The organism is Kitasatospora sp. NPDC054939 (genome assembly GCF_053610105.1).
The window spans coordinates 1-57,671 of the sequence record NZ_JBSGXP010000023.1; the positions used below are offsets into that span (position 1 = coordinate 1).

42 protein-coding genes (1 of these 42 running past the window's edge) are annotated in these 57,671 nt (G+C 73.5%); 10 read left to right on the top strand and 32 right to left on the bottom strand.

Annotated features, from left to right (window positions below):
- Positions 1 to 318 precede the first annotated feature (318 nt).
- From ACWGB8_RS09560 to eccD, 9 genes are all read right to left on the bottom strand, one after another.
- Positions 319 to 2,004 carry a ribonuclease J gene (locus ACWGB8_RS09560; RefSeq protein WP_452211895.1) on the bottom strand — a complete coding sequence of 562 codons (1,686 nt, stop codon included), beginning with the start codon at positions 2,002 to 2,004 and terminating at the stop codon, positions 319 to 321.
- Positions 2,005 to 2,174: 170 nt separating this feature from the next.
- Positions 2,175 to 3,074, bottom strand: a complete 900-nt coding sequence (dapA, locus tag ACWGB8_RS09565) for a 4-hydroxy-tetrahydrodipicolinate synthase (RefSeq protein WP_452211897.1) — start codon at positions 3,072 to 3,074, stop codon at positions 2,175 to 2,177.
- A 217-nt stretch (positions 3,075 to 3,291) separates the two neighbouring features.
- Positions 3,292 to 4,020, bottom strand: a complete 729-nt coding sequence (gene thyX / locus ACWGB8_RS09570; protein ID WP_452211899.1) for an FAD-dependent thymidylate synthase — start codon at positions 4,018 to 4,020, stop codon at positions 3,292 to 3,294.
- Positions 4,017 to 4,481 carry a hypothetical protein gene (locus ACWGB8_RS09575; protein ID WP_452211901.1) on the bottom strand — a complete coding sequence of 155 codons (465 nt, stop codon included), beginning with the start codon at positions 4,479 to 4,481 and terminating at the stop codon, positions 4,017 to 4,019. Before ACWGB8_RS09575 ends, thyX begins: the two co-directional genes overlap by 4 nt.
- 7 nt (positions 4,482 to 4,488) lie before the next feature.
- Positions 4,489 to 5,235, bottom strand: coding sequence for a 4-hydroxy-tetrahydrodipicolinate reductase (dapB, locus tag ACWGB8_RS09580; protein ID WP_452211903.1), 747 nt, complete (start codon positions 5,233 to 5,235; stop codon positions 4,489 to 4,491).
- Between the two features lie 14 nt (positions 5,236 to 5,249).
- A complete protein-coding gene (locus tag ACWGB8_RS09585; protein WP_452211904.1) occupies positions 5,250 to 6,605 on the bottom strand; it encodes a M16 family metallopeptidase in 1,356 nt (451 codons plus the stop codon).
- A gap of 90 nt (positions 6,606 to 6,695) precedes the next feature.
- The gene (locus ACWGB8_RS09590; RefSeq protein WP_452211906.1) at positions 6,696 to 8,903 is read right to left on the bottom strand and encodes a polyribonucleotide nucleotidyltransferase; all 2,208 of its coding nucleotides are present in this window, start codon (positions 8,901 to 8,903) and stop codon (positions 6,696 to 6,698) included.
- Positions 8,904 to 9,335: 432 nt separating this feature from the next.
- Positions 9,336 to 9,626: a 30S ribosomal protein S15 gene (gene rpsO / locus ACWGB8_RS09595; RefSeq protein WP_209416808.1), complete on the bottom strand. Its 291-nt coding sequence runs from the start codon at positions 9,624 to 9,626 to the stop codon at positions 9,336 to 9,338.
- A gap of 165 nt (positions 9,627 to 9,791) precedes the next feature.
- Positions 9,792 to 11,249: a type VII secretion integral membrane protein EccD gene (gene eccD / locus ACWGB8_RS09600; RefSeq protein ID WP_452211908.1), complete on the bottom strand. Its 1,458-nt coding sequence runs from the start codon at positions 11,247 to 11,249 to the stop codon at positions 9,792 to 9,794.
- A gap of 417 nt (positions 11,250 to 11,666) precedes the next feature.
- Here eccD and eccCa point away from each other — a divergent pair, with 417 nt between their 5' ends.
- Complete coding sequence (eccCa, locus tag ACWGB8_RS09605) at positions 11,667 to 15,614, top strand: type VII secretion protein EccCa (RefSeq protein WP_452211910.1); 3,948 nt, start codon at positions 11,667 to 11,669, stop codon at positions 15,612 to 15,614.
- Positions 15,615 to 16,084: 470 nt separating this feature from the next.
- Positions 16,085 to 17,500, top strand: coding sequence for an APC family permease (locus ACWGB8_RS09610; RefSeq protein WP_452211912.1), 1,416 nt, complete (start codon positions 16,085 to 16,087; stop codon positions 17,498 to 17,500).
- Between the two features lie 85 nt (positions 17,501 to 17,585).
- Here the strand turns inward: ACWGB8_RS09610 and mycP are convergent, their stop codons facing one another.
- The 4 genes from mycP to ACWGB8_RS09630 form a co-directional block, all read right to left on the bottom strand.
- On the bottom strand, positions 17,586 to 18,842 hold the full coding sequence (gene mycP / locus ACWGB8_RS09615; RefSeq protein WP_452211914.1) for a type VII secretion-associated serine protease mycosin: 1,257 nt from the start codon (positions 18,840 to 18,842) through the stop codon (positions 17,586 to 17,588).
- Between the two features lie 116 nt (positions 18,843 to 18,958).
- Positions 18,959 to 19,249, bottom strand: coding sequence for a WXG100 family type VII secretion target (locus tag ACWGB8_RS09620; RefSeq protein ID WP_452211916.1), 291 nt, complete (start codon positions 19,247 to 19,249; stop codon positions 18,959 to 18,961).
- 95 nt (positions 19,250 to 19,344) lie between these two features.
- Positions 19,345 to 19,638: a WXG100 family type VII secretion target gene (locus tag ACWGB8_RS09625; RefSeq protein ID WP_452211918.1), complete on the bottom strand. Its 294-nt coding sequence runs from the start codon at positions 19,636 to 19,638 to the stop codon at positions 19,345 to 19,347.
- 182 nt (positions 19,639 to 19,820) lie between these two features.
- Complete coding sequence (locus ACWGB8_RS09630) at positions 19,821 to 21,497, bottom strand: type VII secretion protein EccB (RefSeq protein ID WP_452211920.1); 1,677 nt, start codon at positions 21,495 to 21,497, stop codon at positions 19,821 to 19,823.
- Positions 21,498 to 21,877: 380 nt separating this feature from the next.
- Here ACWGB8_RS09630 and eccE point away from each other — a divergent pair, with 380 nt between their 5' ends.
- The 3 genes from eccE (at position 21,878) to ACWGB8_RS09645 (ending at position 26,341) form a co-directional block, all read left to right on the top strand.
- A complete protein-coding gene (gene eccE, locus ACWGB8_RS09635; RefSeq protein WP_452211922.1) occupies positions 21,878 to 23,080 on the top strand; it encodes a type VII secretion protein EccE in 1,203 nt (400 codons plus the stop codon).
- A complete protein-coding gene (locus ACWGB8_RS09640) occupies positions 23,080 to 23,844 on the top strand; it encodes a hypothetical protein (RefSeq protein ID WP_452211924.1) in 765 nt (254 codons plus the stop codon). The genes eccE and ACWGB8_RS09640 overlap by 1 nt, the downstream gene beginning before the upstream one ends.
- A 139-nt stretch (positions 23,845 to 23,983) precedes the next feature.
- Positions 23,984 to 26,341, top strand: a complete 2,358-nt coding sequence (locus ACWGB8_RS09645; RefSeq protein ID WP_452211926.1) for an AAA family ATPase — start codon at positions 23,984 to 23,986, stop codon at positions 26,339 to 26,341.
- Positions 26,342 to 26,426: 85 nt separating this feature from the next.
- On the opposite strand, the gene ACWGB8_RS09650 is transcribed toward ACWGB8_RS09645, so the two are convergent.
- The 10 genes from ACWGB8_RS09650 to rimP form a co-directional block, all read right to left on the bottom strand.
- Positions 26,427 to 27,371, bottom strand: a complete 945-nt coding sequence (locus ACWGB8_RS09650) for a bifunctional riboflavin kinase/FAD synthetase (protein ID WP_452211928.1) — start codon at positions 27,369 to 27,371, stop codon at positions 26,427 to 26,429.
- A gap of 66 nt (positions 27,372 to 27,437) precedes the next feature.
- Positions 27,438 to 31,409: a serine protease gene (locus ACWGB8_RS09655; protein WP_452211929.1), complete on the bottom strand. Its 3,972-nt coding sequence runs from the start codon at positions 31,407 to 31,409 to the stop codon at positions 27,438 to 27,440.
- 285 nt (positions 31,410 to 31,694) lie between these two features.
- Positions 31,695 to 32,600 (bottom strand): tRNA pseudouridine(55) synthase TruB, encoded by a 906-nt coding sequence (truB, locus tag ACWGB8_RS09660; protein ID WP_452211931.1) that lies wholly within the window; start codon positions 32,598 to 32,600, stop codon positions 31,695 to 31,697.
- A 71-nt stretch (positions 32,601 to 32,671) separates the two neighbouring features.
- Positions 32,672 to 33,775: a DHH family phosphoesterase gene (locus tag ACWGB8_RS09665; protein WP_452211933.1), complete on the bottom strand. Its 1,104-nt coding sequence runs from the start codon at positions 33,773 to 33,775 to the stop codon at positions 32,672 to 32,674.
- A 2-nt stretch (positions 33,776 to 33,777) separates the two neighbouring features.
- Positions 33,778 to 34,221, bottom strand: coding sequence for a 30S ribosome-binding factor RbfA (gene rbfA, locus ACWGB8_RS09670; protein ID WP_452211934.1), 444 nt, complete (start codon positions 34,219 to 34,221; stop codon positions 33,778 to 33,780).
- A 153-nt stretch (positions 34,222 to 34,374) separates the two neighbouring features.
- The gene (locus tag ACWGB8_RS09675; RefSeq protein WP_452211936.1) at positions 34,375 to 34,671 is read right to left on the bottom strand and encodes a DUF503 domain-containing protein; all 297 of its coding nucleotides are present in this window, start codon (positions 34,669 to 34,671) and stop codon (positions 34,375 to 34,377) included.
- Positions 34,672 to 34,802: 131 nt separating this feature from the next.
- Positions 34,803 to 37,943, bottom strand: coding sequence for a translation initiation factor IF-2 (infB, locus tag ACWGB8_RS09680; protein ID WP_452211938.1), 3,141 nt, complete (start codon positions 37,941 to 37,943; stop codon positions 34,803 to 34,805).
- A 248-nt stretch (positions 37,944 to 38,191) separates the two neighbouring features.
- Positions 38,192 to 38,491 carry a YlxR family protein gene (locus ACWGB8_RS09685; protein WP_452211940.1) on the bottom strand — a complete coding sequence of 100 codons (300 nt, stop codon included), beginning with the start codon at positions 38,489 to 38,491 and terminating at the stop codon, positions 38,192 to 38,194.
- Between the two features lie 76 nt (positions 38,492 to 38,567).
- A complete protein-coding gene (nusA, locus tag ACWGB8_RS09690; protein WP_452211941.1) occupies positions 38,568 to 39,581 on the bottom strand; it encodes a transcription termination factor NusA in 1,014 nt (337 codons plus the stop codon).
- A gap of 54 nt (positions 39,582 to 39,635) precedes the next feature.
- On the bottom strand, positions 39,636 to 40,226 hold the full coding sequence (rimP, locus tag ACWGB8_RS09695; protein WP_452211942.1) for a ribosome maturation factor RimP: 591 nt from the start codon (positions 40,224 to 40,226) through the stop codon (positions 39,636 to 39,638).
- 303 nt (positions 40,227 to 40,529) lie between these two features.
- On the opposite strand from rimP, the gene ACWGB8_RS09700 reads away from it, so the two are divergent.
- The gene (locus tag ACWGB8_RS09700) at positions 40,530 to 41,648 is read left to right on the top strand and encodes a DUF4439 domain-containing protein (protein ID WP_452211944.1); all 1,119 of its coding nucleotides are present in this window, start codon (positions 40,530 to 40,532) and stop codon (positions 41,646 to 41,648) included.
- A gap of 143 nt (positions 41,649 to 41,791) precedes the next feature.
- A complete protein-coding gene (locus ACWGB8_RS09705; RefSeq protein ID WP_452211946.1) occupies positions 41,792 to 42,712 on the top strand; it encodes an aminoglycoside phosphotransferase family protein in 921 nt (306 codons plus the stop codon).
- On the opposite strand, the gene ACWGB8_RS09710 is transcribed toward ACWGB8_RS09705, so the two are convergent.
- The 5 genes from ACWGB8_RS09710 to dxr form a co-directional block, all read right to left on the bottom strand.
- On the bottom strand, positions 42,685 to 43,299 hold the full coding sequence (locus ACWGB8_RS09710; RefSeq protein ID WP_452211948.1) for a GNAT family N-acetyltransferase: 615 nt from the start codon (positions 43,297 to 43,299) through the stop codon (positions 42,685 to 42,687). The genes ACWGB8_RS09705 and ACWGB8_RS09710 overlap by 28 nt on opposite strands.
- Before the next feature lie 46 nt (positions 43,300 to 43,345).
- Entirely contained in the window at positions 43,346 to 44,221 is an 876-nt protein-coding gene (locus ACWGB8_RS09715) for a GNAT family N-acetyltransferase (protein WP_452211987.1), read from the bottom strand.
- Between the two features lie 131 nt (positions 44,222 to 44,352).
- Entirely contained in the window at positions 44,353 to 45,513 is a 1,161-nt protein-coding gene (gene ispG / locus ACWGB8_RS09720) for a flavodoxin-dependent (E)-4-hydroxy-3-methylbut-2-enyl-diphosphate synthase (protein WP_452211950.1), read from the bottom strand.
- A gap of 137 nt (positions 45,514 to 45,650) precedes the next feature.
- A complete protein-coding gene (locus ACWGB8_RS09725; protein ID WP_452211952.1) occupies positions 45,651 to 46,955 on the bottom strand; it encodes a M50 family metallopeptidase in 1,305 nt (434 codons plus the stop codon).
- Between the two features lie 51 nt (positions 46,956 to 47,006).
- Positions 47,007 to 48,236 (bottom strand): 1-deoxy-D-xylulose-5-phosphate reductoisomerase, encoded by a 1,230-nt coding sequence (dxr, locus tag ACWGB8_RS09730; RefSeq protein WP_452211954.1) that lies wholly within the window; start codon positions 48,234 to 48,236, stop codon positions 47,007 to 47,009.
- 124 nt (positions 48,237 to 48,360) lie between these two features.
- On the opposite strand from dxr, the gene ACWGB8_RS09735 reads away from it, so the two are divergent.
- The gene (locus tag ACWGB8_RS09735) at positions 48,361 to 49,026 is read left to right on the top strand and encodes an NAD(P)H-binding protein (RefSeq protein WP_452211956.1); all 666 of its coding nucleotides are present in this window, start codon (positions 48,361 to 48,363) and stop codon (positions 49,024 to 49,026) included.
- Positions 49,027 to 49,119: 93 nt separating this feature from the next.
- On the opposite strand, the gene ACWGB8_RS09740 is transcribed toward ACWGB8_RS09735, so the two are convergent.
- From ACWGB8_RS09740 to ACWGB8_RS09750, 3 genes are all read right to left on the bottom strand, one after another.
- Complete coding sequence (locus tag ACWGB8_RS09740) at positions 49,120 to 50,562, bottom strand: aldehyde dehydrogenase family protein (RefSeq protein WP_452211958.1); 1,443 nt, start codon at positions 50,560 to 50,562, stop codon at positions 49,120 to 49,122.
- Positions 50,563 to 50,791: 229 nt separating this feature from the next.
- Complete coding sequence (locus ACWGB8_RS09745; protein WP_452211960.1) at positions 50,792 to 52,357, bottom strand: PucR family transcriptional regulator; 1,566 nt, start codon at positions 52,355 to 52,357, stop codon at positions 50,792 to 50,794.
- Between the two features lie 167 nt (positions 52,358 to 52,524).
- Entirely contained in the window at positions 52,525 to 54,543 is a 2,019-nt protein-coding gene (locus tag ACWGB8_RS09750) for an ATP-binding protein (RefSeq protein WP_452211962.1), read from the bottom strand.
- A gap of 300 nt (positions 54,544 to 54,843) precedes the next feature.
- Between ACWGB8_RS09750 and gabT the strand changes: the two genes are divergently transcribed.
- Together gabT and ACWGB8_RS09760 are read left to right on the top strand one after the other, a co-directional pair.
- Positions 54,844 to 56,184, top strand: coding sequence for a 4-aminobutyrate--2-oxoglutarate transaminase (gabT, locus tag ACWGB8_RS09755; protein ID WP_452211964.1), 1,341 nt, complete (start codon positions 54,844 to 54,846; stop codon positions 56,182 to 56,184).
- Positions 56,185 to 56,599: 415 nt separating this feature from the next.
- Positions 56,600 to 57,343: a phosphatase PAP2 family protein gene (locus ACWGB8_RS09760; protein ID WP_452211966.1), complete on the top strand. Its 744-nt coding sequence runs from the start codon at positions 56,600 to 56,602 to the stop codon at positions 57,341 to 57,343.
- A gap of 19 nt (positions 57,344 to 57,362) precedes the next feature.
- On the opposite strand, the gene ACWGB8_RS09765 is transcribed toward ACWGB8_RS09760, so the two are convergent.
- Positions 57,363 to 57,671, bottom strand: the 3' portion of a protein-coding gene (locus tag ACWGB8_RS09765; RefSeq protein ID WP_452211968.1) for a DUF2218 domain-containing protein. It continues 30 nt past the right edge of the window; only the last 309 of its 339 coding nucleotides appear in the window; its start codon lies off the right edge, out of view — the gene reads right to left on this strand; its stop codon occupies positions 57,363 to 57,365.

The following is a 57,671-nucleotide window of genomic DNA, read 5'->3' on the forward strand; positions in this document are numbered from 1 at the left end:
CGCTGTTGAGTTCTCAAGGAACGGACACTTCCTTCGGACCGCCTTCCAGCGGGCCCTCCGGGCGCTTCGTTCTTTCGTGTTTCCAGCTTATCAGACGTTTTCCGCCCCGTTTTCCGGAGTTTCATTCACCCGATTCGCCGAGTTGCTTTTCGCCTTTCGGCGCTCCCGAACTCTACCAGAGCTTCTCGGGCTGCTTTCCGCGTTCAGTTCTCGAATTTCGTTCGAGAACTTCCGGCAGTCCGTCCCGTGGGGCAACCCGGAGAACATTACGCACCGGGCTGCCCCACGTCAAATCAGGACAGGGACGTCGAGGACGTCTCAGACCTCGACCACGACCGGCAGGATCATCGGCCGGCGGCGGTAGTTGTCCGCCACCCACTTGCCGATGGTCCGGCGGACCAGCTGCTGCACCTGGCGGACCTCCAGGACGCCGTCGCCCGCCGAGCGGTCCAGGGCCTCCTGGAGCTTGGCGACCACCGGCACAAAGGCGTTGTCGTCGATGCCGGAGCCGCGGGCCTGGATGGTCGGACCGCCGATGATCTTGCCGTTGGTGGAGTCCACCGCGACGAAGACCGAGATGAAGCCCTCCTCGCCGAGGATCTTGCGGTCCTTGAGCGAGGCCTCGGTGATGTCGCCGACCGAGGAGCCGTCGACGTAGACGTAGCCGGCCTGCACCTTGCCGACGATCCGGGCGACGCCGCGCTCCAGGTCGACGCAGACGCCGTCCTCCGCGATGACGACCCGGTTCTTCGGGATGCCGGTCGCGATGCCCAGGTCGGCGGCGGCGCGCAGGTGGCGCCATTCGCCGTGGACGGGCATGAGGTTGCGCGGCTTGCAGATGTTGAAGAAGTACAGGAGCTCGCCGGCCGAGGCGTGGCCCGAGACGTGCACCTTGGCGTTGCCCTTGTGCACGACCTTGGCGCCCCAGCGGGTGAGGCCGTTGATGACCCGGTAGACCGCGTTCTCGTTGCCGGGGATCAGCGAGGAGGCCAGGACGACGGTGTCGCCCTCGACGATGCGGATCTGGTGGTCGCGGTTGGCCATCCGGGAGAGCGCCGCCATCGGCTCGCCCTGGGAGCCGGTGCAGATGAGCACCACCTCCTTGTCCGGCAGGTCGTCCAGCGTCTTCACGTCGACGATCAGGTTGCCGGGGACCTTCAGGTAGCCGAGGTCGCGGGCGATGCCCATGTTGCGGACCATCGAGCGGCCGACGAAGGCGACCTTGCGCTTGTACTCGTGCGCGGCGTCCAGCACCTGCTGGATGCGGTGCACGTGGCTCGCGAAGGAGGCGACGATGATGCGCTTGTCCGCGTTGGCGAACACGTTGCGCAGGGCGGCCGAGATGTCCCGCTCGTGCGGGATGAACCCGGGGACCTCGGCGTTGGTGGAGTCCACCAGCAGCAGGTCCATGCCCTCCTCCGCCAGCTTGGCGAAGGTCGGCAGGTCGGTGAGGCGGCCGTCGAGCGGCAGCTGGTCCATCTTGAAGTCGCCGGTGGCGACGACCATGCCGGCGGGCGTGCGGACGGCCACCGCCAGGGCGTCCGGGATGGAGTGGTTGACGGCGATGAACTCGCAGTCGAAGGGGCCGATCCGCTCGCGCTCGCCCTCCTTGACCTCCAGCACGTACGGGCGGATGCGGTGCTCGGCGAGCTTCGCCTCGATCAGCGCGAGGGTCAGCTTCGAGCCGATCAGCGGGATGTCCGGGTTCTCCCGGAGCAGGAACGGGACGGCACCGATGTGGTCCTCGTGCCCGTGGGTCAGGACGATGCCGTCGATCTTGTCGAGGCGGTCCCGGATGTAGCTGAAGTCCGGGAGGATCAGGTCCACGCCGGGCTGCTCGTCCTCGGGGAAGAGGACGCCGCAGTCGACGATGAGGATGCGGTCGCCGTACTCGAAGACCGTCATGTTGCGGCCGATCTCGCCGAGACCGCCGAGCGGAGTGATGCGGAGGGCGCCCTCCTTGAGGACGGGGGGCGCGCCGAGTTCGGGATGCGGGTGGCTCAAAAGACTCTCCTCACGACGCACGCCATATGCCCGGGGTCCTCCCCGCGAGACATATGGCGTGCGTGCTCAGTTTCGGTTTCCTAGCTGGGTCGGTGCTCCCGCGCCTTCGGTCCGGTCCTGCGGCAGACCCCGGGGGGTCCGGCGAGCCGGGGCGCGCACGTCTGTGTCTGTTACAGGTGTACCCCGCCGGCGGCGAGATCCTTCTTCAATTGCGCGATCTCGTCGGGCGTCGCGCCGACCAGGGGAAGCCGCAGCGGACCTGCGGGCAGGCCCTGGAGCTCCAGCGCGGCCTTGGTGAGGATGACACCCTGCGTGCGGAAGATACCGCTGAAGATCGGCAGCAGGCTCTGGTGGACGGCCGTGGCCTTGGACACATCTCCGGCCGCGTACGCCTCGACCATGCTCCTGATCTCCCCGGCGACCAGGTGCCCGACCACGCTCACCACGCCGACGGCGCCGACCGAGAGCAGCGGCAGGGTGAGGATGTCGTCCCCGGAGTACCAGGCGAGGTCGGACCGTGCGATGGCCCAGGCCGCGGCGCCGACGTCGCCCTTGGCGTCCTTGTTGGCGAGGATCCGGGGGTGCTCGCCGAGGCGGACCAGCGTCTCGTGGCTCAGCGCCACGGCACTGCGGCCCGGGATGTCGTAGAGCATGACCGGCAGTTCGGTGCTGTCCGCGATCGCGACGGTGTGCCGGTACAGGCCCTCCTGCGGGGGCTTGCTGTAGTACGGCGTCACGGCGAGCAGGCCGTGGGCGCCGGCGGCCTCGGCCTTGCGGGCCAGCTCGACGCTGTGGTGGGTGTCGTTGGTGCCGACCCCCGCGATGACGTGCGCCCGGTCCCCCACGGCGGCCACGACGGCGCGGACCAGCTCGGTCTTCTCGGCGTCGCTGGTGGTCGGGGACTCGCCGGTGGTGCCGTTGACGACGAGGCCGTCGTTGCCGGAGTCGACGAGGTGGGCGGCGAGGCGCTGGGCCCCGTCGAGGTCGAGGTCGCCGTCCGCGGTGAACGGGGTCACCATGGCGGTCAGGACCCGGCCGAAGGGCGTCTGGGGGGTGGAGGTCGGAGCCATGCGTCCAAAACTACTCGTAGGCGGTGGGGCGGTACCCATACCGGTCCAGGGTTCGGACAGGTCAGCGGCCGACCGGCTGCCGCGGAATGGGATTCCGGTGCTGCATGCTCGGGGGTTCATGCAGCACCGGAATCCGTGTCCACGAGCCTAGGGAGCGGCCGGAGGGGCCGCAATCCGGACATGCCAGAGGTACCGCTCGGATGCTCGTCGTCCCAGGTCAGGGGGCGACGCGGCCGTGCTTCTCGAAGGCCGCACGGGTGAGCGGCATGAGCGCGGCCCACTGCTCCTCCATCAGCTCCGCGACCATCTCGATCTCGCGCTGCGGGAAGGAGGGCACGGTCGCGTTCTCCCGCTTGGTCCGCAGCGAGAGGAAGTGCATCAGCGAGCGGGCGTTGCAGGTCGCGTACATCGAGGAGAACAGGCCGACCGGCAGCACGGCGCGGGCCACCTCGCGGGCCACCCCGGCCTCCAGCATCTCCCGGTAGCGCCCGTACGACTCGCGGTACGAGGCCTCCATCGCGGCCGTGACCGTGGCGTGCTGCTCCGGCGAGCCGGCCACGAACTCGTAGCGGCCCGGGCGGCCCTGCTGGACCAGCCGGCGGTCGGCGCCGGGCACGTAGAAGACCGGCTCCAGCTCGCGGTAGCGGCCGGACTCCTCGTTGTACGACCAGCCGCTGCGGTGGCGGTGGAACTCGCGGAACACGAAGATCGGCGCGCTGATGAAGAAGGTCATCGAGTTGTGCTCGAACGGCGTGCCGTGCCGGTCGCGCATCAGGTAGTTGATCAGCCCCTCGGAGCGGGCCGGGTCCTCCTGGAGCGCCTCCAGGGACTGCTCCCCGGCGGTGGAGACCCGGGCCGCCCAGATGACGTCCGAGTCCGCGGCGCTGCTGCGGACCAGTTCCACAGTGACGTCGCTGCGGAACTGTGGGGCCGTGTCGTCGGTCACGCGCTACTCCTCGTGGGGACAGTGATGGTGCTGTGCAGCCTGATGGCGTGCTGCATGGTCTTGCGGGCCCGCGGGACGTCGCCGGCGTCCGCGTACGCCACGGCGAGCCGGAACCACACCCGCCAGTCCGCCGGCTCGGCCTGCGCCTCGGTCTTCCGGCGCTCGAACACGGCGTCCGCCGAGGCCCGGTCGATGCGCCCGCCGGCGGTGCGCACCAGCTCGTCGACCGGCAGGCCGCCCTCGGCCTCCAGCTCGCGGGCCAGCCGCTCGCTCGCCCGGCCGAAGCGGACGGTCTGGCGCAGGAACCAGACGCCGATCACCGGGATCACGAAGGCGCACAGGCCCAGGCCGATGCCGAGCGGTTTGCCGGTGGCGATCAGCTGGACGCCCTGGCCGACGCAGACCAGGGCCACCACCAGCAGGACGCCGGAGAGCACGAAGAAGCCGGTACGGGAGGTCATGCGGGGCTCACAGGTCCAGGAAGTGTTCGAGGCCGAGGGTCAGACCGGGGGTCTCCACCACCTTGCGCACCCCGAGCAGGATGCCCGGCATGAAGCTGCTGTGGTGCAGCGAGTCGTGGCGGATGGTGAGGGTCTCGCCGTCGTCGCCGAACATCACCTGCTGGTGCGCGAGCAGGCCGCGCAGCCGGACGGCGTGCACCGGCACCCCGTCCACGTCGGCGCCGCGGGCACCGGGCAGGCCGTGGGTGGTCGGGTCCTGCTGGGCCGGACGGCCGGCCTCGGCGCGGGCGGCCGCGATCAGCTCGGCGGTGCGGGTGGCGGTGCCGCTGGGGGCGTCGGCCTTGCGGTCGTGGTGCAGCTCGACGACCTCGACCGACTCGAAGTACTTGGCGGCGGTCTGGGCGAACTTCATGCCGAGGACGGCGCCGATCGAGAAGTTCGGCGCGATCAGCAGGCCCAGCTCGGGCGCCCCGGCGAGCCAGCCGCGGACGGTGTCCAGCCGCTCGGCCGTCCAGCCGGTGGTGCCGGTGACCACGTGGATCCCGTGGTGCAGGCAGTAGTCGAGGTTGCCCATCACCGCGTCGGGGTGGGTCAGCTCGACGGCGACCTGCACCCCGGCGTCGGTCAGCTCCTCCGGCTTCGAGCCCCGGCCCAGCGTGGCGACCAGCTCCAGGTCCGGCGCGGCCTCGACGGCCTTGACCGCCTCGGAGCCGATCCGGCCCTTGGCGCCGATCACGGCGACACGCAGCGTCATAGCGAACAGTCCCTTCAGACCAGCAGGTCGGCGAGCTTCGCGGCCCGCTTGTCGTTGATCGGGCCGATCAGCGCGAGCGACGGCCGGTGGGCCCCCAGCACATCACGGGCGACGGCGTGGACGTCGTCCAGGGTCACCGCGGCGATCCGCTCCAGGATCTCGTCCACCGACAGGTGGTGGCCGTAGCTGAGCTCGGCCTTGCCGATCCGGTTCATCAGCGAACCGGTGTCCTCCATGCCCAGCACGGTGGAGCCGGAGATCTGCCCGATCGCGCGCTGCAGCTCCTCCTCGGTGATGCCCTCGGCGACCACCTTGGCGAGCTCGGCGCGGCAGATCCGCAGCACCTCCTCGACCCGCTTGGGCTGGCAGCCTGCGTAGATGCCGAACAGGCCGCTGTCCGCGTACGAGGAGGAGTACGAGTAGACCGAGTAGGCGAGGCCGCGCTTCTCCCGGACCTCCTGGAAGAGCCGCGAGCTCATGCCGCCGCCGAGGGCCGCGTTGAGCACGCCCATCGCCCAGCGGCGCTCGTCGTGCCGGGGCACCCCGGGGACGCCGAGCACCAGGTGGGCCTGCTCGGTGGTGCGGTTGAGCACCTCGACCCGGCCGGACGTCCGCAGCGCCTTGACGCCGCGGCGGGCCTCGACGGGGGCGGCGTCGGAGCGGGCCAGCAGCGGCGCGAAGGCCGCCTCGACCTGCTTGACCACCTTGCGGTGGTCGAGGTTGCCGGCCGCGGCGACGACCAGGTGCTCGGGCCGGTAGCGGCGGTGGAAGAAGCCGGCGATCTGGTCGCGGGTGAGGCCCCGGACGGTCTCCTGGGTGCCGAGGATCGGCCGGCCGAGCGGGCCGCTGCCGTAGACCACCTTGGCGAACAGGTCGTGCACCACGTCGCCCGGGTCGTCCTCGGCCATCGCCATCTCTTCGAGGATGACGCCGCGTTCGGCCTCGACGTCCTCGGGCCGGATCAGCGAGCCGGTGAGCATGTCGCAGACCACGTCGATGGCCAGCGGCAGGTCGGTGTCGAGCACCCGCGCGTAGTAGCAGGTGTTCTCCTTCGCGGTGAAGGCGTTCATCTCGCCGCCGACCGCGTCCAGGGCGGCCGAGATGTCCAGCGCGCTGCGCCGGGCGGTGCCCTTGAACAGCAGGTGCTCCAGGTAGTGGGTGGCACCGTTGAGCTGCGGGGTCTCGTCCCGGGAGCCGACGCCGACCCAGATGCCGAAGGTCGCGGAGCGGACCGTCGGCAGGGTCTCGGTGACGACCCGCAGGCCGCCGGGGAGCACGGTGCGGCGCACCGTGCCGGCACCGCCCTCCGCGCCCTTCAGCAGGGTTCGGGTGGTGCCGGGGCGCTGCTTCGCCGCCGAGGCCTGGGCCACGGGGTGTACCTCCGTTGGAGTGGGGGACAACAGGGTGCGGCCCGCACGCCGCTGGGGGCGTACGGGCCGCGGGGGTCACTCAGCGGCGCTTCACTCGGAAGCGGCCTCGCCGCCCTCTTCGCCCTCGACGACCGGGATCAGCGACAGCTTGCCGCGCGGGTCGATCTCGGCGATCTCGACCTGGACCTTGGCGCCGACGCCGAGGACGTCCTCGACGTTCTCCACGCGCTTGCCGCCGGCCAGCTTGCGGATCTGCGAGATGTGCAGCAGGCCGTCCTTGCCGGGCATCAGCGAGACGAACGCACCGAAGGTCGTGGTCTTGACCACGGTGCCCAGGTAGCGCTCGCCGACCTCCGGCATGGTCGGGTTGGCGATCTGGTTGATCGTGGTGCGGGCGGCCTCGGCGGCCGGACCGTCGGAGGCACCGATGTAGATGGTGCCGTCGTCCTCGATCGTGATCTCGGCGCCGGTGTCCTCCTGGATCTGGTTGATCATCTTGCCCTTGGGGCCGATGACCTCACCGATCTTGTCCACCGGGATCTTGATGGTGATGATGCGCGGCGCGTTCGGCGACATCTCGTCGGGCGCGTCGATGGCCTCGTTCATCACGTCGAGGATGTGCATGCGGGCGTCGCGGGCCTGCTTCAGGGCCGCGGCGAGCACCGAGGCCGGGATGCCGGTCAGCTTGGTGTCCAGCTGCAGGGCGGTGATGAAGTTGCGGGTACCGGCGACCTTGAAGTCCATGTCGCCGTACGCGTCCTCGGCACCGAGGATGTCGGTCAGCGCGACGTAGTGGGTCTCGCCGTCGATCTCCTGGGAGATCAGGCCCATGGCGATACCGGCGACGGCGGCCTTCAGCGGCACACCGGCGTTCAGCAGCGACATGGTGGAGGCGCAGACCGAGCCCATCGAGGTGGAGCCGTTGGAGCCCAGCGCCTCGGAGACCTGGCGGATCGCGTAGGGGAACTCCTCGCGGGTCGGCAGCACGGGCAGGATCGCCCGCTCGGCCAGCGCGCCGTGGCCGATCTCGCGGCGCTTGGGCGAGCCCACGCGGCCGGTCTCGCCGACCGAGTACGGCGGGAAGTTGTAGTTGTGCATGTAGCGGCGGCGCGTCTCCGGGGAGAGCGTGTCCAGCTGCTGCTCCATGCGCAGCATGTTCAGCGTGGTGACACCCAGGATCTGGGTCTCGCCGCGCTCGAACAGGGCCGAGCCGTGGACGCGCGGGATGGCCTCGACCTCGGCGGCCAGGGTGCGGATGTCGGTGACGCCGCGGCCGTCGATGCGGACCTTGTCCGTGATGACGCGCTCACGGACGATCTTCTTGGTCAGCGCGTTGTAGGCGGCGCCGATCTCCTTCTCGCGGCCCTCGAACTCCGGCAGGAGCTTCTCGGCGGCGATCGCCTTGATGCGGTCGAGCTCGTTGTTGCGCTCCTGCTTGCCGGCGATGGTGAGCGCCTGGGCGAGCTCGTCCTTGACCGCGGCGGTCAGGGCGGTGAGCACGTCGTCCTGGTAGTCCAGGAAGACCGGGAACTCGGCGGTCGGCTTGGCGGCCTGCGCGGCGAGCTGCGACTGGGCGGCGCAGAGGACCTTGATGAACGGCTTGGCGGCCTCCAGGCCGGCGGCGACGACCTCCTCGGTCGGCGCCTCGGCGCCGCCCTCGACCAGCTTGATGGTCTTGTCGGTGGCCTCGGCCTCGACCATCATGATCGCGACGTCGCCGTCCGGCAGGGCGCGACCGGCGACGACCATGTCGAAGACGGCCGACTCCAGCTCGCTGTGGGTCGGGAAGGCGACCCACTGGCCGTTGATCAGCGCGACGCGGACGCCGCCGATGGGGCCGGTGAACGGCAGGCCCGCCAGCTGGGTGGAGGCGGAGGCGGCGTTGATCGCGACCACGTCGTACAGGTGGTCGGGGTTGAGCGCCATGATGGTGCAGACGACCTGGACCTCGTTGCGCAGGCCCTTGACGAAGGACGGGCGCAGCGGGCGGTCGATCAGGCGGCAGGTGAGGATGGCGTCCTCGGAGGGCCGGCCCTCACGACGGAAGAACGAGCCGGGGATGCGGCCCGCGGCGTACATCCGCTCCTCGACGTCCACGGTCAGCGGGAAGAAGTCGAAGTGCTCCTTCGGCTGCTTGGAGGCGCTGGTGGCCGACAGGACCATGGTGTCGTCGTCGAGGTAGGCGACGGCGGAACCGGCGGCCTGGCGGGCCAGGCGGCCGGTCTCGAAGCGGATGGTACGGGTGCCGAAGGAACCGTTGTCGATCACGGCCTCGGCGTAGAACACGTTCTCTTCCACCTGGAAGATCTCCTCTTTCGTACGTCTCCGGGAGAGCGTCCCCGCGCTTGCCTGCCGGTGGCCCTGGGCAGTCGGGCCGGTCTTCGATCGAAGCCTCCGGGGTGCCCTGCTCGATCGGCGGGGCTTCCGGCGGCCACTACCGAGGACCGGCGCCTCTCGGCTGCCAGTCCGGGGCGGGCGTTCCGCGTCTGGACGCTCTCTCGGATGCGGGCGGCTTCCGTTTGAAGCCTTCGTCCCGCGGGGGGTTCGGTCTCTGCTCGGGTGGCGCTCGATCGGCGCCATCACCCGGCATGCCCACAACCCTACGGTGCAATCCTCGGCCACCCGGGGAGGTGCGCGCGAGTTGTTATGTCAGGGTGCGGCGGCGCAGCGGCCGCGGCATACGCGCGAGGGGCGGCTCCCCGGTGTGGGGAGCCGCCCCGAGCGGCGTTCTCAGCGGGCGCCGCCGGCGGCACCGCGGCGGATGCCCAGGCGGTCGACGAGCGTACGGAAGCGCTCGATGTCCTTCTTGGCCAGGTACTGCAGCAGGCGGCGGCGCTGGCCGACCAGGATGAGCAGGCCGCGGCGCGAGTGGTGGTCGTGCTTGTGCGACTTGAGGTGCTCGGTCAGGTCCGAGATGCGACGGGAGAGCATGGCCACCTGGACCTCGGGGGAGCCGGTGTCGCCCTCCTTCTGGCCGAACTCGGCGATGATCTGCTTCTTGACGTCAGAGGCGAGAGCCACTGCAACTCCTTCGGGGTGATACCGAGCGGTCCTGGTCTACGGCACAGGACTCTTGGAGAACTCGGTGTCGTATGGCGAACGCGCCGTGCTCGCGGCCGGAGCTCCGGCTGCGGGCACACGGGTGCGCTCGAAGGGCAAGCCTACCAGTGCCGCGGCGGCCGTCGGTCAGCCGGTGGCGCCGCGCACCAGGTTGTAGACGTTGAGGACGGCCAGCGTGATGGGCACCAGCGCCATCAGGGTCAGGCTGTCGACGAGGTCCAGGATGCGGCCCCAGAAGGGGGAGACGCCGAGCCGCGGGACGACCAGGGCGATGGCGATCAGGATCGCGGCGCCGAAGGCGATGGAGGCGCTCAGCCAGATGGTGCGCAGGTCGGTCTCGGTGCTGTTGGCGGCCTTGAGGATGAACAGCGGGGTGTGCAGCGAGAGGCCGACGATCAGCAGCGACAGGCCGACCAGGCCGGCGATGGTGAGGCTGAAGACCTGCGCGGTGTAGCGGAAGAGCCGGGCGCGCAGCATGGTGGCGATGCCGATGGTGAGGGCGAGCAGCTCGGGCCAGAACTCGTCGGTGAAGCCGAGGACGGCGCAGGCGCCGACGATGACCGCGGCGCAGCCGCCGACCAGGCCGACCAGGACCTCGTGGCCGCGGCGCGCCTGGTGGGCGATCCGCTCGTACTCGACGGCCTCGGCGCGGCCGGCCTCCTCGTCGTAGTCGCGGCTGCGGGTGCGGGTCTGGCCGGGGGCGCTGAAGCCGACGGGGAGCCGGGCGAAGCGGGCGGAGAGGCCGGGCAGGAAGCCGATCGCGGCGACGGCGGTGACGCCGGTGACGGCGGCGATGTGGTTGGCCGGGGTGTCGGGCAGCAGGACGGCCGCGAAGGTGGCGAGGGTGCCGGCGGCGGCGAGGAAGGCGGCGGCGACGAAGACCGAGTCCTTCTCGGGCAGCAGGCCGACGAGCAGGACGGCGACCAGCAGGACGGCGACGCAGCCGGTGAGCAGCTGGATGCGGCCCGGGCCCTGCCACGGGTGGGCGATGGCCATGATGCCGCTGCCGCCGATGAGGGCGTGCGGGAGGGCGCCGAGGCCGAGCGCGAGCGCGGCGTGGGCGTCCTGGTAGACGCGGGCCCGGACGCCGGCGAAGGCGGTGAGCACGACCGCGGTGACGCCGGACAGGATGCCGGGCAGGCCGTGCATGTCGTGGCGCAGGTCGGAGTACCAGAGGGCGAAGCCGAGCAGCGCGAGCAGGACGCCGGCGCCGATCAGGCCGAAGGCCCGCATGAGTTCGGGGCTCCAGAACCGGCGGTCGGCCTCGACGGCGGTGGCGATGGCGTCGGCGACGTCGTCGTACACGGCCGGCGGGAGGGACTCGGCGAACGGGCGCAGGCTGAGCAGGTCGCCGTCGCGGACCTGCTGGGCGGCCAGCGGCAGACCGCTGTCGAGGACGGTGCCGTCGCGGCGGACCAGGTGGAAGCCGGTCGGTGCGCCGTCGGGCTGGGTCTGGCCGGAGAGCCGCAGGACCTCGGGGTAGATGTCCGCGAGCGGGACGTCCTCGGGCAGGGCGACGTCGATCCGGCTGTCCGGGGCGACGACGGTGACCCGGCAGAAGCCGGTCGTGGCGGCGGTGCTCATGCCGACACCTCGCTGATCGCTCGACGCACTGGGCGCTCCCCCTTGTTGACGGTGCCGTGGGTCCGGCGGTGCCGGGTACGGGCGGTGGTCGGTGTTGCCGGCCGTGGGCCGGGCGCCTGGAACTGGCTCGGACCGGGCACGAGTTGGCGCGGCGTTACCCTACCGCTCCGTTCGTGGGCCCTCCCGCGCGGGACCCTGCGGGGTAGCGCCGGTGAGGGCGCCGGGGGCTGCCAGTAGGATCGGCCCCTGCGCAAGGCGAGGGGGTTGGGGCCGAGTTCCTCCCCGGTGCCTGCGGTCGGCGGAGCGGGGGCGGCGTCACACGGGGCGTCCTCACCCGTACGTATCCAGTTGCGTGAGGGCTGATGCCGTAGTGCTAGCGAACGAGCGAACCGTGCGGGGGCGTTGGGTGGTGGGGGCATGAGCGTGATTACGGTCAAGCGCCCGGCTCGGGCCTATCCGCCGCAGGTGGCCGAGGACCCGGTGGAGCTGGTCCCGCCGCCTGAGCTGCCCAGGGGCGGCGGCGAGGACTGGATGATGAGCGTCCTGCCGATGCTCGGCATGGGCGGATCGGCGGTGTTCTTCTTCTCCCCGGGGTCTCCCCCGCCGATGAAGATCATGGGCGGTCTGATGCTGGTGTCGACGCTCGGTATGGGTCTGGCGCAGATTGTGCGCGCACGGCGTGGCGGTTCGACGGCGGTGGCGGACGAGCGCCGCGACTACCTGAAGTACCTGCAGCAGATGCGGCGCCAGGTGCGGCGGACGGCGGAGCGCCAGCGCGGCGCGCAGCTGTTCCTGAACCCGGAGCCTGACCAGCTGTGGTCGATCGTGGCGGACGGCCGGCGGCTGTGGGAACGGCGGCCGAGCGACAACGACTTCGCCCAGATCCGGGTCGGCCGGGGGCCGGTGCAGCTGTCGACGCCGCTGGTGGCGCCGCAGACCGCGCCGATGGACGAGCTGGAGCCGCTGTCGGCGGCGGCGATGCACACCTTCCTGAAGGCGCACGGGACGCTGCAGGAGCTGCCGTTGGCGGTCTCACTGCGGGCGTTCTACCACATCACGGTGTGCGGGGACCCGGACACCGTGTACGGCAACGTGCGGGCGATGATCGCGCAGTTGACGACGCTGCACTCGCCGGACGACCTGGTGGTGTCGGTGGCCGCGGCGCCCGGTGCGGTGGAGGAGTGGGAGTGGACGAAGTGGCTCCCGCACACCCAGCACCGCAAGGACAGCGACGGTGCGGGTTCGCGTCGGCTGATCGCGACCGGTCTGGGCGAGCTGGAGCACCTGCTGCAGGACGAGCTGGCGGGCCGGCAGCGCTTCGTGCGCGACGCCGCGCCGACGCCGGACCAGCCGCACATCATCGTGGTCATGGACGGCGCCTCGGTGCCGCACGACTCGCTCCTGGCCGGGGCCGAGGGCGTACAGGGCGTGACGATCGTCGAGGTCGTACCGGGTGACCTGGACGAGCCGACCGGGCACCTGATCGTGACGGTGTCGCCGGACGAGCTGGTGCTGCGCTCGGCGTCGGGTGCCACCTACTCGGGCAAGCCGGACACCCTGTCGGCGTGGCAGTCCGAGGCGCTGGCGCGGCAGTTGTCGCCGTACCGGATCTCGGCGGGCGGCGACGACGAACCGCTGCTGTCGAACCTGGACTTCACCGACCTGATGAACTCGGGCGACCCGGGCTCGTTCGACGTGTCGCGCTCCTGGCGCCCGCGGGCGAACCACGAGAAGCTCCGGGTGCCGATCGGCCTGGGCGCCAACGGCGAGCAGGTCTACCTGGACATCAAGGAAGCCGCGCTGGAGGGCATGGGCCCGCACGGCCTGTGCATCGGGGCCACCGGTTCCGGCAAGTCGGAGCTGCTGCGCACGCTGGTGCTGGCGCTGGCGATGACGCACTCGTCGGAGATCCTCAACTTCGTGCTCGCCGACTTCAAGGGTGGTGCGACCTTCGCGGGGATGGCGGACATGCCGCACACCTCCGCGGTCATCACCAACCTGGAGGGCGAGCTCACCCTGGTCGACCGCATGCGCGACGCGATCGAGGGCGAGATGAACCGGCGCCAGGAGCTGCTGCGCTCGGCCGGCAACTACGCCAACCTGAACGAGTACGAGCGGGCCCGGGCGGCCGGTGCGGCGCTGGACCCGCTGCCGTCGCTGGTGCTGATCATCGACGAGTTCTCCGAGCTGCTGACGGCGAAGCCGGACTTCATCGAGATGTTCATCCAGATCGGCCGGATCGGCCGTTCGCTGGGCGTGCACCTGCTGCTGGCCTCGCAGCGCCTGGAGGAGGGCAAGCTGCGCGGCCTGGACACCTACCTGTCGTACCGGATCGGTCTGCGGACCTTCTCGGCGGCGGAGTCGCGGGCGGCCCTGGGCGTGCCGGACGCGTACCACCTGCCGCCGGTGCCCGGTGTCGGCTACCTGAAGTTCGGCACCGACGTGATGGACCGCTTCAAGGCGGCGTACGTGTCGGGTCCGTACCGGGCGCCGGGGCAGCAGCGGGCGGTCGGCGGTCGGACGGTGACGGTGCAGCCGGTGCTGTTCACGGCGGCCGAGGTGCCGGTGCTGGAGCCGGTGGTGCAGGAGGTGGAGCCGGTCGCGGAGGAGTTGGACGACGCGCTGGTGGACACCGTGCTGGACGTGTTCGTGCAGCGGATGGCGGGCCAGGGGCCGGCCGCGCACCAGGTGTGGCTGCCGCCGCTGGACGAGGCGCCGACCGTCGACCAGCTGGTGCCGCCGCTGCAGGCGACGCCGGAGCGCGGTCTCACCTCGCCGGAGTTCGGTGCGCTGGGCCGGCTGGTGGTGCCGGTCGGCATCGTCGACAAGCCGCGCGACCAGCGCCGCGACGTGCTGTACCAGGACTACGCCGGTGCGGCCGGCCACGGTCTGATCGTGGGTGGTCCGCGGTCGGGCAAGTCGACGCTGGTGCGCACCACGGTGGCCGGCTTCGCGGTCACCCACACGCCGCAGGAGACGCAGTTCTACCTGCTGGACTTCGGTGGCGGCGGCTTCCAGGCGCTGCAGGACCTGCCGCACGTCGGCGGGGTGGCGGGCCGGTTGGACGAGGAGAAGGTCCGCCGGATGATCAGCGAGGTGCACGGCGTCCTGAACCGCCGCGAGGAGCTGTTCCGGGCGACGGGCATCGACTCGATCGGCACGTACCGCACGCGCCGGGCCAACGGGCAGCTGCCGGAGGAGCAGTTCGGCGACGTGTTCCTGATCGTCGACGGCTGGCTCACCTTCCGGCAGGAGTTCGAGGCGCTGGAGCCGGTCGTCGCGGACATCGCGCAGCGCGGTCTGGGCTACGGCGTCCACCTGATCGTCACGGCGTCGCGGTACGCCGAGGTGCGTCCGGCGCTGAAGGACCTGCTGCAGAACCGCACCGAGCTGCGGCTCGGCGACTCGATGGAGTCGGAGGTCGACCGCCGGGTCGCGCAGAACGTGCCGCCGGTGCCGGGTCGCGGTCTGACCGCGACGAAGCTGCACTTCCTGGCGGGTCTGCCGCGGCTGGACGGCTCGTCCTCGGTGGAGGACCTGCAGGACGGCGTGGCCGGCCTGGTCGAGGCGGTCAACGCGGCCTGGACGGGCCCGCGGGCGCCGCAGGTCCGGATGCTGCCGTCGGTGCTGGACGGGAATGCGCTGCCGAAGGGCTTCGAGCACCCGGAGCGCGGCGTGGCGTTCGGCGTCGACGAGGTCGAACTGGCCCCGGTCTTCGTCAACTTCGAGACCGACCCGCTGTTCATCGTCTTCGGCGAGAGCGAGTCGGGCAAGTCGGCGCTGCTGCGGATGCTGGTGAAGCAGATCACCGAGCGGTACACGCCGGACCAGGCGGGCATCGTGGTCGGCGACTACCGGCGCTCGCTGCTGGGCGTGGTCCCGCCGGAGTACCTGGTGGAGTACGCGGCGGCGCAGCCGGCGATGACGAACATCGTGGAGATGCTGCGCGGGGCGTGCTCGCGCCGTCTGCCCGGTCCGGACGTGACCGCGGAGCAGCTGCGCAACCGCAGCTGGTACAGCGGCAAGGACATGTTCGTGATCGTGGACGACTACGAGCTGGTCGCGACGGCGTCGGGCAACCCGCTGTCGCCGCTGGCGGAGTTCCTTCCGTTCGCCCGTGACATCGGCCTGCGGCTGATCGTGGCGCGCAGCGCGGGCGGCGCCGGCCGGTCGCTGTACGAGCCGGTGATGCAGCGGATGCGCGAGCTGGGCGGCCAGGGCGTCATCCTCTCGGGCAACAAGGACGAGGGCGCGCTGCTGGGCACGGTCAAGCCGCAGCCGCTGCCGCCGGGCCGCGGTGTGTTCGTGTCGCGCCGGATCGCGACCGGCCAGCTGATGCAGACGGGTTGGCTGCCGTCGGCATAGCCTTCCAAGGCTGGTCACGCACGGTGACGAACGGGGTCGGGTCCTTCGGGCCCGGCCCCGTTCGCGTCCCACGTGCTGAAACGTTACCTAGATCTTTCGGGCGATCGGCTGCGGTTCCCGCACCTGGCGCGACGGCGCAGGGGCGGTTCGGGGGCGCCTCAGCGAGCACCTGCCGCAGGCCCCAGCAGCCTTTGAATGGCTGCTTTCAACAGACTTTTCACCTTTGATTCATGTGCGATGTGGCGAGGATAACAACTCGGGCATCCCCGACAATTACCGTGAGCAATCATCGGATCGCATGCCTATGCGGCAGTTGGCAACGGATTCCGAAGCATTTCGGCCGTTGACGCACGCATTACGGCCACGGTTCCATGGCGGCCCGGGAGCGACAGAACCACAGACCCACGAACAGCCGGTGGAGGCGATACCGCTCCCGACCCCAGGACCGCACAGAGCCGATCGGAAGCCACATGACCGACACGCTTCGCCCGCCACGCGCCGTAGCCCCCGCCGCGGCGGCCGAGGGCAGCACCTCCGACGCCCCCACGCTCAAGCGCTCGATCGGCGTCGTCGGCGGCACCCTGCTCACGCTGTCCTGCGTCACGCCGGCGTCGACGCTCTTCGTGATCGTGCCGGAGCTGTTCTCCTCGATCGGCAGCGCCACCGCGCTGGCCATCGGGATCGGTTCGCTGCTCTGCATCGCCGTCGCGTTCTGCTACTCCGAGCTCGGCACCCTGATCCCCAGCGCCGGCGGCGAGTACGCGATGGTCGGCACCCTGGCGGGCCGGCTCGCCGGCTGGCTGGTCTTCGTACTCTCGCTGATCGTGGTGATGATCGTCCCCTCGGTGATCGCCCTCGGCACCGCCGAGTACCTGGAGCCGGTGCTCCACGTGGACACCGCGATCGCCGGCGCGGCCGTGATGCTCGCCGCCACCCTGGCCGGCCTGCTCGACCTGCGCGCCAACGCCTGGATCACCGGGATCTTCCTGGTTCTTGAGGTCGTGGCGGCCGGCGTCGTCGCCGTCCTCGGCTTCGGCCACGCCAACCCGGACGCGCCGAGCATGCTGCACGGCGTGGTCACCGGGGAGGGCGGCGGCGCCACCACCGTCTCGATCGGCGCGATCGTCGGGGCGCTGGGCATCGCGCTCTTCATCACCCAGGGCTTCTCCACCGCCGTCTACCTCTCCGAGGAGCTGGAGAACCCGCGCCGCAACGTCTCGCGCACCGTGCTGTGGACCCTCGGCATCTCCGCCGCGATCATCCTGATCCCGGTCACCGCGATCACCGTCGGCGCCCCCGACCTCGCCACCCTCGCCTCGGGCGACATCTCCGGCATGGTCGAGGCGTGGAGCAACTCCGCCGTCGCCACCTTCATCAGCCTCTGCGTGGCGCTGGCCATCATCAACGCCGGCATCGTCATGGTCATCCAGAACTCCCGGGTGCTGTTCGCCTCCGCCCGCGACAAGGCGTGGCCCGAGCCGGTCAACCGGGCCTTCTCCACCCTGGGCCGCTTCGGCTCCCCCTGGGTCGCCACGCTCGCCGTCGGCCTGCCGGGCGCCGCGCTCTGCTTCGTCGAGGGCGAGCTGCTGAGCGAGATCACCGGCGTCGCCGTCACCGGGATGTACCTGCTGGTCGCCGTCGCCGCGCTGTTCTCCCGCCGCCGGCACCACAAGGACGCCCCCGCCTGGCGGATGCCGCTCTGGCCGGCCGTCCCGGTCGTGCTGATCGTCGTGCTCGGCTACGTCATCACCCAGCTGGACACCGTCCCGCTGCTGTGGACCGGCGGCATCACCGCCGCCGCGACCCTCTACTGGTTCTGCTACCTCCGCCCCCGCCAGGACACCCGCTGGGTGATCACCCTGCCGGAGGACCAGCAGGACGCCTGACCCCCACCCCACCCCCACAGCGACGTGCCCCGGGCCGACCCACACGGCCCGGGGCACGTCCGCATCCGCGGGCGCCGCGGGGGCGCTACCCGGCGGCGCGGCGGCGGCGCAGGTCGCGCAGCACGACGGTGCCGCCGACCAGCAGCGCGACGGCCAGCGCCGCGAGGCCCAGGACGTAGGTGGCGGTGCGCTGGTCGCGGTCCGCCTGGGTCTCCTCCAGCCCGAGCGGCCGGGGCACGACGTGGGCCCCGGCCAGCTGCACCGGCGCGTCCGGAGCGGCGGTGGAGGGCGGGGAGGCGGGCGCGTTGGTGACGGCCTTCAGCGGGTCGACGACGCCCCAGCCGATCCAGATGTTCCTGTCGCGCTGGGTGCGCTGGGCGGTCTGCTCGATCCGGGCCCGCAGCTGGGCGGGCGTCCAGTCCTTGTGCGCGGAGAGCAGCACCGCCGCCAGGCCGGCCACGTACGGGGCGGCGAAGCTGGTGCCGTTGTCGACGCACTGGCCGCTGCGCGGGACGGTCGACAGCATGTCGACCCCGGGCGCGGCGACGTCGACGAAGTCCCCGTACTGCGAGAACACCGCCCGCTCGTTGTTCCGGTCGGAGGCGCCGACGGCGAGCACGGTCTCGTACGCGGCCGGGTAGGTGTTGCCCTCCTTGCCGTCGTTGCCGGTCGAGGCGACGATCAGGACGCCCTTGGCCTCGGCGAGGTCGACCGCGGCCTTGAGCTGGTCGGCGCCGTCGAAGTTGGGGCCGCCCGCACCGCGGACGTCCTGCGAGATGTTGATGATCTTCGCACCGCGGGCGATCGACTCACGGATCGCCTCGGCGAGGGTCCGCACGTCGCCGTTGCCCTCCGCGTCGTTCTGCCGGATCGCCAGGATCTGGGCCTTCGGGGCGAGCCCGACGAAACCGGTGGCGTCGGTACGGGAGGCCGCGATGATGCCGGCGACCTTGGTGCCGTGGCCGACCGGGTCGACCTTGCTGCCGCCCTCGACCGGCTTCTTGTCCTTGTCCTTCAGCAGCGAGGGGCCCTCGATCACCTTGCTCGCCAGCTGCGGGTTGGTGTCGTCCACACCGGTGTCGATGACCGCGACGACGACCCCCTCACCGGTGGCCGCGCCGTCCTGCCAGAACTGGTCGAGCAGGACGCGCTGCAGCGCCCACGGGACGGCCTTCACGTTCGGTGCGTTGGCCGGGCAGTCGCCGGAGGCGGCTATCCCGAGCGGCGACCAGCGGACGCCGTCCGCACCCGCGTCCGCGTACGCCGGCCCTGCGCCGAACCCGCCGAGGACCGCCAGCGCGGCCGCGGCCGCCGCCGACCGCCGGAACCTGCGTCCGGACACCCTGCCACCCCTCATGTTCCACCCCGTGATCGCGCGCGAGGGCGGGTGCCCGTCGAACCGGACACCCGCCCCTTACTGCGTGGTTGAGCCCACCCCTTGCGGGGCTCGGCTCGGGATCAGCCCCAGAGACCCTTGTTGGCGTTCTCGGTGGTCTGGTAGCTCTCGGCCGCCTTGTCCAGCGTGGTGCCGATGGTCTGCAGCACCTGCTGCAGGTCGGCCGCGCTGGTGTCCCACTTCTGCTGCTGGGCCTGGTAGCCCTGCTGGGCGGCGCCCTCCCAGCTGGCGGCGATCTTCTTCACACCGGACTTGAGCTCCTCCAGCTGCTGGTTGATGCGCTGGGCGGTGCTGCGGACCTCGCTGCCCGCGGAGCGGACGGTTTCGAAGTTGACGAGAATGTGGTCGGACACGATGTCTCCCTGTCGAGGTTGCGGAGCGCCCCTCTGCGGGACCCCCCGGTGGACGACGCGGCTGCGTCAGGGCCGTGCGGCTGGAGTCAGCCTGCTCAGCTCTTGAACGCGGCCTGCTGCTCGGCCTCGGTCGCGGAGTACTGCTTGGTGGTGAGCTCGATCGCTTCCTTGATCGAGGTCAGCGCCTGGTTGAGCTTCGCGGCGTCCTCGTTGAAGCGGGTCTGCAGCGCCTTGTACGCGGTCGCAGCCTGGCCCTGCCATCCTCCGGCGATCGAACCGACCAGGGTGTCGAGCTTCCTGATCTCGCCCTGGATCTGCTGAATCACCTCGCCCATGTGCTTGGCGAAAGCGTTCATCTCCTCAGCGGTCGTCTTGAACTGACCAGCCATGATCTACCGTCCCCCATGAAGACAGACATCTGATCCGGAAAGCCACACACTGCGCCCCCGGTTCAACGCCACGGTGTGACGTCGTGCAGCACTGTAGTCGGCACACACAGCTCGACAAACACCGGGAGGGCGGTAGTTACCAGACCATGACACTGTGCCCAATTCCTGCACCCAACTGAACGTCAGGCGTCCTGCTGCTGAGCGGCGTTCTTGGTGTTGAGCGCCGGACCGTTGGGGATCAGGTTCGACCACTCCTTGGGCACCGGCACCGGCTTGACCTCGCGGTAGCCGAGGCGCGCCTGAGCGCCCCCCTGCTCCTCCTGCTCCGGCGGACCCGCCGGGGCGGTCGGCTGCGCGGACGGCGTCGCCGGGGCACCGCTCGCCCCCGGCTGGCCCGGCTTCGCGGTCGGGGCCGCGCCCTTGCCGCCGTCGCTGTTGGCGGGCACCGAGTAGCGCAGACCGGTCTCGGTCACCAGGTAGTCCATGCCCGAACCGTCCGGACCGCCGTCCAGCGCCCGGTAGAGCAGGCCGTGACCGGGGGTCACGTGCGCCGAACCCGAGCTGCTGTTGAAGCGGGCCGGGTACTCCGTACCCGCCCAGACGCTGCGCTTGGGCGTACGGCCGTCCGCGCCGACCCCGTCGAAGGTGCTGCACACCACCAGGCGGGCGTCCTTGGGCGCCTTCCAGTTGTTGGCCTGAACGCCCGACTTGGCCGGCCAGTCCGGCGCCACCGAGGGCAGCTTGCCGTCGTTCGGGACGCCCGCGCCGAAGCTCGCGTGGTCGGCCGAGGTCAGCTCGGCCGGATCCTTCTTGCCCTTGTACAGCTCGACCAGCTTCGGGTTCTGGAGAAACAGCTCGGCCTGGAAGGCGGTCAGCGCGAACAGCTGGTCCTTGCCCACCACGTAGTGCTTGTCGCCGTACTTGACCACCCGGCCGACCCGGCGGTCCTCCGCCTTCTGCAGCGCCACCGTGGAGTTGGCCTGCTTCGCGCCGACGTCCATCCCCGGCAGCTCCGGGAAGGTCACCGGCGTGCCCGTCGCCAGCGTGTCCAGCCACTCCTTCTTCACCGGCTGCGGCTCCGCGTTCGGCCCGAACACCGCGGTCTGCAGCGCGCGCCGCTCCGTGGCGTCGGACTTCTCGGTGCCGATCAGGTGCTTGCGGCCCTGCGCGTCGACCAGGTACAGGTTCGGCTGCTTCGGCGCCGCCCCCTGACCCGCCGTCGGCTGGGTGCTGACCTGCTGGTCGTCGACCTGCTGCACCAGCAGCGCCTGGTCGATGTCCAGCATCCGGTCCTTGGCCTCCAACGCGGCGGCCTCCTTGCCGCCGGTCAGGAACACCGCCTGGTTGACCGTGCCCTGCTTGGCGTCCGAACCCGGGCGGTCGCACACCGACCACTTCATCGCCTTGCTGACGTTGGCCCGGCTCGGCAGCTTGTCCGGCGCGTACGGGATACCGATCGTCGGCCCGTGGTTGGGGTAGGCGTCCAGCACGGTGTCGGCGACCACCACGACCTTGGCGTCGACCGGCAGCACCAGGCGCGCCGAGGCCATGTTCAGCACCTGGTGCAGGCGCTTGGTCTTGCCGTCCGGATCGACCAGCACCACGTAGCGGGTGGTCGACTTCTTGCCCTGGACGATGTTCTTGCCGTTGTCCCAATTCACCGGCGCGCTCGGCTTGAACACACCCCACACACCGAATCCGCCCACCACCAGCGCGGCCACGATCACGCTCGGCAGGACCGCCTTCAGCGGGCGCGGCGCATCCTCGTCGCTGCCGCCCCCGCTGGGCAGCAGGAAGGCCCCCACGGTGCGCTTGCGCGCGAAGGTGTAGGCGTTCAGCTCGTCCCGGCGTGATGCCATGCTCGTCGTCTCCCCTGTCCGACCGACTGTTACCGGCCTGCCCCGTGGTCCGCACCCGCCGGGCGAGCGAGACCTCGAACCCTCTACGATGCGGCAGCAGACGGTGAGTACGGTACGGGTACTGTTCGCCGACCGCCCAACCGGGCCGCGACAACCGATCAGAGAGGGTCACTCGGGGGATGCCAAGCCAGACCGCTCCAGGGCGACGCAGCACGTCGCAGGGCCGGGGTGCACGCCGCGCCGACCGGCGCGCGCCACGCAACCGGGACGCTGCCGCCACGCCCGGAACCGCACCGGCCGGCGCCCCCGGCGCGCCCGTCCCGGTACGCGTCCACCCGCGCCCAGGCCTCCTCGGCAGCCGGCTGAGGCTCCAGCAACTCGTGCTGGTCGAGGTCGCGGTGGCGCTCGTCGCGGTCGGCTGGACGATCAGCAAGCCGGTCGCCGGCGCGTTCGGCGCGGTGGGCCTGGTGCTCGTCGCGCTCGCCGCCGTCCCGCTGCGCGGACGCACCGTCCCCGAGGCGCTCAAGGTGCGCGCGGCGCTGAAGGCCCGCCAGAAGAAGGCCCGCAGCAACGTGCCGCCGGCCGGCACCGACCCGGCCCTCGCACCCGCGCTGGAACTCGAACCCGCGCTGCGCACCTGCACCCACGCCACCGAGACGGACATCGGCGGACGCCCGATGCGCCGCGAGACCGGCATGGTCGGCGACGGCACCTTCCTCAGCTCCGTCCTGCTCGTCCAGGCCAAGGACCAGCCGCTGCGCCCGGCGCGCACCGCGCTGCCGCTGCCGCTGGACGTCATCTGCTCGGCCCTGCGGGTCGACGACATCACCCTGGAATCCGTCCAGTTGGTGCAGCACACCCAGCCGGCGCCGGCCCCGCACCTGCCCGAGCAGTCGCTCGCCGCGCGGGCCTACCAGCAGCTGCCGGACGGCACCGCCACCCCGGGCCTGCGGCTCACCTGGGTCGCGCTCAAGCTCGACCCGGAGCGCGCCGCCTCCGCCGTCCGCGCCCGCGGCGGCGGCGAGGAGGGCGCCCGCAAGGCCCTGCAGCGGGTCACCGACCAGCTCGCCGGACGCCTCAACGGCGCCGGCTTCACCGCGACCGTCCTCGACGAGCGCGAGCTGATCGCCGCCCTCGCCATCTCCACCTGCGCCAACCCGCTGGCCGTGGCCGGCCGCCAGGGCTCCGGCGGCGGCAGCGGCGGCGGACGCCGCACCCAGGAGAGCAACCGCTTCTGGCGGATCGACGACCGCTGGCACAGCACGTACTGGATCGCCAAGTGGCCGCAGCTCAGCCGGCCCGGCGGCACCCCCGGCCGGATCTCGGCACCCGAGCTGGTCAATCTGGTCACCGGCACGCCCGCCCTGGCCAGCACCTTCAGCCTCACCGCCACCCACGGCACCGGCGACTCGGTCGCCGTCAGCGGCCACGTCCGGGTGACCGGCCGCAGCGAGAGCGAGGTCGCCCAGGTCGGCCGCCTGGTGGAGTCCCGCGCGCAGAGCGTCGGACTCGGCCTGTCCCGGCTCGACCTGGAGCAGGCGCCCGGCCTGCTCGCCACCCTGCCGCTCGGAGGGGCATCCTGATGGCGTACCAGACCTTCTCCGCCGCCCCGCAGCCCGCCGCCGAACAGGCGCGCAGCCGGCCGCGGATCCTCCCCGGCTTCGGACTGCGCGGCCCGCGCCGCGAGAAGCACGTGCTCACCACCGAGGACCTCTCGGCGCTCTCCTTCCCGGTCGGCGACGACGGCGTGGTGATCGGCGAGGACCCGCAGAAGCAGCCCGCCGTCCTCGGTCTGTTCCGCCCCAGCGCCTACGACCTGGTGCTGGTGGGCGGCGTCTGGACGGCGCAGATCATCGCGCTGCGGGCCGCCGCCACCGGCGCCCGGATCTCCGTGGAGACCGCCCGCCCCCAGCTGTGGTCCGCGATGGCCCAGGCCGCCGGCGGCGGACAGCCGTGCGTGACCGTCCACCAGGTCGGCCGGCTCGGCCCGCAGGGCGCCTCGGTCACCTCGCCGGTGCTGGTGGTGCGCGACCTCGGCGTCCGCCCCCCGCGCAGCCGGCTCTCCGCCGCCCCCTGGCAGACCACGCTCACCCTGCTGCCCTACCTCGGCCCGAACGCGGCCCGGGTGCTGAACGCCGCCGACCTCGTCGGGGTGCAGCGGGTCTCCCCGCAGGAGGCCGAGCTGATCGGCCGGGTGCTCTCGCTCGGCGACCAGGACATCACCTCGCTGCCCGCCCTGGGCGACGACATCACGCTGTGGACCACCCGGATGCGCCGCCAGTACGTGCGCACCGTCGCCGGCCAGGCCGAACAGCAGGTGCTCGGCGGACCGCGCCGCATGGACTGACGCCCGCCGGGCATGCCGTGGGCGAAGGAGTTGCCGGGGGCGGGGAAGACTCCGCCTTCAACGGGAGGCGGCGGACGCCCTAGGCTTTGGTGCGGCAACGGCACCGCGGACAGCGGCTGCGTACACGAGGGAGCCCAAGGTGAGCAGCGATCGGGACGGCGTCTACGTCGGCGACAACGCGGCGGAGGACGACGACGACTGGTCCGACGCGCCCGACTACACTCCCCCGTCCTGGTACGTCCAGAGCGATCCGGCGGCGGGTGCGCAGGGGGCCGGCGCGCAGGCGCCCGCCCCGGTCGCCCCTGCCCCGGTGACGCCGGCGCCCGTTCCGACGCCCGCTCCGGTGCCCGGGCCCGGACCGGCGCAAGCTCCCGGCCCGGCCGCGGCCGAGGTCCCGCCGGTGGCCCCCGTGCCGGTGGCCCCCGTGCCCGTCGCGCCAATTCCGGCCGAGGCCCAGGCCGCACCCGCTCCGGTCGCGGCACCGGGCCCGGCCCCGGTTCCGGTGCCGACGCCCGCCGAGGCGGCGGTGCCCGCCTTCGAGCAGCCCGTTCCGGTGCCGGGGCCGCCGACCGAACCGGAGCCGGCCCCGTTCGCTCCGGCGCCCGGGCCCGCGCCGGTGCCCGCTCCCGAGCAGCTCCAGCCGCAGCACCAGGCCGTCCCTCCGCAGGCCGTACCTCCGCAGTCCGCGCAGCCGTGGCCGCCGGCGGACCAGGGCGGGTTCCCGCCGAACGCGGCCGTGCCGCCCGGTCCGGCCCAGCCGCTGCCGTACACCGACCCGCAGCAGGCCGCCGCCGCACAGGCCGCGCACGCCCAGCAGGCCCCGCAGCCCTTCCCGCCGCAGGCCCAGCCGCCCTTCGCGGCGCAGGAGCAGGCGCCCTTCGCACCGCAGGAGCAGCACGCAGCGGACCCGCAGGCCGCGGCCTGGGCCGCCCAGCAGGCAGCCGCGGCACAGGCGCAGGCCCAGGCCGCCCAGGCCCAGGCAGCGCAGGCGGCCCAGGCGCAGGCCGCGCAAGCCCAGGCGGCGCAAGCGCAGGCCCAGGCGCAGGCGCAGGCCGCCCAGCCCCAGCAACCGCCCGTCGACCCGCGGCAGAACGGCTGGCCGAACCCGTACCAGCAGACCCCTCAGCCCGGCCCACAGCCGCACACCGCCCAGCCGCAGCAGCCCGGTCCGGTCGCACAGCCGTGGCAGCAGCAGGCGGGGGTGCCGCAGGCGCCGCCCGCGTTCCAGCAGTCCGCGCCGCCGCAGCAAATGGCCCACGGCGCACCGCTCGGCTACACCGCCGCCGTCGAGCTGTCCTCGGACCGGCTGCTGCGCAACCAGCCGAAGCAGCAGCGCCAGCAGCCCCGCTTCCAGTTCGGCGGCAAGGCCGCGGCGGCCGAGCGCGTCCGGAAGCTGGAGGTCATCCGGACGCCGGTGCTGAGCTGCTACCGGATCGCGGTGATCAGCCTCAAGGGCGGCGTCGGCAAGACCACGACCACCACCGCGCTCGGCGCGACCCTGGCCAGCGAGCGCCAGGACAAGGTGATCGCGATCGACGCCAACCCGGACGCCGGAACGCTCGGCCGCCGGGTGAAGCGCCAGACCGGCGCCACCATCCGCGACCTGGTGACGGCCATCCCGCACCTGCGCAGCTACATGGACATCCGTCAGTTCACCTCGCAGGACCTGCACTCGGGCCTGGAGATCCTGGCGAACGACGTCGACCCGGCCGTGTCGACCACCTTCAACGACTCGGACTACCGCCAGGTCATCGACGTGCTCGGCCGGCAGTACCCGATCATCCTGACCGACTCCGGCACCGGGCTGCTCTACAGCGCGATGCGCGGGGTGCTGGACCTCGCCGACCAGCTGATCATCGTCTCCACGCCCAGCGTGGACGGTGCCTCCAGCGCCTCCACCACCCTGGACTGGCTCTCCGCGCACGGCTACGCCGACCTGGTGCAGCGCTCCATCACGGTGGTCTCCGGGGTCCGCGAGACCAGCAAGATGATCAAGGTCGAGGACATCGTCGCGCACTTCCAGACCCGCTGCCGCGGCGTGGTCGTGGTGCCCTTCGACGAGAGTCTGGCGGCCGGCGCCGAGGTCAACCTCGACATGATGCGGCCCAAGGTCCGCGAGGCGTACTTCGACCTGGCCACCCTGGTCGGCGAGGACATCATCCGCGCCCACCAGGCCGCCCAGCAGGCCGGCTGGCAGCAGCAGGGCGGCGCGCCGTACCAGCAGGGCCAGCCGCAGCCGTACGCCGACCCGCAGCAGCCCGGCTACCCGCAGCAGGCGCAGCAGCCGTACCCGCAGCAGGGCGGGTACGGCTACCCGGGGGCGCAGCCCGCACCGGGCGCGCCGTGGTCCGCGCAGCCGGGGCAGGCGCCGCCGCCCCCGGCGGGCTACGGCTACCCGCAGCCGGGCGCCCAGCAGCTCCCGCAGGACTGGGTGCAGCAGCCCCCGCAGCAGGGCGGGTACGGCTACCCGCCGCCGGCCCCGCCGCAGCAGCAGTAGGGCACGGAACGACGAAAGAAAAGGGCCCGCCGACCGGTCTCCGGTCGGCGGGCCCTCGCTGCTCCCACGGCGGGATCCGGGCGGATCAGCCCGTCTCGGTCAGCTCACGGGCCTGCTTCACGTCGTCGGCCATCCGGTCGAGCAACGCCTCGATGGAGTCGAACTTCTCCATGCCCCGCAGGTAGACGAGGAACTCGACGGCCACGTGCAGCCCGTACAGGTCGAGGCCGACCCGGTCGATCGCGTACGCCTCGACGGTGCGGGCCGTGCCGTCGAAGGTGGGGTTGGTGCCGACCGAGATGGCGGCGGGCATCCGCTCGCCCTGCGCGGTCAGCCAGCCGGCGTAGACCCCGTCGGCCGGGATCGCACTGTGCGGCACGGTCGCCACGTTGGCGGTGGGGTACCCGAGTTCACGGCCGCGCTGGGCGCCGCGCACCACGGTGCCCTCGACCCGGTGCGGACGGCCCAGCACCTCGCCGGCGCCGGCCATGTCGCCGGCCGCGACCAGCCGCCGGGTGAGGGTGGAGGAGAACGGCTCGCCGTCGCCCGCCGCACCGCGCACCTGGAGGTCGAGCACCTCGACCTCGAAGTCCGCCGCCCGGCCCAGCTCCGCCAGCAACTGCACGTTGCCGGCCGCCCGGTGCCCGAAGCGGAAGTTCGGGCCCTCGATGACCAGCCGCGCGTGCAGCGCGTCCACCAGCACCTGCCGGACGAAGTCCTCCGGCGACTCCTGCGAGAACGCGGTGGTGAACGGCAGCACCAGCACCGCGTCCACGCCGAGCGCCTCGATCAGCTCCGCACGGCGCGGCTGCGCGGCCAGCAGCGGCGGATGGCTGCCGGGGCGGACGACCTCGCTCGGGTGCGGGTCGAAGGTGACGACGACGCTGCGCGCGCCGAGCTCCCGGGCGCGCTCGACCACCCGGTTGATGATCAACTGGTGTCCGCGGTGCACACCGTCGAACGAGCCGATGGTGACGACGCTGCGTCCCCAGTCACCGGGGATCTCCTCCAGGCCACGCCAGCGCTGCACCCTGACCGCTCCTTGTTCCGTACGGCGCGTACCTTCTGTACGCTCAAACGCTCAAAACCCGAACCCCTATAGCGTGCCATGCGCCCGGCTCTGCTTCGGCACCGGAAGGCGGGTTGGGCGCGGGCCCTCGGATCCGGTGCCGCCCGCGGCCGTACGGACGGGTCCGCGGACGGCCTCGGCGGCAGCCTCCCGGGGCGTCCGGCCGTCCCGCAACAGGGCCCGCATCCGGTCGAGCAGCGGGCCGCTCGGACGCGCCGGGCCCGCCCCGTACGGCGGTCCGTCCGGCCAGTCGGCGAGCAGCCTCGCGAACGGCGCCGAGCGGGCCGCGCACTGCACCAGCGGTCCGTCCGCACCCGGGAGTCCTGCCGCCACCCGGGCCACCAGCGCCCGCACCCGGGCCGGTTCGCCGCCCGCCCCCGCCTCCGCCACCCGTTCCAGGACGGCCGTCAGCACCAACGGATCCGTCTCCGCCGCCAGCAGGGTGCCCAGCAGCTCCCGGCGCAGGACGGTGGTCCCTGCGGTCGGACCGGGCCCGGTCAGCTCCGCGGCGAACGCCCGGCGAACCGCGGTGCTGCGGGCGGCCAGCACGGCACCGAGCAACAGCCGCAGTTCCAACCGGACGGCCGGACCCGGTTCGGCGTCCCGGTCCAGCCGGGCACCCAGGTAGTCGGCCGCGATCGGGTCGGCCAGATCAGGGCGCTCGCGCAACAGCCGACCCACCAGCTCGGCACTGCGGCGGGCGGCGAGCGGATCCCGGACACCGGCGAGCACCCGCAGCACCCCGCCGACGGCTCCCGGATCGGGCAGCCGTACCGTGAACGCCGCCAGCACCGGCTCCGGGTCCGTCTCCAGCGCCGGGGCCAGGACGGGAGCGGTGAGGAAGGCGTCCCCGCCCCGGGCGTACAGCTCCAGGGCGGCCGACAGGTACGCCGCCCGGTCGGGCCCCCGATCGGGCCCCACCCGTATCAGCACCGCCAGGGCGGCGCCGTGCAGGCCGGGCTCGTCCTCCCGGGCCAGCAGGGCCTGCGCGGCGAAGCACAGCAGCTCCCGGCCGGGGCCCCGGGCGTGCGGAGCGGCCCGCAGGGCGTGGACGGCGGCGGCCACGTGCCGTTCGGGGCGCGGATCATGGCTCCAGCGGTCCACCGCCCGACAGACCGCGGACGGCTCGTCGGCGGCGAGCCGGGCGAGCAGCGCGTCGGCGCCGGGGTGGGCGGCCCCCGCCAGGGCCTCCGTCAGATCGTCCAGCGCCAGGCTGCGGTGGGCGTACAGCAGCACGTGGGCGAGGTCGGCGACCGTACGGGGGGCGGGGTCCGAGGGGTGTGCGGAGTCCGCAGGCTGTTCGGGGGCACCGTGCAGGAGGGGCCGCGGGTCGGCGAACCAGGTGCAGAGCAGGGGCAGGACGGCCGCCGGGTGAGCCCGCAGCCTCCCGGCCACCGCGGTGAGGAAGGGCTGTCCGGGACCGTCTGCGGGCACCAGGCGGCGCAGCAGGTCCAGTTCGAGCGGCAGCGGCAGCCCGAGTCCGGTCCAGAATTCCGGCCCGAAGCGTCCGAGTCCGGCCACCGGCAGCCGGTCGAACCCGCCTGCCGTGCGCGCCCGTTCGCCGATCTGTTCGGACAACTGCTCAAGCAGCAACCGGTGTTCGGCCGGATCCGGGCTCGCGGCCAGCGTGGCGGTGAGCAACCGGCCTGCCCACCAGGCAGGTTCGCTGCCGGGCGGACGCAGTTCCAGGGCCCGGTGGAGCCGGTGCAGCCAGGGGTCCAACGCCCGGGCGCCACCGGCGCCATCCATGTCGGCGGGTCGGCGCAGTGCCGCCGACACCGGCCCGACACGGTGCCGCGGCACGGCCCGGTCGGCGTCCGACGGCAGGGTGTCGGCCTCCTCGCCGAGCAACAGCCGCAGTGCGGCGTCCAGGTCCAGGTGCAGGCCCTGCAGCCAGTCGCCGAACTCGCCGTGCGCCGGCCGGTAGCCCGTTCCCGCCGGGACGAACAGGCCCTCCGCCAGCACCGCCGCCGCCCAGCCGTCGGCCACCGGGAACAGGTCCTCGAACGCGCGCCTCCCGAGGGCGCCGCCGTGCCCCGCGCCGAGCATCCGCCGGGCCGCCTCGTGCACCCGCCCGGCCACCGCCGCCGCCAGCCGCCGGATCCTCCCGGGGACCGGGCCCGCCGGGCGGACCGTTCCGCGGCGGTGCGCCCCGGGGCGGCGCGGGTGCTCCGCGACGACCATCCGCTCGGCGATCCGCAGGCAGCACAGGTCCAGGTAGGCCGAGAACAGGTCACTGCGGCGTGCCGGGGCGCCGCCGAGGCCCTCGGCCGCCAGTTCGCCCGCCAGCCGCAGGGCCAGCGGGTGCCGGGCATCGGGCGCCGAGGGTGGGCCCGCGGGCGCGCCGTAGCGGCGGCGGACCCGTTCGGCGGCCTCGGCGGGCAGCGGCCCGAGGTGGTGCACCGCGACCACCGGGCCGCCGCCCCGGTCGGCCGTCAGCCGCTCTCCGGCCTCGGGTCCGCAGGCCGTCAGCAACCGTGCCCCGCAGGAGTCCAGCCATGCGGCGGCGGCCGACAGCCAGTCGGGGCCGAGCGGAGCGGGTGCCTCCTCGGGGCCGTCCAGGATCACCAGCAGCGGGCGGTTCGCCGCCGCGCAGATCCTGGCTGCGGTGGCGGGGTCGGGCGGCTCGGTGCCCGCTGCGGCGCCGGCCGCGGTGAGGGCCCGTCCGAGGGCCTCCGAGAGCGGACGGACCGGCGTGGGTGGCTCGGACGTGGTGCCGCCGGGGCCGTCCGGGGCTGCGCCGGCCACCGCGCGCAGGTCGGCCCCGCGCAGCCAGAGGGTCGGCAGCGGCCGGGGGCCGCTCGCCCGCCGGACGGCGAGGGCGGCCAGTTCGGTGGAGCGCCCGCTGCCCGGTTCACCGACCAGCACCGTAACGGCAGCCCGCCGCCCCGAACCGGCGCCACCACCGCCATCGCCGCCACCACCGCCGCCACCGCCGCCACCCGACCCTTCCCCGCCGCCCCCTCCTGCGCCCCCGCCCCCTTCGTACCCGCCCGCGCCTCCGCCCCCTCCTGCGTCCGCGCTCCCACCCCCGGCCCGCTCGGGGATCCCCTCGAACAGCGCGTCGGGCAGTCCGTCCGGCCGGTCGACCCGGTCCGCGGCCAGCCCCGCGACCCGTCCCGGCCCCGCATGGGCCGCCGTCAGCTGGACGGCCGTCAGCCGCAGGACCCCGGCGAGGTTGAGCGCGGGCCCGTACGCCGGGACGGTCGCCGCGTTGCGGGCCAGCGCCTCCGCCAGTGCCTCGGCGAGCGCCCCTCCCCGCTCCCCCGGGCCCTGCGCCTCCCCCCGCCCGTCCGCTGCGCCCGGCCCGTCCGCTTCCCCCGACCCGTCCGCGGCGCCCCGCCCGTCCACGGCACCCCGGACGCCCTCGCCGTCCGACCCGTCCGCAGCGCCCGGCCCGCCGCAGCCCACCAGCGGAACGGCCGGGAAGTCGCCGCCCTGCCGGGGGCTGCGCACGGCGGGCACCGCGACCGCCACCACCGCACCGCTGCGGAGGTCCACCAGCGGCGCACCGGGCACGGCGCCCACCCCGGCCGACCCCGGCGGCAGGTCCACCAGCAGCACGCCGTCCAGGAGGTGGAAGCGCCCGTCCCAGGCGTACCCGCCGGTGGTGGCGGCGTGGACGGTACCGGGCAGCACCAGGGGGCGGCCGTCCTCCCCCACCGCGCCCGCGACCAGCAGGTCCGGGTACTCCCGGCCGAGCGCCGCGACCGGCAGCGGCGGCACCGGCAGCCCGCCGACGCCCGCCGTGCGCAGCAGCGCGAGGCCGTGTTCGGGGAGCGGCCGGATGCTCTCGGGGCCCAAGACCCGGGTCTGTCCGCCGGGGGTGTGCAGCAGCAGCCGGTCGAGTCCGGCGACGGTCTCGTGCGCGGTGAGGACGGTGCCCTGCGGGTCGGTGGCGAAGCCGAGGCCGCGCGGCTCGCCGTCGGGGTCGTGAATCCGCAGCAGGTACCGCCCCGGATCGTTCGCCACGCCGTCGCCGTCCCGGCCATCCGGCATTCGTCCCGCCCTCCCCGCCGGGCCGCCCGGCCCGCGAGGGGGGCGCGCCGCGGCCACCTGTCCGCCGCCCCGGAGCCTGCCCGCAGCCGCCGCGCCCCGACCCGGCTCGCTCCGCTCACCACCGCCGTTCACCTCGTGCGCTCCCCCGTGAGGGTGAGCTGCGCCATTGACCGTCCACGCACGACCGGGTGAGTCCGTGCCGCCCCGGGAAGGCGCTTGGCCCCCAGCACAAAGCCCCCCACCGCCCCTCAACGGGCGGTGGGGGGCCTGTCGGGGCCCGGACGGTCAGCCGACGAAGACCGCGACCGGCTTCGCCTGCCCGCTGTGCTCCTCGACCAGTGCCAGGAAGCGCTCCTCCGGCCCGAAGACCGCGATCGGCCCGCCGGTGCCCATCCCGGGCGCCTTCAGCCGGGCGCCGTGCGAGAGCTGCTTCGCCTGGTCGGCGTCGATGTCCCAGCGCGGGAAGGCCGCCGCGGCGGCCTCGCCGATCGGCAGCACCTCCAGCTTCTCCTCCAGCTGCTCCAGGGTGCGCGCCGACTCCACGCCGTACGGGCCGACCTTGGTGCGCCGCAGCGCGGTGAGGTGGCCGCCGACGCCGAGGCCGGCGCCGAGGTCGCGGGCGAGGGCCCGGATGTAGGTCCCGGAGGAGCACTCCACGGTCACGTCCAGGTCGACGACCGGGGTACCGTCCTCGGCGACGGCCGCGCGCCGGTCGTGGACGGTGAAGGAGTGGATGGTGGTCGGCCGGGCGGCCAGCTCGAAGTCCTCGCCCTCGCGGACCCGGGCGTACGAGCGCTTGCCGTCGATCTTGATGGCGCTGACCTTGGACGGCACCTGCATGATCTCGCCGGTCAGGGCGGCGATCCCGGCGTCGATCGCCTCGGCCGCGATGCCGTCGGCCGCGGTGGACGAGGTGACCTCGCCCTCCCGGTCGTCGGTCACCGTGGTCTGCCCGAGCCGGATGGTCGCCTCGTACGTCTTGGCGGTGAGCATCAGGTGGCCGAGCAGCCGGGTGGCCCGCTCGACGCCGATCACCAGTACGCCGGTGGCCATCGGGTCGAGGGTGCCGGCGTGGCCGACCTTCCGCGTCCCGGTCAGCCACCGCAGCTTGGCGACCACCCCGTGCGAGGTGATGCCCTCCGGCTTGTCGACGATGACCAGGCCGTCCGGCCCGGTGCCCTTGCGCTTCATCGGGTTCTTTCTACGAGCTTGCTACGGAACGGATCAACGGAACGGATCATTCGGGTGTGCGGCGGGCGGGCTCAGCCAGCCGGGCGCAGTTGCGCCCGGAACCGCTCCACCACGGCCGCGACGTCCTCGCGGGCGGAGAACCCGGCCGCGTAGGTGTGGCCGCCGCCGCCGAGCGCCGCGCAGGCCTCCGCGACGTCCACCGCGCCCTTGGAGCGGCAGGAGCCGCGCAGGGTGCCGTCCGGGTCCTGCTTGAGCACGAGGGCGACCTCGGCCTCCGCCGGTCGGCGCAGGATGTCGATGAGGCCCTCGATCTCCTCGACCGTGACGCTGAACAGCGCCAGGTCCTGGTACGGCACCCAGGTCCACACCAGGCCGAGGCCGCCGGCCGCCTCGGGTTCGTACACCGCCCGGTCGAGGGCGGCGGCGAGCACCTTGAGGTAGCCGAAGGAGCAGGTGTCCCACAGGCGGCGGGAGATGACGTCCTGCCGGATGCCGGTGGCGAGCAGGCGGCCGGCCAGTTCGTGGGTGGCCGGGGTCGTCGCGGCGTACTTGAAGGAGCCGGTGTCGGTGGCGACGCCGGTGTAGAGGCAGGTCGCGAGCTCCTGGTCGAGCGGCACGCCGAGCCGCCGCAGCAGTTCGTCGACCAGGACGGCGGTGGCCGGCGCGGACGGGTCGATCAACTGGTGGGTGCCGAAGCCCGGGTTGGAGGCGTGGTGGTCGAAGACCGCCAGGACGGGCGCCGCGAACGCCTTGGCGTGCAGCAGGCCGAGCCGGCTCTCCGCGGCGACGTCGAAGCAGAGCACCAGCTCGGGTTCGTCCGGCACCTCGGAGGCGGGGACGATCAGCTCCTGCCCGGGCAGGAAGGACAGCGACTCGGGCACGATCTGCGGGTCGTCCCCGAAGGAGACCCGCACCTCCTTGCCGAGCGCGCGCAGGGCCAGGCCGGCCGCCAGCGCGGAGCCGAGCGCGTCGCCGTCCGGGCAGATGTGGCAGATCAGGTCGATGCTGTGGGCGCGCCCGATCTCGGCGACCACCCGCTGCCACTCCAGCTCGAAGCCGCCGGCCTCGGTGCGCGGCCCCGGAAGCACCGCGAGGGCACCCTCCACCGTGGTGGTGGAGGACGCCCCCGCGACTGGTCCCGCTGTCGAACCGGCCGCCGCCGGCTCACCCGCCATGACTACTCGTCCTCGTCGTCACGCTCGGACGCCGGGACCTTGTAGGGGTCCGCGTCGCCGGCGTAGGTGGCGCCCGCGGCGGTGGTGCGCACCGCCGCGTCGATGGCCCGGGCCCGGTCGAGCAGGTCGTCGATGTTCCGGGCGTTCTCGGGCAGGGCGTCCGCGACGAAGGTCAGCGACGGGGTGAAGCGCACCCCGGTCTGCTTGCCGACCTCGGAGCGGAGGACGCCCTTGGCGCTCTCCAGGGCCGCGGCCGTCGCCTCGCGCTCGGTGTCGTCACCGAAGACGGTGTAGAAGACGGTGGCCTCGCGCAGATCGCCGGTGACCCGGGTGTCGGTGATGGTCACGAACCCCAGCCGGGGGTCCTTGATCCGCCGTTCCAGGGTCTGGGCGACGACCACCTGGATGCGGTCGGCGAGCTTGCGCGCCCTTGCGGTGTCGGTCACGTTGCCTCCTCGTGCAGTGGGCCCGGTACCCGGGCGAGCTGCGCACCCGTCGGGGCCCATGCCCCAAAGTACCGGCCCGCGCCCGGCCTTGCGGGCGCTCTCGGTCCTGATCTGTGTGAGAACGGCGACTTCCGCCGACGCCCTCCGCAGATCTCAGTCATCGTCGTCGCCGTGGTAACGCCTCCTGGCGGAGAGCAGTTGCACCTCGGGGCGGCCGGCGACGAGCCGCTCACAGCTGTCCAGGACCTCGGTGACGTACCCGGCGTCGCCGGAGACGACCGCGAGGCCGATCTCGGCCCTGCGGTGGAGGTCCTGGTTCCCGGTCTCGGCAGCGCACACGCTGTACTTGCGCTGCAGTTCGGCCACGATGGGCCGCACGATCGAACGCTTCTCCTTGAGCGAGTGGACGTCGCCCAGCAGCAGGTCGAAGGTGAGTGTTCCCACGAACATGTATGGCAGGTCTAGCCGACCTGAAGGCCTCGGGGACAGCCCTGGACCGGGCTGATGTCGAGGACCCTACACAGCGGAAGCGGGGCCGGTCGACGGGAAATTCCCGCCGACCGGCCCCGGTCACCACCCGCTTACGCGCGCGGCTTCTCCCGCATCTCGTAGGTCTCGATCACGTCGTCGACCTTGATGTCGTTGAACGAGCCCAGGGTCACACCGGCCTCGAAGCCCTCGCGGACCTCGGTCGCGTCGTCCTTGAAGCGGCGCAGACCCTCGATGGAGAGGTTCTCCGCCACGACCTTGCCGTCGCGCAGCAGGCGGGCCTTGGCGTTGCGGCGCAGCAGGCCCTCGCGGACGAGCACACCCGCGATGTTGCCGAACTTGGAGGAGCGGAACACCTCGCGGATCTCCGCGGAGCCGAGGCGCACCTCCTCGAACTCCGGCTTGAGCATGCCCTTGAGGGCGGACTCGATCTCCTCGATCGCCTGGTAGATGACCGAGTAGTACCGGACGTCCACGCCTTCCTTCTCGGCCGCGGTGCGCGCACGGCCCTCGGCGCGCACGTTGAAGCCGATGATGATGGCGTCCGAGCCCATCGCCAGGTCCACGTCGGACTCGGTGATGGCACCCACACCGCGGTGCAGGACCCGGAGCTCGACCTCCTCGCCCACGTCCAGCTTGACGAGGGCGTCCTCAAGGGCTTCGACGGAACCGGAGACGTCACCCTTGATGATGAGGTTGAGCTGCTCGATGGAGCCGGCGGCGATGGCCTTGTCCAGGTCCTCCAGGGACACCCGGACGCGGCGCTGCGCGAAGGCGGCGTTGCGGTCGCGGGCCGAGCGCTTCTCGGCGATCTGACGGGCGGTGCGGTCCTCGTCGACGACGATGAAGCTGTCGCCGGCACGGGGCACCGAGGTCAGACCGAGCAGCAGCACCGGGCGGGACGGGCCGGCCTCGGTGAGGCTGTTGCCGTTCTCGTCCAGCATCGCGCGGACGCGGCCGTAGGCGTCGCCGACGACGATCGAGTCGCCGACGCGGAGGGTACCGCGCTGGACGAGCACGGTCGCCATGGCGCCGCGGCCCTTGTCGAGGTGGGCCTCGATGGCGATGCCCTGCGCGTCCTGGTCGGGGTTGGCCCGCAGGTCCAGCGAGGCGTCCGCGGTCAGGACCACGGCCTCCAGCAGCTGCTCGATGTGCAGGCCCTGGCGCGCGGAGATGTCGACGAACATGGTGTCGCCGCCGTACTCCTCGGCCACCAGGCCGAACTCGGTCAGCTGACCGCGGACCTTGGTCGGGTCGGCGCCCTCGACGTCGATCTTGTTGACGGCGACCACGATCGGCACACCCGCGGCCTTGGCGTGGTTCAGCGCCTCGACCGTCTGCGGCATGACACCGTCGTTGGCCGCGACCACCAGGATCGCGATGTCGGTGGACTTCGCACCACGGGCACGCATGGCGGAGAACGCCTCGTGACCCGGGGTGTCGAGGAAGGTGATCGGGCGCTGCTCGCCGTTCACCTCGGTGACGACCTGGTAGGCACCGATGTGCTGGGTGATGCCGCCGGCCTCGCCCGCCACCACGTTGGACTTGCGGATCGCGTCCAGGAGTCGGGTCTTACCGTGGTCGACGTGACCCATGACGGTGACGACCGGCGGGCGCGGGGCCAGCTGGTCCTCGTCGCCCTCGTCGGCACCGAAGTCGATGTCGAACGACTCCAGCAGCTCGCGGTCCTCGTCGTCGCGGCTGACGATCTCCAGGACGAAGCCCATCTCGTCGGCCAGCAGCTGCAGCGTGGCGTCGGAGACCGACTGGGTCGCGGTGACCATCTCACCGAGGTTGAACATGACGGAGACGAGCGCGGCCGGGTTGGCGTTGATCTTCTCCGCGAAGTCCATCAGCGAGGCGCCGCTCGACAGGCGAACGGTCTGGCCGTTGCCGCGCGGCAGCATCACACCGCCGACGGACGGGGCCTGCATGGCCTCGTACTCCTGGCGCTTCGCCCGCTTCGACTTGCGACCACGGGCCGGGCGACCGCCCGGACCACGACCGAAGGCGCCCTGCGTGCCGCCACGGGCACCCGGGCCGCCGGGACGGCCGCCGAAGCCACCGGGACGCGGGCCGCCGAAGCCGCCGCCGCCACCGGGGGCGCCGCCACCCGGACGGGGACCGCCGAAGCCGCCACCGGCCGGACGCGAGCCCGGACCGGCCGGACGGCCGGCGAAGCCCGGACGGGCACCGCCCGGGGCACCCGGACGACCGCCGGGGCCACCGGGACCACGGCCGCCGGGGCCGGGGCGCGGGCCGGGAGCCGGACGCTGCGGCATCATGCCCGGGTTCGGGCGCGGCATGCCGGACGGGGAGGGGGCACCGGGGCGCGGCGCGGCCGGACGGGGCATCCCGTCGGGACGCGGGGCACCGGCACCAGGAGCGCCGCCGGGAGCACCCGGACGCGGGGCACCGCCGGGACGCGGAGCGCCACCGGGACGCGGGGCGCCACCGGCACCCGGAGCACCGGCACCGCCGGGACGCGGGGCGCCGCCACCCGGACGGGGGGCCTGACCGCCCTGGCCGCCGGGACGCGGGGCGCCACCACCGGGACGCGGGGCCTGACCGCCCTGGCCGCCGGGGGCGGCGGGACGACGGTCGCCGGGCGCGGCCGAACGGCGGTCGCCGGGGCGACCCATGCCGGTGGCGCTGCCCGAGGTGAACGGGTTGTTGCCCGGACGCGGACCGGCCGGACGCGGGCCCGGACGGGCACCGCTGCCGGCGGCGGGCGCGCCGGAGCGCGGCGCCTGGGCGGCGGCCGGACGCGGCGCGTCGGCAGCCGGGGCGGCCGGCGCGGGCGACGAGAACTCGGCCGCGGGGGCGGCCGGAGCCGCGGGCGCGGCGGGGCGGGCCGCCGGACGCGGGCCGGGGGTCGGACCACCCGGCTTGGGCGCGGCGGCGGCCGGAGCCGGAGCCGCGGGGGTCGGACGGGGACCGGGGGTCGCGGCGGGGCGCGGTCCCGGGGACGGGGCACCCGGCTTGGGTGCCGCACCGGCGGCGGAGCCGCCGGCGGGCTGGGGCGCCGCGGGCTTCCGCGGGCCCGGCTTGGCAGCGGAACCACCACCGGTGGGGGCCACTCCCAGCGCGTCAGTCAACTTGCGTACGACCGGCGCCTCGATGGTCGAGGACGCCGAACGGACGAACTCACCCAGCTCGGTGAGCTTGGCCATCACGGCCTTGCTCTCCAAACCGAGCTCCTTGGCGAGTTCGTAAACCCGGACCTTAGCCACTTCACTCCTGTCTATGAGTCCGGGGTGTCTCGTCCGCCGGACCGTCGCTACTTCATGGGCGTACCCATCGCGTACTCATCGCGTACTCATCGAGTGCTCATCGCAATCTCGACCTACTTCCACATCGCGAGGTACCTGACTGGTGGCACGGCGCGCGGCTGCCCGCGCACCGTGCTTGTTGCGGTGGTTCTCCGCCGCGCAGTGCGGCGGCCGTCCACGGGAGGCGCACCGGGACGGGCCTGAGGGACTCAGGGCGCCGGGGTGCTGCCAGCCCGCTGCTCGATGAACTCGCGGAGTCGGTCCGTGTCGAGCGGTCCCTGGAGGCGGAAGGCCCTGGGGAACGCCCGCCGGCGAACCGCGAGGTCGAGGCAGGTCGGATCGGGGTGCAGATGTGCGCCCCGGCCCGGCAGTGCACCACGGGGATCGGGGACGCAGACGCCCTCGACCGCCGTGACACGCAACAGCTGGTGCTTGGCCGCGCGCTTGCGGCAGCCCACGCAGGTGCGTTCCGGGCGTGCTCGGACATGCGTCCGGCCAGACGAAGGCAAGTCTACCCCTCCGAAGGGACATGGCGCCGCCCCGCCGATCCGGGCGGGACCGGGGGGCGGACCGTGGACAACGCTGCTACTCGGTCGGGGATTCCCGGCGCTCGCCCTCGGGCTGGCCCTCGGTGTCCGGGCGGATGTCGATCCGCCAGCCGGTGAGGCGCGCGGCCAGACGGGCGTTCTGCCCCTCCTTGCCGATCGCCAGCGACAGCTGGTAGTCCGGAACGATCACCCGTGCGGAGCGCTGGGCGGCATCCACGATCTCCACGCTCGTCACCCGTGCGGGGGACAGCGCCGCGGCGACCATCTCGCGCGGGTCCTCCGACCAGTCGACGATGTCGATCTTCTCGCCGTGCAGCTCGCCCATCACCGCGCGCACCCGGCTGCCCATCGGGCCGATACAGGCGCCCTTGGCGTTCAGGCCGGCCCGGCGGGACCAGACGGCGATCTTGGTGCGGTGGCCGGCCTCGCGGGCGATGGCGGCGATCTCCACGCTGCCGTCCGCGATCTCCGGGACCTCCAGCGCGAAGAGCTTCTTCACCAGGCTGGGGTGGGTCCGCGAGAGGGTCACCGACGGGCCGCGGACACCGCGGCGGACGGCCACCACGTAGCACTTCAGACGGGTGCCGTGCCGGTAGTCCTCGCCCGGGACCTGCTCCTGCGGCGGCAGGATGGCCTCCAGTTTGCCGATGTCGACCAGCACGTTCTTCGGGTCGTTGCCCTGCTGGACGACACCGGTGACGATGTCGCCCTCCTTGCCCGCGTACTCGCCGAAGGTCTGGTCGTCGGCGGCGTCGCGCAGCCGCTGCATCATCACCTGGATGCCGATGCTGGAGGCGATCCGGCCGAAGCCGTTCGGGGTGTCGTCGAACTCCTTGGGCTCGACGCCCTCCTCCAGCTCCGCCGGGTCCTCGGTGGCCCAGACGGTCACGTGGCCGCTCTTGCGGTCCAGCTCGACCCGGGCCCGGCGGCGCGAGCCCTCGGTGCGGTGGTACGCGGTGAGGAGGGCCGACTCGATGGACTCGACCAGCAGGTCGAAGGGGATGTTCTTCTCGTTGACCAGCGTGCGCAGGGCACTCATGTCGATGTCCACGGCTACGCCTCCTCGTCTTTCGTCACGTTCGTCATGGTGCGGTCGGTGCGCAGGTCACTCCGCACCGGGGGCCTCCTCCGCGGAGGCGGAGCCGTCGGCGCCGGGGTCGGAGTCGTCCTCGGCGGCGTCGTCGGCGAAGTCGGGGGTCTCGTCGAGGAGCTTCTCGTCCTTGCGGCTGAACTCCACCTGGACGCGCGCCCGGGCGATCTCGGTGTACTCCAGACGGCGCTCCTTGGCGCGGCCGCGGCCCTTGACCGGCTGCACCTCGACCAGGGCGCCGTCCTCGTCCGCGCTGAGCACCCGGGCGACCAGCTCGCCGCCCTCGACCAGGTGGACCTTCACCAGCCGGCCCTCGGCCCGGCGCCAGTGGCGCGGCGCGGTCAGCGGGCGGTCCACGCCCGGGGAGCCGACCTCCAGCACGTACGCGCCGGTGCCCATCACGTCGGAGTCGTCCAGCACCTGGCCGACGGCCCGGCTGAACTCCGCGATGGCGTCCAGGTCCACACCGCCGTCGGCGTCGACGTCGATCTGCACCTGGCCGCGGCTGCCGGCCCGGGTGACCCGCAGGTCCTCCAGGTCCAGCCCCGCCTCGGCGGCCAGGGGTTCCAGCAACGCGCGCAGCCGATCGATCTGGGTGGTGCTCATCCGGGTTGGACTCCTCGGCCGCGTCTGCTGTTGTCGGAAGGTCGTACCGCGCCCACGGCACCCTCCGGTGCGGTTCGGGTCGCGGCGGCTCGGCCCAAAGCCTATCCGGTCCCGCGGCCAACCACCGATTCCGCACGGCGCGCGGACACGGGTGCGGCACCCACTGCGAGGAAGCTCACACCGGTCGGCCGGGGCTCCGCTGAGCCGAATCCGTGTCCGGCCACGTGAGGATTCTGTAATCATTCACGCCAACGAGGGCAGGCGGGCCGGCCGTCCTCCCCGACACGCCCCGGAGTGACACCGATGCAGCCGCACAGCCGACGGACCTTCCTGGCCCTCGGGCTGCTCGCCACAGCCTCCGCGGCGGTCGCGTGCACCGGGTCCGACGACGACGGCCGGACGGGTGAGCGCCGCCGCCCCGACCCCGACGAGCCGATCCGCCGGCGCGCGGTGACCGCCGCCGACGCCCTGCTCGCCGGGTACGACGCCCTGCCGGCCGGGCAGGCCGAGCGGCTGCGGGCGCTGCGGGCCGAGGTCGAGCAGCACCGGGCGGCGTTCGGCGGCGGGCCCGCCGGTGCGTCCGAAGCCCCGTCCGGCTCCGCCGCCCCGTCCGGCACGGCGAGACCCGCCGGCTCCGCACCACCGCCGGCGTCCGGCTCCGCGACCGCCCCGGCGGGCGCGGGGGTCACCACCGCCGCCGCGCTCGCCACCCTCGAACGGCAGACCGCGCAGGCATACCTCGCCGAACTCGGCGCCGCCTCCCCGCAGCTCGCCCGGCTGCTCGCCTCGGCCGCCGCCGCGGACGTCCTGCACGCGGTCGCGCTCGGCGACGCGGCCCCGCTCCACCCGACGACCCCGACGACCCCGACCCCGGCGGCCCCGACCACCCCTGCCGCCGCGGCGGCGCCGACCGCCTCGGGCCCGGCCTCAGCGGCCCCCTCCGGGAGCGGCTCCGCCGCACCGTCCGCGCTCGGTGCCGAGGCGGTCACCGCCCTGCAGAGCGCGCTGTCCGCCGAGCACGCCGCGGTCTACGGCTACGGCGTGGTCGGCGCCCGGCTGCCCGACGACGACCAGCGCGCCGACGCCAGGACCGCGCACGCCGCCCACCAGTCCCGGCGGGACTCCTGGCAGCGCCTGCTGCACGGCGTCGGCAGCACCCCGAGCGCCGCCTCCGCCGGCTACCGGCTGCCCTTCCCGGTCACCGACGCGGCGGGCGCCGGCCGGCTCGCCGCGCACATCGAGACCCGGCTGACCGCGGTGTACGCCGACCTGGTCGGCGCCCTGCCCGGCCCCCGGCGCGCCGCCGCCTCGGACGCCCTGCGCGAGGCCGCCCTGCGCGCCCAGCGCTGGGGCGCCGCCCCCGGCCCGTTCCCCGGCCTCCCGGACCCCGCCGCCACCCCCGCACCCACCACCACCCCCTGACCGGGCGACCGCCGACCACCCGCACCCGCGCCCCCACCGACCCCGAAGCCTCCCCCGGACCGCGTCGCTGACCTGCGGGTTCGTGTTCATGGCCGACAATGGGCGGGTAGCACTCACGGGGTAGCGGCGACCGGAAGGCCAGCATGTCGGCAGCACCAGGGCAGATCGTGGTCCCCGAGCGGCTGGGGCGGACCGTCGGCGCGGGGGAGGGCGAACCCGGGCGGCGGTGGCTGGACGAGCTGCCGGACCGGGTCGCCGCCCACCTGCGGCGGTGGGGCCTCACCCTGGAACGGGTGCTCGATCCCGGTGGGAGCCTCAGCCTGATCGGGTACGTCCACCGGGACGACCTCTCCCCCGCCGTGCTGAAGGCCGGCTTCCGCACCCCGGAGACCGCGCAGGAGCACGCCGCGCTGACCCACTGGGCCGGCCGCGGGGCCGTCCTGCTGCTGGACGCCGACCCCGCGGAGGGCGTGCTGCTGCTGGAGCGGCTGCACGGCGACATCCCGCTGCGCTCGCTCGCCGAACCGAAGGCGATGCTGGAGGCGACCAGCCTGCTGCACCGGCTCTGGGTGCCGCCGCCGGGCGGCCACGCCTTCCGGTCCGTCGCGGACGAGGTGGCCGCGGCCCGCGGCGACCTGTCAGGCCGCCGGGAGCTGCCGGCCGGCGCCGGCGACCTGCTCGCCGAAGCCCTGGAGGCGGCGGACGGGCTGCTCGGCTCCGCCGAGGACGAGGAACTGCTGCTGCACGGGGACTTCCACCACGGCAACGTGCTGGCCGCCGACCGGGCGCCGTGGCTGGCCATCGACCCCCGGCCGCTGGTGGGCGAGCGCGCCTACGACCTGGCCCGCCTCGTCCTGGACCGGGCGGACACCCTGATCGGTTCCCCCGGCCCGGGGGCCGCCGTCCGCCGCCGGCTGCACCAGCTGGCCGAGGCCGTCGAGGTGGACCCCGGACGGCTGCGCGGCTGGACGCTGTTCCGCGGTGTCCGCGAGGGCCTGCGGGCGTCGGCGACCGGCCGCCGCGCGGACGCCGAGCTCTACCTGGAGTTCGCCGGCCTGCTCTGAACCGGCCGGGCCAGGTCCGGGCCGCCCCGGACGGCGCCGCCCGGAACGGGCCCGGCCAGCGGCAGGTGCGCGCCCATCACGGCGTACGGGCGGTCGGTGTTGGGGAAGCGGACGGCCCGGGCCAGGTCGCGGTAGCCGAGCGCACGGTAGAGCCGGCGGGCGGGGGTCTCGGCGTCGATCGCGGAGAGGATGCTGCGGTCCAGCCCGGAGGCCCCGGTCAGGGACCTGATCAGCGCGGTGCCGAGGCCGTGCCCCTGGAACCCGGGCAGCACGTGCAGTTCGGTGATCGCGAAGACGCCGTCCAGCCAGCTGCCGTGCCCGTGCTCCTCCAGGTGCGGCTGGATGACGGTGCTCCACCAGTGCTCGCGGCGGTTGGGCATGCCGTACCCGAAGCCGACCAGCCGGCGGCCGCTGAAGGCCCCGAGCGCGCTCACGCCGGGCTGCAGGGCGTGCCGGCCGACGATGTGCAGCCGGACCGCGACCTCCTCGCGCGTCAGGCCGAACGCCACCGCCTGGACCTCCAGCGCCTGCGGCGCCCACGCCGCGAGGTCGATGGCCTCGATCGTCACCCCGGTCAGCTGCTCCATGCCTCGGACGTTACTACCAGCGCGGCCCCGGCGAGGGCCGAGCCGGTCAGAAGAGCACGCTCATGAACGCGCCGACCTCGCGGAAGCCGACCCGGCGGTAGGCGGCGCGGGCCCGCAGGTTGTAGTCGTTGACGTAGAGCGAGACGACCGGCGCGAACTCGCGCAGCGCGATGTCGAGGACGGCGGCCATGCCGGTCTCCGAGAGCCCCCGGCCGCGGTGCTCGGGTGCCACCCAGACGCCCTGGATCTGGCAGGCGCCCTCGGTGACGGCCCCGATCTCGGCCTTGAACACCACCTGGCCGTCGTCGCCGAAACGGGCGAACGAGCGGCCGGTGGAGACGAGCTCGGCGACCCGGGCCTGGTAGAGCAGGCCGCCGTCACCGGCCAGCGGGGAGACCCCGACCTCCTCGGTGAACATCGCCACGCAGGCCGGCATCAGCGCCTCGACCTCGTCGCGCCGCACCTGCCGTACCAGCGGGTCGGCGGCGATCTCGGCGGACGGCACGGCGGTGGCGAGCAGCGGCTGGTGGCCGCGGACCTCGCGGGCGGGGCCCCAGCTGCGCTCCATCAGCGCCCAGAAGGCGGCGGTGGGCCCGGCCGGGCCGACGATCGAGGAGCAGCGGCGGCCCTGGCGGCGGGCCCGTTCGGCGAAGGCCTGGACGGCCTGCGGCCCGGCGTCGACCAGGACGAGGTTGGCTCCGGCGTAGCAGAGCGCGTCGAGCCGGCCCTGGTCGTCGTACCAGCCCCACATCTCGCCGCCCAGGCGCCAGGGGTCGAGGCCGACCGCCTCGACGCGGGTGGCGACGAAGGCGTTGGCGACCGGGTCCCGGTGGAGGATCTCCAGGGTGTCGGCGAGGTCGCCGGCCTCCAGGACCCGGGTGGTCGCGAGGGCGCGGGCGGCCTGGAAGGAGCCGGGGAGCATCACACCGCGATCGAGCATCGGGACAGCACCTCACTGATGACGACTCTGGCCGCACCCTACTCCGTGGCCCCACCCGGCTACGGCCGCGGGGCCGTCCGTGGACGGACGGCCCCGCTCCGGAAACTACCTGGTCACTCGCCCGCGGTGACGGTCGGGGCGCCGGACTCGGCGCCGTCGGCCTGCATCTGCTCGGCCAGCTTGAAGGCCTCCTCGATCAGGGTCTCGACGATCTTCGACTCGGGGACGGTCTTGATGACCTCGCCCTTGACGAAGATCTGGCCCTTGCCGTTGCCGGAGGCGACGCCGAGGTCGGCCTCGCGGGCCTCGCCGGGGCCGTTGACGACGCAGCCCATAACGGCGACGCGCAGCGGCACGTCCATACCCTCCAGGCCGGCCGTGACCTCCTCGGCGAGCTTGTAGACGTCGACCTGGGCCCGGCCGCAGGAGGGGCAGGAGACGATCTCCAGGCCGCGCTGGCGCAGGTTGAGCGACTCCAGGATCTGGATGCCGACCTTGATCTCCTCGGCGGGCGGCGCGGAGAGCGAGACCCGGATGGTGTCGCCGATGCCCTCGGCGAGCAGCGCGCCGAAGGCGACCGCGGACTTGATGGTGCCCTGGAAGGCGGGGCCGGCCTCGGTGACGCCGAGGTGCAGCGGGTAGTCGCAGGCGGCCGCGAGCTGGCGGTAGGCGTTGATCATCACGACCGGGTCGTTGTGCTTGACCGAGATCTTGATGTCGCGGAAGTCGTGCTCCTCGAACAGCGAGCACTCCCAGAGCGCGGACTCGACCAGCGCCTCGGGGGTGGCCCGGCCGTACTTCTCCATCAGGCGCTTGTCGAGCGAGCCGGCGTTGACGCCGATCCGGATCGGGATGCCGGCGTCCTTCGCGGCCTTGGCGATCTCGCCGACCTTGTCGTCGAAGGCCTTGATGTTGCCCGGGTTGACGCGCACCGCGGCGCAGCCGGCGTCGATCGCGGCGAAGACGTACTTCGGCTGGAAGTGGATGTCCGCGATGACCGGGATCTGCGACTTCTTGGCGATGATCGGCAGGGCGTCGGCGTCGTCCTGGGAGGGGACGGCGACGCGCACGATCTGGCAGCCGGAGGCGGTGAGCTGCGCGATCTGCTGCAGCGTGGCGTTGATGTCCGAGGTCACGGTGGTGGTCATGGACTGCACCGAGACGGGTGCGTCACCGCCGACCGGTACGTTGCCGACCATGATCTGCCGGGAGACACGGCGCTGGGCGAGCGGCTTGAGCGGCAGGGACGGAATACCGAGCGAGATCGCGGTCATGTGCGCAGGGTTCCCCGGGGTTGAGGTCGTCGGCCCGGGCCTGGGAACGGCCGGGCCGGGCGCGCCGACGTTCGCGCACCCGGCCTCCAACGGTACGGCACGGGCGGTGGCCCGAGCACACCAGCCGTACCCGGTCGCTAACTGATCTTGACGGGGTTCACCAGATCCGCTACGAGGACGAGCAGCGTGAAGCCGATGAAGACGGTCGCCACCACGTAGGCGAGCGGCATCAGCCGGGCCACGTCGAACGGGCCGGGGTCGGGCCGCCTGAACAGCTTGGCGGCGCGGCGGCGGACGGACTCCCAGAGCGCCCCGGCGATGTGCCCGCCGTCGAGCGGGAGCAGCGGCAGCATGTTGAAGAGGAACAACGACAGGTTGATGCCGGCCAGCAGGCTCACGAAGGTGGCGATCCGCTGGCTGCCGGGGATGTCGAGGGCGAACACCTCGCCGCTGACCCGGGCGGCGCCGACCATGCCGATCGGCGAGTCGGCGTCGCGCGGGGCGCCGTCGAAGACCGCGTTCCACAGGCCGGGGACCTTGCCGGGCAGGGCGACCAGCGACTCCACGCCCGTCTCGGTGATCTCGTACATCCGATCGAGGGACTGTCCGAGGGTGAGGTGGACGACCCCGGTGGTCGGGGTGAAGCCGAGGAAGCCGGCCTGGACGGTCTCGCCCTTGATCGGGGCGCCGTCCGAGTCGTACTTCTGGACGTCGTTGACGGCGATGGTGGGGGTGAGGGTGAGCTGCTGCCCGCCGCGCTCGACGACGACCGGCACCTGCTTGCCGGCCGACCTGCGGATGTCCGCCTGCAGCTGGTCGTAGCTGGTGATCCGGTCGCCGTCGAAGGACAGCACCTTGTCGCCGGGGGCCAGACCCGCCAGGTGGGCGGGGGACTTCGGGGCGTCGGCCGGGCAGGTGTCGGTCGGCTGGCCGGCCTTGACCACGCACTCCGCGACGGTGCCGATGGTCGGCACGGTCTTGATCACGCCGAAGCCCATGTTGACCGTGAGGAAGAGCCCGAACGCCAGGAGCAGGTTCATGAACGGCCCGGCGAACATGACGATGACGCGCTTCCACGGCTTGCGGGTGTAGAAGAGCCGGGTCTCGTCACCGGGCTGCAGCTCCTCGTAGGAGGCCTCCCGGGCGTCCTCGATCATCGTCCGGAACGGCGAACTGCTGCGCTGGGTGATCCGCCCGTCCTCGCCCGGCGGGAACATCCCGATCATGCGGATGTACCCGCCCAGCGGGATCGCCTTGATGCCGTACTCGGTCTCGCCCTTGCGGCGCGACCACACGGTCGGGCCGAAGCCGACCATGTACTGCGGCACCCGGATGCCGAACAGCTTGGCCGTGGAGAGGTGGCCGAGCTCGTGCCAGGCGATCGAGAAGAGCAGCCCGACCGCGAAGACCAGGATGCCGACCACCGTCAAAACCGTTGCCACCGCTGGGCCTCCGTCATACCGCTCCGATCGGGTCTGGGTTGGTGCGGGCCGTCAGCCCGCCGCGAGCTCGCGCGCCCGGGCGCGGGCCCAGTCCTCCGCGTGCAGGACGTCCTCGACGGTGAGCGGGGTTCCGCCCGCCGGGCTGCCGTGCTCGGCGACGACCTTGGCAACAGTGTCCACGATTCCCGTGAAGGCCAGGCGGCCGTTCAGGAAGGCCTCCACGCACTCCTCGTTCGCCGCGTTGAAGACGGCCGGGGCGGTGCCGCCGAGCGTGCCGACCTCGCGGGCCAGCTCGACGGCCGGGAATGCCTCGTTGTCGAGCGGGAAGAACTCCCAGGTCGCGGCCGTGGTCCAGTCGCAGCCGGGCGCGGCGTCCGGCACCCGGTCCGGCCAGCCGAGGCCGAGCGAGATCGGCATCCGCATGTCCGGCGGGCTGGCCTGGGCCAGCGTCGAACCGTCCGTGAACTCCACCATCGAGTGGACCACCGACTGCGGATGGACCACGACCTCGATCCGGTCGAACGGCACGTCGTACAGCAGGTGCGCCTCGATGACCTCCAGGCCCTTGTTGACCAGGGTCGCCGAGTTGATCGTGATCACCGGGCCCATCGCCCAGGTGGGGTGCGCCAGGGCGTCCGCCGGGGTGACGGCGGCCAGCTGCTCGCGGCTGCGGCCGCGGAACGGCCCGCCGCTCGCCGTGACGACCAGCTTGCGGACCTCGGCGCGGGTGCCGCCGGCCAGCGCCTGGAAGATCGCGGTGTGCTCGGAGTCCACCGGGACGATCTGGCCCGGCCGGGCGAGCGCCTTCACCAGCGGGCCGCCGACGATCAGCGACTCCTTGTTGGCCAGCACCAGTACCCGGCCCGCCGCCAGCGCAGCCAGCGTCGGGCGCAGGCCGATCGAACCGGTGATGCCGTTGAGCACCGAGTGGCACTCCACCGCGGCCAGCTCGGTCGCCGCGTCCGGACCGACCAGCACGGCGGGCAGCGGACGGCCCGCGGCCTTCACCGCCAGCGCCTCGCGCAGCGCCGGCTCGGCGGCCGGGTCGGCCAGCGCGACGGTGTGCACACCCAGCTCCAGGGCCTGGTCGGCCAGCAGCTCCACCCGGCCGCCGGCCGCCGACAGGCCGACCACCCGGAAGCGGTCCGGGTTGCGGCGCACCACGTCGATGGCCTGGGTGCCGATCGAACCGGTGGAGCCGAGGATCACCAGCTCCCGGGGGCCGGAGGCGTCCTGCACGGTGGGCGTGAACCGCAGCTGCGGGTGGGCGAGCGAAGTCATGCGCCCATTGTGTCCTGACCGCGCGGCCGCGGGGTACGGCGGGCCGGTCGGGCGCGGGTACGGCGGGCCGGTCGGGCGCGGGTACGGCGGGCCGGTCGGCCGCCGCCGGACTACCGTCGGAGGCATGCGTACTGTCATCGCCGGGGGCCACGGACGGATCGCCCTGCTGCTGGAGCGGCTGCTCGCCGAGCGCGGCGACCGCCCCGCCGGGATCATCCGCCGCCCCGAACAGGCCCCCGACCTCGTGGACGCCGGCGCCGAACCGCTGGTGCTGGACCTGGAGGCCGCCACCGCACCCGAACTCGCCCGGCTGCTGGAGGGCGCCGACGCGGTCGTCTTCGCGGCCGGCGCCGGGCCCGGCAGCGGAGCGGCGCGGAAGAAGACCGTCGACCGCGACGCGGCGGTGCTGCTCGCGGACGCGGCCGGGCTGGCCGGCGTACGGCGCTGCCTGGTGGTCTCCTCGATGGGCGCCGACGCGCAGGCCCACCACCCCGGCGACCCGGTGTTCGAGGCGTACCTGCGGGCCAAGGGCGCCGCCGACGACGCCGTCCGGGCCCGCACCGCACTGGACTGGACGGTGCTGCGCCCCGGCCGGCTCACGGACGGCCCCGGCACCGGGCTGGTCCGGCTCGCGCCGGAGGTGGGGCGCGGCTCGGTCGACCGGGCCGACGTGGCCGCCGTCCTCGCCGAACTGCTCACCGAACCCGGTACCGCCGGGCTGACCCTGGAGCTGGTCGCCGGGAACGCCACGGTGGCGGAGGCCGTCGCGGCGGCCGCCGGGCACGTCTGACCCCCGGGGCCGCAGCACCCGCCGCACGTCGTGGGCCGCACGCACGACGGGAGCCCGGCACCCCCCTGGATGCCGGGCTCCCGTCCGCGGGTCTCAGAGGTCGAGGCCGGTGAGGACCATGACCTTCTCGACGGTGTAGTCGTCCATGGCGTACTTGACGCCCTCGCGGCCGACCCCGGAGTCCTTGACGCCGCCGTACGGCATCTGGTCGGCGCGGTACGAGGGGGCGTCGCCGATGATCACGCCGCCGACCTCCAGCTCCCGGTGGGCGCGGAAGGCGGTCTGCAGGTCGCGGGTGAAGACACCGGCCTGCAGACCGAACGGCGAGTCGTTGACGGCGGCGAAGGCCTCGTCGGTGCCGTCCACCTTGTGCAGCGACAGGACCGGGCCGAAGACCTCGCAGGTCGCCAGGATCGCATCGGCCGGCAGCTCGGCCAGCACGGTCGGCGCGTAGGTCGCGCCCTCGCGGGTGCCGCCGGTGAGCAGCTTGGCGCCCTTGGCGACGGCGTCGTCCACCCAGGACTCCACCCGCTTCGCGGCGTTCTCGTCGACCAGCGGGCCGACGTCGGTGGCGTCGTCGTTCGGGTCGCCGGTCACCTGGGCCTGCACCTTGGCGACGACCTTCTCCACCAGCACGTCGTAGACGGACGCGTCGGCGACGACCCGCTGCACCGAGATGCAGGACTGGCCGCCCTGGTAGTTGGCGAACATCGCGATCCGGGTGGCCGCCCAGTCGAGGTCCGCCTCGGAGGACCAGTCGGCGAGCACCACGGCCGCGGCGTTGCCGCCGAGCTCCAGGGTGGTGTGCTTGCGCGGCACCGAGTCCATGATCTGGTAGCCGACCTTGTCCGAACCCGTGAAGGAGATCACCGGCAGGCGCCCGTCCTGCACCAGGGCGGGCATCCGGTCGTTCGGCACCGGCAGGACGCTCCAGGAGCCGGCCGGCAGGTCGGTCTCGGCCAGGATCTCGCCCAGCACCATCGCGGAGAGCGGGGTCGCCGGGGCCGGCTTGAGGATGATCGGGGCGCCGACCGCGATCGCCGGGGCGACCTTGTGGGCGACCAGGTTCAGCGGGAAGTTGAACGGGGCGATTCCGAGCACCACACCGCGCGGGAAGCGGCGCACCAGCGCGAAGCGGCCCACGCCGCCCGGGTCGGTGTCCAGGCGCATGGTCTCGCCGTTGGTGCGGCGGGCCTCCTCGGCCGCCCAGCGGAACACCGAGACGGCACGGCCGACCTCGCCGCGGGCCCACTTGATCGGCTTGCCGTTCTCGGCGGTGATCAGCCGGGCGATCTCCTCGGTGCGCTCGGCCAGGCGCTTGGCGACGTGGTCCAGCGCGGCGGCGCGCACGTGCGCGGGGGTCGCGGCGAACACCGGCAGGGCGGCGACGGCGGCGTCCAGCGCCTCCTCGACCTGGGCCTCGGTGGGGATGCTCACCTTGCCGACCAGACGGCCGTCCCAGCTGTTGTGCACCTCGAAGTCGGCGTCGCCGCTCGCCCGGCGACCGGCCAACCAGAACTCGTACGTGGTGGTCACGGTGGGTACCGGCCCTCTCCTCGTCGTCTCCGGCCCCACGTCTGCGGAGCCTCAGTCGAGAGTAGGGGCGGCGACGCGCCGACCGGATTGGACGCGGCGTAGCGTTCGCCCGGGCGGCCACTCCATCCCGTCCAGCGGGACGGAGCGGCCCGGCGGGACGGACCGGCGGGGCGGGGCGGCGTTCGCTGCGTTGTCCGGCCATCCGGCCGAACGGCTCAGCGGCGCCCCGTCACTCCTCGCCCGAACGCAGGGCCAGCCAGAGCTCCATCCGGACGTCCGTGTCGTCCAGCGAACGCCCGAGCAGCTCCTCCACCCGGCGCATCCGGTAGCGCAGGGTGTGCCGGTGGACGCCCAGGTCCGCCGCGGCGGCGTCCCACTGGCCGTGCCGCGACAGCCACGCCCGCAGCGAGGCCACCAGATCGCCGCGCGCCGTGCGGTCGTGCTCCCGCAGCGGACGCAGCAGCCCCTCGGCGAACGCCGTCACGGCCTCCTCGCCGAGCAGCGGCAGCAGCGAGCCCGCACCGACCTCCTCGTGGTCCACCGAACGGCGGCCGCCGCGCAGCGCCACCGCGAGAGCCCGCTCGGCCTGCGCGAACGCCGTACCGGACTCGTCCAGCGCGGCCGGCGCGGAGACGCCCAGCGACACGCCCTCGTGCTCCTCCACCGCCCCCAGACAGGCCCGGTGCACCGCACCGTTGTCCAGCGCCAGCACCATCAGCCGCGGACCGTGCGGCCCCTCCTCCCGCGCGACCAGCAGCTTCTCGCCCACCCGGGCACCCGCCTGCTCCGCCCGGTCGCCCAGCTCGCCGAGCGCCTCGGCGGAGTCCACGCCCTGCCCGGCGCCCGCCACCATGACCCGTATCGTCCCCTCCGGCAGGCCGCCGAACAGCCCGGCCGCGACCTGCCGGGCGGTCGCCACCTCACCGGCCAGCACCATCCGCAGCAGCGCCGCGCCCATCCGCTCCTCGGCCTGCCGCAGCTCGCGCGAGCGCTCCAGGGTCAGCGTCAGCAGCGCCACCGCCGCGTTCAGCACGTAGCGCTCGGTCGGGGTGATGCGGTCCTCTGTACCGACCGCGAGGAAGCCCCGGGCCCGGCGGTCCGCCCCTAGCGACTGGACCACCACATAGTCCTCGTCCGCCGTGTCTATCCCCGGCGAACGGCCCTGCAGCGCGGCGCTCGACGGCGCCGGACGCCGGCGCAGCCGGTCCACCTCGGCCGCCAGCCGACCCGCCCGGCGCGCCGCCCAGTCCGGCGCCACCACCGACAGCGCACCCGAACCGTCGTACAGCGCCGCCCAGCCGCCCAGCCGGGCGGCCAGCCGGCGGACCACCGCCGTGGTGCCGTCCTTGCCCAGCGCGGCCCGGGTCAGCTCCTCCTGCGCCTCGAAACTGGTCGTCACCGCCTCGTACTGCTCGGCCGCCAGCGACGCCGACACCACCTTGCTGATCGCGATGAACGGCGTCGGCTCCGGCACCCGCAGCAGCGGCAGCCCGCGCTGCGCCGCCGCGTCCACCAGCGGCTGCGGCACCTCGGTGTGCGACAGGCCCACCCCCAGGCCCAGGCCCACCACGCCCGCGTCCGCCAGCCGGTGCACGTAGGCCTGCAGCTGCGCGGCGGTCCGGCCGAGCTTGATGCCGGTCGTCAGCAGCAGCTCGCCGCCCTCCAGGAACGGCGTCGGGTCGTCCAGCTCACTGGTGTGCACCCAGCGGACCGGCCGCTCCAAGTGGTCCGCACCGGCGAGGACCGTCAGATGGAGCGAGCTGTTGCGGACGACGGAGGCGAGTGTGGGGGGCATGGCACCTTCGGAGGGGACGACCTGGCCGCGCCGTTGCGGCCTGGCGAGGAGCGGGTTGCGGAACGGTTCGAGGGTTCTCCCCCACATTATGGACGCCCCGGACAACCGGCACTGCCGAATCCACCGCAGCGGCGATACGGGGGACGGCGGCGCGGGGACGGCGGCGTTCAGTCCCGGAGGTCCACCAGCAGCGGGGGCACCTGCTCGCCCGAGACCGCCGTCAGCGACACCACCGCGTGCCCCGCCGGCAGGCTGTGCGCGAGGTCCGACGGCGACCAGCGCACCCGCTCCACCTCCCGGGTGGTCACCGACTCGGTCTGCGCCGTCGTCCCCGACAGCGCCTTGCGCCCCACCCGCAGCGAACGGCGGAACAGCCCGCCCGAGGTGTCCGGGGTGTGCGTCACCGCCGTCTCCTGCACCAGGTGCGTCCCCCACGCCTCCGAGAACAGCTTGCCGTCCCACGGCGCGATCCCCGGGAACGCCATCCGGCAGCCGACCGCCCCGAACAGCGGCGCCCGCAGCGGCTCCGGCACGTCCACCAGGGTGCGCAGCAGCAGCACCGCACCCGCATGGGCCCCGCGCAGCCGCTGCAGCCCCCGCACCACATGCCCGTCCAGCGCCGCCGAGGCATCGTCCACCACCAGTCCCGCGAACAGCGAACGGTCCTCCCGGACCGCCGCCGCCTGCACGAACTGGCTCGTCAACAGCCTCGACAGCATCCGCGCCACCTCCGGGTGACTGCGCTCCGGCAGCTTCACCCGCACCCGCAGCGGATGGTCCAGCACCCGCATCGCGAACGGCGGACGGCCCGTCCCATCCGTCGCGAACACCCCCGCGAAGGCCGGCCGCTCCAGCAGCGCCAGCCGGTCCGCGAGCAGCGCCCCCGGATCGTCCGCCCGGCCGCGCTGGCGCTCCCGGTGCTCCAGGTCCCGCTCGTACACCGCCAGCCGGCCCGCCGCACGCAGCGCCTTCACCAACTCCTCCAGCGCCTCCGGCTCCCCCGCCAGCAGCGCCCGCAACTCGCCCACCCCCGGGTAGCGGCCGTGCGCCGCCCGGAACGGGCCGACCACCTGCTGCGCCGCCGTCCGGGCGCTCTCCGCCCGGGGCGCCAGCTCGTCCGGCAGCAGCGCCTCCGCCAACCGGGCCGCCGCCTCGTCGGGGTCCCGCGCCGCGCCGTACAGGTCCAGGCCGTACACCGAGGCCGGGTCGCCCGGCGCGATCACCACGTCGTACCAGGCGTCCGGCCCGAGGTCCGCGTCGGCCGCGCCGATCACCACCGCGCACGCCGTGCCCGCCAGCGCCTGCAGGCAGAACGCCTCGGCCACCGGCCGGGCCAGCCGCACCGTCTTGCCCGTCCCGGCCGGGCCGACCGCCAGCAGCGACGTCCCCAGCACCTCCGGGTCCAGCGCGAAGCCCGCCGCCCGGTGCGACAGCGGGTTCTTCGGCACGTCCTGCGCCGTCCCCAGCCGCACCTGGCGCACCAGCAGGTCGTGCCGCCCCGCCCGGCCCGGCAGATCGCGTGCCTCCGACGGGTGCGCGCACGCCGCGGCGCCGCGCTCCACCACCTGCGCCACGAACGCCGGCACGAACGCCGGATCGGCCTGCGCCGACTCCCACGCCCGCTGGATCCGCACGTAGTCGACGTCCCCCACGGCCTCCCCGTCCAGCCGCCCCGCAGCCACCCCGGCCCCCCCACCCCGCAACCCGCCCCAGGGGTCGAACGGCCGTGCCACCTCGACGTGCGTCTCGCCCACGGCCGGCGCCTGCTCGGTCACCGCCCGCGACAGCAGCGGCGTCGCGTACCGGCGCCACACCTCCAGCCAGCGACCCATCCGGCCGAAGACCTTGATCACGACCGCCAGCACCGCGGCGTTGGCGACCAGCAGGGTGATCATCGCCTCGGACTCGGACGGGTCGGCGAGCGGCCCGATCCCGGCCTGTTGGCCGAACCAGACCAGGATGTAGGTGGTCAGCTGCGTGCCGTACAGATAGGCCAGCCACCCCACCACCAGGTTGAGCACGGCTCTGAGCAGCAGCGGGCCGGCCGGGACCTTGGCGGCTTCGGCGCGGTCGGGGTCGAGCGGGCGGTGGCCCTGGCGGTAGATGCCCGGGGCGGCGGCGGGGCGGGGTGCGGCGGCCCAGGCGGGCAGGTCGAAGGGGAGGGGGCGCGGGCGTTGGTGGGGCATGGCCGCAGGGGGTGTCGCGGTGGTCCGTTCGCCGTGTCCGTGTGCCCCGTCCAGTGCCATGTACGGCCCCGCTCCCTCGCCCGCCCGCCCCGACCGTCCGTCGGTGCCGCCATACCCATGCCGCCGCACCGGCGACACGCCCGCGCTCAATGTAGTGGAGCGGGACCTGGGGGTAGCCGTGCCACCCGGTCTGGCCGAGCCGGACAAGTCGGACGGCGCAGTGCTACCGAGTGGCGCATGCCCGGCCGGGGAGGGCGGCCGTAGCCTGCGAGAACCGAGTCGAGAAGTCTGGAGAACCCCATGAGCGCCGTATCGCCGCTCCCGCAGGAGCGCCGCCTGGTCACCGCGATCCCCGGCCCGAAGTCGCAGGAGCTGCAGGCCCGCAAGCTGGGTGCGGTGGCGGCCGGTGTCGGCACCACGCTGCCGGTGTACGTCTCCCGTGCCAACGGCGGCGTGCTGGAGGACGTGGACGGCAACTCGCTGATCGACTTCGGTTCCGGCATCGCCGTGACCAATGTCGGCAACAGCGCCGAGGCCGTGGTGGCCAAGGCGTCGGAGCAGCTCGCCGCCTTCACCCACACCTGTTTCATGGTGACCCCGTACGAGGGCTACGTGGCCGTGGCCGAGCAGCTCAACGAGCTGACCCCGGGCGACCACGAGAAGCGCACCGCGCTGTTCAACTCGGGTGCCGAGGCCGTCGAGAACGCGGTGAAGATCGCCCGCGCGTACACCAAGCGGACCGCCGTCGTGGTGTTCGACCACGGCTACCACGGCCGCACCAACCTGACCATGGGCCTGACGGCGAAGAACATGCCGTACAAGCAGGGCTTCGGTCCGTTCGCGCCGGAGATCTACCGGGTCCCGGTCGCGTACCCGTACCGCTGGCTGACCGGTGCGGAGAACTGCGCCGCCGAGGCCGCCGCCCAGGCGATCGACATGATCAACAAGCAGATCGGCGCCGACAACGTCGCGGCGATCATCATCGAGCCGATCCAGGGCGAGGGCGGCTTCATCGAGCCGGCCAAGGGCTTCCTGCCGGCGATCGTGGAGTACGCGAAGGCCAACGGCATCGTGTTCGTCGCGGACGAGATCCAGACCGGCTTCTGCCGCACCGGCCAGTGGTTCGCCTGTGACGACGAGGGCATCGTCCCGGACCTCATCACCACCGCGAAGGGCATCGCCGGCGGTCTGCCGCTGGCCGCGGTGACCGGCCGCGCCGAGATCATGGACGCCGCGCACGCGGGCGGCCTGGGCGGCACCTACGGCGGCAACCCGGTGGCCTGCGCCGCCGCGCTGGGCTCCATCGAGACGATGAAGGAGCAGGACCTCAACGGCAAGGCGCAGCGGATCGGCGAGATCATGCTGGGCCGCCTGCGGGCGATGCAGGAGAAGTTCGAGATCATCGGCGAGGTCCGCGGTCGCGGCGCGATGGTCGCGGTCGAGCTGGTGAAGCCGGGCGGCAAGGAGCCGAACGCGGAGGCCGCGGGCGCGATCGCGAAGGCCTGCCACGCGCAGGGCCTGGTGGTGCTGACCGCCGGCACCTACGGCAACGTGCTGCGCTTCCTGCCGCCGCTGGTGATGCCGGAGCACCTGCTGAACGAGGGTCTGGACATCCTGGACAGTGCCTTCGCGGGCGTCTGATCCGACTCCCCCCACCGGCTCCGGATGCTTCCGGACAGCGCCGTTCGGCCCGGTCCCCCCGCGGGGGCCGGGCCGTTCGGTCGTGTGCGTGGGGGTTGCCCGGCCCGGGGTGAAGATGCTGTGCGGAATCGCTGAAGCTCCCCGGCCGGACAAGTCGGTTGACGTAGTGTCATGACGGATGGACAGCGAGCCCCGAGCATCGGCGGAACCGTCCGCGGCGCCGCCCGGCAGGGCGGGTCCGCGACCCGCCCGCGAGGACAACCAGGCCGCCCCGGCAGGGACGGCACATACCGAAGGCCGATCGACCGACCGTCCGACCCACACCCCCCGGGGCGCGCGGAACGGCGATCATCCCGGCCGCCCCGGAGCTCTCCCCCCTGCTCCGGGGCGGCAACTTCGCGTTCCGGGACGGGCGGTGCACCCGGCGGCCCTGCCGGTGCTGCTGGCGGCGGTCCTGGTGCTGGTGTCCTGGCAGGTCGCGGTGGACGGGCCGCTGCTGGGGCTGGACCGCTGGGTGCGGCACGCGGTGCTGGAGTCCCGCCACTGGCTGCAGAGCAGGCTGCTGAACCACCTGGGCAAGGCACTGTCGGACCTCGGCGGCTCGGTGCCGGCCGTCCCGGTGCTGCTGGGCGGCGGCGGGCTGGCCGCGTGGCGGTCGCGCCGGGCCTGCCGCCGGCGTTGGTGGCTCCCGCTGCCGGTGGCGGTGGCGGCGACCGCGGCGATCCCGCTACTGGTCGTCCCGGCGAAGGCGTGGTTCGGCCGGCCGGGACCGTTCGGGCTGCCGCTGTCGGCCGACCAGTGGGGCTGGTACCCGTCGGGCCACACCGTGACGGCCACTATCGGGTACGGCGTCGCGGCGCTGCTGCTGGGCCGGACGGCGGCGCCCCGGGTGCGCGCCCGGCTGCACGGTGCGGCGGCGGCGCTCGCGGCGGGCGTGGGCCTGGGCCTGGTCTGGAGCGACTACCACTGGCTGCTGGACGTGGTGGCGGGCTGGTGCCTGGCCGGGCTGCTGTTGTGGGCGCTCGTCCGGTGGTTGCCGCGGGACCCCGGCGGGGCCGGTTCCGGCAGCGCCGACGCCGACGGTGCCGCCGCCGATGGTGCCGGTCCCGGCGGAACCGACCCGGCCGGGGCCCGCTCCGGCGGGGGCGCCGTCCGCTGAGGGGCGACCCGGCCGGGGCTCAGGACTCCGCGGGGTCCTCCTCGTTGCGCTGGACGAGGCCGGCCTCACCGTTGTCGCGCTGCCAGGCGACCACGAGTTCGTCGCGGCTGCCGAAGCGCACCAGGTGGCGGCCGACGACGTCCTCCAGCCCGGGCAGGTGCTCGGCGTCGCCCTCGACGGCCAGCAGCAGGGCGCCGGGTTCGGCGGTCAGGGTGGCGGTGCCGGCGCCGAAGGTGAGGGTGCCGCGGCCGGTCTCCTCGGACCAGTGGGCCTCGATCTTGCGGCCCATGTGGGCGGCGAGCTGCTTGGCGTAGCGGGCGGGGCGGTC

Coding starts and splice junctions, on each gene's coding strand:
- dapA (WP_452211897.1), bottom strand. CDS start 3,074: ATGGCTCCGACCTCCACCCCCCAGACGCCCTTCGGCCGGGTCCTGACC.
- ACWGB8_RS09575 (WP_452211901.1), bottom strand. CDS start 4,481: ATGACCTCCCGTACCGGCTTCTTCGTGCTCTCCGGCGTCCTGCTGGTG.
- dapB (WP_452211903.1), bottom strand. CDS start 5,235: ATGACGCTGCGTGTCGCCGTGATCGGCGCCAAGGGCCGGATCGGCTCC.
- eccD (WP_452211908.1), bottom strand. CDS start 11,249: ATGAGCACCGCCGCCACGACCGGCTTCTGCCGGGTCACCGTCGTCGCC.
- eccCa (WP_452211910.1), top strand. CDS start 11,667: ATGAGCGTGATTACGGTCAAGCGCCCGGCTCGGGCCTATCCGCCGCAG.
- ACWGB8_RS09610 (WP_452211912.1), top strand. CDS start 16,085: ATGACCGACACGCTTCGCCCGCCACGCGCCGTAGCCCCCGCCGCGGCG.
- ACWGB8_RS09625 (WP_452211918.1), bottom strand. CDS start 19,638: ATGGCTGGTCAGTTCAAGACGACCGCTGAGGAGATGAACGCTTTCGCC.
- ACWGB8_RS09630 (WP_452211920.1), bottom strand. CDS start 21,497: ATGGCATCACGCCGGGACGAGCTGAACGCCTACACCTTCGCGCGCAAG.
- ACWGB8_RS09640 (WP_452211924.1), top strand. CDS start 23,080: ATGGCGTACCAGACCTTCTCCGCCGCCCCGCAGCCCGCCGCCGAACAG.
- ACWGB8_RS09655 (WP_452211929.1), bottom strand. CDS start 31,409: ATGCCGGATGGCCGGGACGGCGACGGCGTGGCGAACGATCCGGGGCGG.
- truB (WP_452211931.1), bottom strand. CDS start 32,600: ATGAAGCGCAAGGGCACCGGGCCGGACGGCCTGGTCATCGTCGACAAG.
- ACWGB8_RS09665 (WP_452211933.1), bottom strand. CDS start 33,775: ATGGCGGGTGAGCCGGCGGCGGCCGGTTCGACAGCGGGACCAGTCGCG.
- ACWGB8_RS09675 (WP_452211936.1), bottom strand. CDS start 34,671: ATGTTCGTGGGAACACTCACCTTCGACCTGCTGCTGGGCGACGTCCAC.
- rimP (WP_452211942.1), bottom strand. CDS start 40,226: ATGAGCACCACCCAGATCGATCGGCTGCGCGCGTTGCTGGAACCCCTG.
- ACWGB8_RS09700 (WP_452211944.1), top strand. CDS start 40,530: ATGCAGCCGCACAGCCGACGGACCTTCCTGGCCCTCGGGCTGCTCGCC.
- ACWGB8_RS09705 (WP_452211946.1), top strand. CDS start 41,792: ATGTCGGCAGCACCAGGGCAGATCGTGGTCCCCGAGCGGCTGGGGCGG.
- ACWGB8_RS09710 (WP_452211948.1), bottom strand. CDS start 43,299: ATGGAGCAGCTGACCGGGGTGACGATCGAGGCCATCGACCTCGCGGCG.
- ACWGB8_RS09715 (WP_452211987.1), bottom strand. CDS start 44,221: ATGCTCCCCGGCTCCTTCCAGGCCGCCCGCGCCCTCGCGACCACCCGG.
- ispG (WP_452211950.1), bottom strand. CDS start 45,513: ATGACCGCGATCTCGCTCGGTATTCCGTCCCTGCCGCTCAAGCCGCTC.
- dxr (WP_452211954.1), bottom strand. CDS start 48,236: ATGACTTCGCTCGCCCACCCGCAGCTGCGGTTCACGCCCACCGTGCAG.
- ACWGB8_RS09735 (WP_452211956.1), top strand. CDS start 48,361: ATGCGTACTGTCATCGCCGGGGGCCACGGACGGATCGCCCTGCTGCTG.
- ACWGB8_RS09745 (WP_452211960.1), bottom strand. CDS start 52,357: ATGCCCCCCACACTCGCCTCCGTCGTCCGCAACAGCTCGCTCCATCTG.
- ACWGB8_RS09750 (WP_452211962.1), bottom strand. CDS start 54,543: ATGCCCCACCAACGCCCGCGCCCCCTCCCCTTCGACCTGCCCGCCTGG.
- gabT (WP_452211964.1), top strand. CDS start 54,844: ATGAGCGCCGTATCGCCGCTCCCGCAGGAGCGCCGCCTGGTCACCGCG.